Annotated in this window: 44 protein-coding genes, 2 tRNA genes, 1 other RNA gene and 1 riboswitch (1 of these 48 running past the window's edge); of the genes, 33 read left to right on the top strand and 14 right to left on the bottom strand. The window is 76.3% G+C overall.

What is annotated here, in order from left to right; all coding sequences use genetic code 11:
• From LQU92_RS09475 to LQU92_RS09430, 10 genes are all read left to right on the top strand, one after another.
• A tRNA-Ser gene (locus tag LQU92_RS09475) sits at positions 1–82 on the top strand; it begins 8 nt to the left of the window's first position.
• A 262-nt stretch (positions 83–344) separates the two neighbouring features.
• On the top strand, positions 345–1,175 hold the full coding sequence (locus LQU92_RS09470; RefSeq protein WP_230780195.1) for a thioesterase family protein: 831 nt from the start codon (positions 345–347) through the stop codon (positions 1,173–1,175).
• Positions 1,176–1,296: 121 nt separating this feature from the next.
• Positions 1,297–1,623 carry a 2Fe-2S iron-sulfur cluster-binding protein gene (locus LQU92_RS09465; RefSeq protein WP_101851682.1) on the top strand — a complete coding sequence of 109 codons (327 nt, stop codon included), beginning with the start codon at positions 1,297–1,299 and terminating at the stop codon, positions 1,621–1,623.
• Between the two features lie 81 nt (positions 1,624–1,704).
• A complete protein-coding gene (locus tag LQU92_RS09460) occupies positions 1,705–4,614 on the top strand; it encodes an FAD-binding and (Fe-S)-binding domain-containing protein (protein WP_230780193.1) in 2,910 nt (969 codons plus the stop codon).
• A gap of 106 nt (positions 4,615–4,720) precedes the next feature.
• Entirely contained in the window at positions 4,721–5,572 is an 852-nt protein-coding gene (locus LQU92_RS15020) for a DUF4232 domain-containing protein (protein WP_255667317.1), read from the top strand.
• Entirely contained in the window at positions 5,565–10,568 is a 5,004-nt protein-coding gene (locus LQU92_RS09450) for a DEAD/DEAH box helicase (protein WP_230780190.1), read from the top strand. Before LQU92_RS15020 ends, LQU92_RS09450 begins: the two co-directional genes overlap by 8 nt.
• Positions 10,569–10,607: 39 nt before the next feature.
• Positions 10,608–11,447 carry a DNA-formamidopyrimidine glycosylase family protein gene (locus tag LQU92_RS15325; RefSeq protein WP_101851678.1) on the top strand — a complete coding sequence of 280 codons (840 nt, stop codon included), beginning with the start codon at positions 10,608–10,610 and terminating at the stop codon, positions 11,445–11,447.
• Positions 11,448–11,692: 245 nt separating this feature from the next.
• Positions 11,693–13,108: a stealth family protein gene (locus tag LQU92_RS09440; RefSeq protein ID WP_101853047.1), complete on the top strand. Its 1,416-nt coding sequence runs from the start codon at positions 11,693–11,695 to the stop codon at positions 13,106–13,108.
• A gap of 237 nt (positions 13,109–13,345) precedes the next feature.
• Positions 13,346–13,461, top strand: a riboswitch (SAM riboswitch).
• A gap of 33 nt (positions 13,462–13,494) precedes the next feature.
• Positions 13,495–14,967, top strand: a complete 1,473-nt coding sequence (locus LQU92_RS09435) for an MFS transporter (RefSeq protein WP_230780187.1) — start codon at positions 13,495–13,497, stop codon at positions 14,965–14,967.
• Entirely contained in the window at positions 14,954–16,342 is a 1,389-nt protein-coding gene (locus LQU92_RS09430) for an LLM class flavin-dependent oxidoreductase (protein ID WP_230780186.1), read from the top strand. Before LQU92_RS09435 ends, LQU92_RS09430 begins: the two co-directional genes overlap by 14 nt.
• A 73-nt stretch (positions 16,343–16,415) precedes the next feature.
• Here LQU92_RS09430 and LQU92_RS09425 read toward each other — a convergent pair whose 3' ends face one another.
• Entirely contained in the window at positions 16,416–17,534 is a 1,119-nt protein-coding gene (locus tag LQU92_RS09425; RefSeq protein WP_230780182.1) for an alanine--glyoxylate aminotransferase family protein, read from the bottom strand.
• A 71-nt stretch (positions 17,535–17,605) separates the two neighbouring features.
• Positions 17,606–18,997: an 8-oxoguanine deaminase gene (locus LQU92_RS09420; protein WP_374229677.1), complete on the bottom strand. Its 1,392-nt coding sequence runs from the start codon at positions 18,995–18,997 to the stop codon at positions 17,606–17,608.
• A 350-nt stretch (positions 18,998–19,347) separates the two neighbouring features.
• On the opposite strand from LQU92_RS09420, the gene LQU92_RS09415 reads away from it, so the two are divergent.
• The gene (locus tag LQU92_RS09415; RefSeq protein ID WP_058857194.1) at positions 19,348–19,842 is read left to right on the top strand and encodes a nucleoside deaminase; all 495 of its coding nucleotides are present in this window, start codon (positions 19,348–19,350) and stop codon (positions 19,840–19,842) included.
• Positions 19,843–19,852: 10 nt separating this feature from the next.
• Positions 19,853–21,427, top strand: coding sequence for a nucleobase:cation symporter-2 family protein (locus LQU92_RS09410; protein ID WP_230780180.1), 1,575 nt, complete (start codon positions 19,853–19,855; stop codon positions 21,425–21,427).
• A 23-nt stretch (positions 21,428–21,450) separates the two neighbouring features.
• On the opposite strand, the gene xdhC is transcribed toward LQU92_RS09410, so the two are convergent.
• From xdhC to LQU92_RS09390, 4 genes are all read right to left on the bottom strand, one after another.
• Positions 21,451–22,254 carry a xanthine dehydrogenase accessory protein XdhC gene (xdhC, locus tag LQU92_RS09405; RefSeq protein ID WP_230780178.1) on the bottom strand — a complete coding sequence of 268 codons (804 nt, stop codon included), beginning with the start codon at positions 22,252–22,254 and terminating at the stop codon, positions 21,451–21,453.
• 1 nt (position 22,255) lies between these two features.
• Positions 22,256–24,628 (bottom strand): xanthine dehydrogenase molybdopterin binding subunit, encoded by a 2,373-nt coding sequence (gene xdhB, locus LQU92_RS09400; protein ID WP_230780175.1) that lies wholly within the window; start codon positions 24,626–24,628, stop codon positions 22,256–22,258.
• A complete protein-coding gene (locus tag LQU92_RS09395) occupies positions 24,625–26,139 on the bottom strand; it encodes a xanthine dehydrogenase small subunit (RefSeq protein ID WP_230780172.1) in 1,515 nt (504 codons plus the stop codon). Before LQU92_RS09395 ends, xdhB begins: the two co-directional genes overlap by 4 nt.
• 309 nt (positions 26,140–26,448) lie before the next feature.
• Positions 26,449–29,943, bottom strand: coding sequence for a bifunctional proline dehydrogenase/L-glutamate gamma-semialdehyde dehydrogenase (locus LQU92_RS09390; RefSeq protein WP_230780169.1), 3,495 nt, complete (start codon positions 29,941–29,943; stop codon positions 26,449–26,451).
• A 147-nt stretch (positions 29,944–30,090) separates the two neighbouring features.
• On the opposite strand from LQU92_RS09390, the gene LQU92_RS09385 reads away from it, so the two are divergent.
• On the top strand, positions 30,091–31,014 hold the full coding sequence (locus LQU92_RS09385) for a LysR family transcriptional regulator (RefSeq protein ID WP_230780166.1): 924 nt from the start codon (positions 30,091–30,093) through the stop codon (positions 31,012–31,014).
• A 13-nt stretch (positions 31,015–31,027) separates the two neighbouring features.
• Here LQU92_RS09385 and idi read toward each other — a convergent pair whose 3' ends face one another.
• The gene (gene idi / locus LQU92_RS09380) at positions 31,028–31,585 is read right to left on the bottom strand and encodes an isopentenyl-diphosphate Delta-isomerase (RefSeq protein WP_230780165.1); all 558 of its coding nucleotides are present in this window, start codon (positions 31,583–31,585) and stop codon (positions 31,028–31,030) included.
• A 119-nt stretch (positions 31,586–31,704) separates the two neighbouring features.
• Here idi and LQU92_RS09375 point away from each other — a divergent pair, with 119 nt between their 5' ends.
• The 4 genes from LQU92_RS09375 to LQU92_RS09360 all read left to right on the top strand — a co-directional run bounded on the left by LQU92_RS09375 (position 31,705) and on the right by LQU92_RS09360 (position 35,733).
• Positions 31,705–32,640, top strand: a complete 936-nt coding sequence (locus LQU92_RS09375) for a pseudouridine synthase (protein WP_180814639.1) — start codon at positions 31,705–31,707, stop codon at positions 32,638–32,640.
• Positions 32,637–33,836 carry a DUF418 domain-containing protein gene (locus LQU92_RS15320; protein WP_230780161.1) on the top strand — a complete coding sequence of 400 codons (1,200 nt, stop codon included), beginning with the start codon at positions 32,637–32,639 and terminating at the stop codon, positions 33,834–33,836. Before LQU92_RS09375 ends, LQU92_RS15320 begins: the two co-directional genes overlap by 4 nt.
• A 65-nt stretch (positions 33,837–33,901) precedes the next feature.
• Positions 33,902–35,128: a glycoside hydrolase family 76 protein gene (locus LQU92_RS09365; protein ID WP_230780159.1), complete on the top strand. Its 1,227-nt coding sequence runs from the start codon at positions 33,902–33,904 to the stop codon at positions 35,126–35,128.
• Between the two features lie 62 nt (positions 35,129–35,190).
• The gene (locus LQU92_RS09360) at positions 35,191–35,733 is read left to right on the top strand and encodes an NUDIX hydrolase family protein (protein ID WP_230780157.1); all 543 of its coding nucleotides are present in this window, start codon (positions 35,191–35,193) and stop codon (positions 35,731–35,733) included.
• A 24-nt stretch (positions 35,734–35,757) separates the two neighbouring features.
• On the opposite strand, the gene LQU92_RS09355 is transcribed toward LQU92_RS09360, so the two are convergent.
• Positions 35,758–36,756 (bottom strand): FUSC family protein, encoded by a 999-nt coding sequence (locus LQU92_RS09355; protein WP_230780155.1) that lies wholly within the window; start codon positions 36,754–36,756, stop codon positions 35,758–35,760.
• 203 nt (positions 36,757–36,959) lie between these two features.
• Between LQU92_RS09355 and tgt the strand changes: the two genes are divergently transcribed.
• Positions 36,960–38,258 carry a tRNA guanosine(34) transglycosylase Tgt gene (gene tgt / locus LQU92_RS09350; RefSeq protein WP_230780153.1) on the top strand — a complete coding sequence of 433 codons (1,299 nt, stop codon included), beginning with the start codon at positions 36,960–36,962 and terminating at the stop codon, positions 38,256–38,258.
• 7 nt (positions 38,259–38,265) lie between these two features.
• Here tgt and LQU92_RS09345 read toward each other — a convergent pair whose 3' ends face one another.
• Complete coding sequence (locus tag LQU92_RS09345) at positions 38,266–39,048, bottom strand: TVP38/TMEM64 family protein (protein WP_143709874.1); 783 nt, start codon at positions 39,046–39,048, stop codon at positions 38,266–38,268.
• 56 nt (positions 39,049–39,104) lie between these two features.
• Here LQU92_RS09345 and LQU92_RS09340 point away from each other — a divergent pair, with 56 nt between their 5' ends.
• Complete coding sequence (locus LQU92_RS09340; protein ID WP_058857207.1) at positions 39,105–39,578, top strand: SRPBCC domain-containing protein; 474 nt, start codon at positions 39,105–39,107, stop codon at positions 39,576–39,578.
• Between the two features lie 39 nt (positions 39,579–39,617).
• On the top strand, positions 39,618–40,409 hold the full coding sequence (locus LQU92_RS09335; protein ID WP_230780151.1) for an MBL fold metallo-hydrolase: 792 nt from the start codon (positions 39,618–39,620) through the stop codon (positions 40,407–40,409).
• Here LQU92_RS09335 and LQU92_RS09330 read toward each other — a convergent pair.
• Together LQU92_RS09330 and LQU92_RS09325 are read right to left on the bottom strand one after the other, a co-directional pair.
• Positions 40,394–41,032 (bottom strand): DUF4126 domain-containing protein, encoded by a 639-nt coding sequence (locus tag LQU92_RS09330; RefSeq protein ID WP_101851665.1) that lies wholly within the window; start codon positions 41,030–41,032, stop codon positions 40,394–40,396. The genes LQU92_RS09335 and LQU92_RS09330 overlap by 16 nt on opposite strands.
• Positions 41,033–41,076: 44 nt before the next feature.
• Entirely contained in the window at positions 41,077–41,793 is a 717-nt protein-coding gene (locus LQU92_RS09325; RefSeq protein ID WP_230780149.1) for a queuosine precursor transporter, read from the bottom strand.
• Between the two features lie 240 nt (positions 41,794–42,033).
• Here LQU92_RS09325 and LQU92_RS09320 point away from each other — a divergent pair, with 240 nt between their 5' ends.
• Both LQU92_RS09320 and LQU92_RS09315 read left to right on the top strand, forming a co-directional pair.
• Positions 42,034–42,888: a PfkB family carbohydrate kinase gene (locus LQU92_RS09320; protein ID WP_230780148.1), complete on the top strand. Its 855-nt coding sequence runs from the start codon at positions 42,034–42,036 to the stop codon at positions 42,886–42,888.
• A gap of 369 nt (positions 42,889–43,257) precedes the next feature.
• Positions 43,258–43,926: a TetR/AcrR family transcriptional regulator gene (locus tag LQU92_RS09315; protein WP_101851662.1), complete on the top strand. Its 669-nt coding sequence runs from the start codon at positions 43,258–43,260 to the stop codon at positions 43,924–43,926.
• A gap of 34 nt (positions 43,927–43,960) precedes the next feature.
• Here the strand turns inward: LQU92_RS09315 and LQU92_RS09310 are convergent, their stop codons facing one another.
• Positions 43,961–44,278 (bottom strand): type II toxin-antitoxin system VapB family antitoxin, encoded by a 318-nt coding sequence (locus LQU92_RS09310; protein ID WP_058857212.1) that lies wholly within the window; start codon positions 44,276–44,278, stop codon positions 43,961–43,963.
• 140 nt (positions 44,279–44,418) lie between these two features.
• Positions 44,419–44,503 (bottom strand) — tRNA-Ser (locus LQU92_RS09305).
• Positions 44,504–44,667: 164 nt separating this feature from the next.
• Here LQU92_RS09305 and ffs point away from each other — a divergent pair.
• The 6 genes from ffs to LQU92_RS09275 all read left to right on the top strand — a co-directional run bounded on the left by ffs (position 44,668) and on the right by LQU92_RS09275 (position 51,639).
• An RNA gene (gene ffs / locus LQU92_RS09300) (signal recognition particle sRNA small type) lies at positions 44,668–44,764 on the top strand.
• Positions 44,765–44,838: 74 nt separating this feature from the next.
• The gene (locus LQU92_RS09295; RefSeq protein WP_230780146.1) at positions 44,839–48,111 is read left to right on the top strand and encodes a DNA polymerase III subunit gamma and tau; all 3,273 of its coding nucleotides are present in this window, start codon (positions 44,839–44,841) and stop codon (positions 48,109–48,111) included.
• A 118-nt stretch (positions 48,112–48,229) separates the two neighbouring features.
• Complete coding sequence (gene recR, locus LQU92_RS09290) at positions 48,230–48,826, top strand: recombination mediator RecR (protein WP_058857214.1); 597 nt, start codon at positions 48,230–48,232, stop codon at positions 48,824–48,826.
• A 193-nt stretch (positions 48,827–49,019) separates the two neighbouring features.
• Positions 49,020–50,306: an aspartate kinase gene (locus LQU92_RS09285; protein ID WP_058857215.1), complete on the top strand. Its 1,287-nt coding sequence runs from the start codon at positions 49,020–49,022 to the stop codon at positions 50,304–50,306.
• A gap of 38 nt (positions 50,307–50,344) precedes the next feature.
• Positions 50,345–51,280 carry a 3-methyladenine DNA glycosylase gene (locus tag LQU92_RS09280; RefSeq protein WP_230780143.1) on the top strand — a complete coding sequence of 312 codons (936 nt, stop codon included), beginning with the start codon at positions 50,345–50,347 and terminating at the stop codon, positions 51,278–51,280.
• On the top strand, positions 51,277–51,639 hold the full coding sequence (locus LQU92_RS09275; RefSeq protein WP_230780141.1) for a Rieske 2Fe-2S domain-containing protein: 363 nt from the start codon (positions 51,277–51,279) through the stop codon (positions 51,637–51,639). Before LQU92_RS09280 ends, LQU92_RS09275 begins: the two co-directional genes overlap by 4 nt.
• Positions 51,640–51,643: 4 nt before the next feature.
• Here LQU92_RS09275 and LQU92_RS09270 read toward each other — a convergent pair whose 3' ends face one another.
• On the bottom strand, positions 51,644–52,096 hold the full coding sequence (locus tag LQU92_RS09270) for a helix-turn-helix domain-containing protein (protein ID WP_230780139.1): 453 nt from the start codon (positions 52,094–52,096) through the stop codon (positions 51,644–51,646).
• Between the two features lie 149 nt (positions 52,097–52,245).
• Between LQU92_RS09270 and LQU92_RS09265 the strand changes: the two genes are divergently transcribed.
• From LQU92_RS09265 to LQU92_RS09245, 5 genes are all read left to right on the top strand, one after another.
• The gene (locus tag LQU92_RS09265; protein ID WP_230780137.1) at positions 52,246–53,475 is read left to right on the top strand and encodes an MFS transporter; all 1,230 of its coding nucleotides are present in this window, start codon (positions 52,246–52,248) and stop codon (positions 53,473–53,475) included.
• 201 nt (positions 53,476–53,676) lie between these two features.
• The gene (purS, locus tag LQU92_RS09260; RefSeq protein ID WP_058857219.1) at positions 53,677–53,943 is read left to right on the top strand and encodes a phosphoribosylformylglycinamidine synthase subunit PurS; all 267 of its coding nucleotides are present in this window, start codon (positions 53,677–53,679) and stop codon (positions 53,941–53,943) included.
• 2 nt (positions 53,944–53,945) lie between these two features.
• Positions 53,946–54,740, top strand: coding sequence for a phosphoribosylformylglycinamidine synthase subunit PurQ (gene purQ, locus LQU92_RS09255; RefSeq protein ID WP_101851656.1), 795 nt, complete (start codon positions 53,946–53,948; stop codon positions 54,738–54,740).
• A 17-nt stretch (positions 54,741–54,757) separates the two neighbouring features.
• Complete coding sequence (purL, locus tag LQU92_RS09250) at positions 54,758–57,055, top strand: phosphoribosylformylglycinamidine synthase subunit PurL (protein WP_101851655.1); 2,298 nt, start codon at positions 54,758–54,760, stop codon at positions 57,053–57,055.
• Positions 57,056–57,131: 76 nt separating this feature from the next.
• Positions 57,132–57,650: a GNAT family N-acetyltransferase gene (locus LQU92_RS09245; protein WP_230780135.1), complete on the top strand. Its 519-nt coding sequence runs from the start codon at positions 57,132–57,134 to the stop codon at positions 57,648–57,650.
• The last annotated feature ends 21 nt before the right edge of the window (positions 57,651–57,671 follow it).

Here is a 57,671-nt window from a genome sequence, read left to right as displayed (position 1 = left end):
GTCCGAGCGGCCGAAGGTGCATCACTCGAAATGATGTTTGGTGTAAGAGCCAACGAGGGTTCAAATCCCTCCGTCACCGCCAGTCGGGAAGGCCCCTGCTCCTCGAGGAGCAGGGGCCTTCCGCGTGCCCGGACCCGGCGCCCCGCCCCACGGGGAACCGCCCCCGGCGCCGAGTGACCACGGAACAGGCGAGTGACCACGGCACGGCGTGGTCACTCGCCTGTTCCGTGGTCACTCGGGCGGGGAGCGGCGAGCACCGGGGGCGGCCCGGGGGCCGGGCGGCTACCGTGGGGGCGGTCACAGGGCCCGCACCGCGGCGGGCCGGACGGGAAGGAGCACGGAGCATGACGCAGACGGCACGGACGGCGGGCCACCTCGGGCTGGACGGCGAGGAGGTCCCCGACGCGTACTTCGTGCGCCTGGACGCGACGCGCTTCCGCTCGACCCTGCACTCCCAGGGCGCCTGGAACGACCACGAGCAGCACATGGGCGCGGCCTCCGGCCTGCTCGCCCACGCCCTCGAGACGAACCACCCCCGCGAGGACATGGTGGCGGTGCGCTTCTCCTACGACATCCTGGGCCTGATCCCCGGCGGGGAGGTCGAGGTGACCACCCGGGTGGTGCGTCCCGGCCGGACCATCGAGCTGCTCGAGGCCGTGATGAGCCACGGCGGGCGCTCCTGCATCCGGCTGAGCACGTGGCGGCTGGCCCGCGGGGAGACCGCCGCGCTGGCCGGCACGCACCGCGAGCCGCTGCCCCCGGTCGCACAGGCCCCCGCGGCGGACATGCGCTCCCGGTGGCCGGGCGGCTACATCGCCTCCCTCGAGGGCCGCAGCGTGGTCGGGCACCGGCCCGGACGGGCGGCGATGTGGCTGCGGGCGCCCCACGCCGTCGTCGCCGGGGAGGAGTCCTCGGCCACGGCGCGGTTCCTCACCGGGGTCGACGCCGCCAACGGCATCGCGGTGCGGGTGGCCCCGCACGAGGCGGCGTTCCCCAACGTCGACCTGGGCGTGCACCTGCTGCGCGAGCCCGTCTCCGGCTGGGTGGGCCTGGACACCGACGTCACCTTCACCGCGCAGGGGACGGGCCTGACCTCCTCCGCGCTGCACGACGAGGCCGGCTACCTCGGCCAGGTCGCCCAGGCCCTGACGGTCCGCCCCTTCCCCACGGCCTGACCCGCGAGCTCCTCCGCGGCTCCGGGGCCGCGCCCGTCCGGGACCGCGGGCGGGCGACCGTACAATGGGGCGGGATTTCCGACGTCGAGACCGGGCGCCAGCGCGCCCCAGGAGGCCAGCAGTGAGCAGCATCACCGTCACCGTGATCGACCGCGAGGGCAACCGCACCGAGGGCGTGGACTGGAAGAGCCACGAGAGCCTCATGGAGGCCCTCACCCGGCACAAGTACCCCATCCTGGCCACGTGCGGCGGCAACGCCTCCTGCTCGACGTGCCACTCCTACCTGGACCCGGCCTCCTTCGCGAAGTCCGGGGAGATCGGCGACGAGGAAGAGGACCTGCTCGACATGCTCGACGACACCCGGCACGAGACCTCCCGGCTGAGCTGCCAGGTCGAGTGGTCCGAGGACCTCGACGGCGCCGAGGTCACCATCGCCCCCGAGTGGTGAGCCGGCGCCCCTGACCCGGGGAGCCCGCCCACCGACCCGCCCCACCGGAGCCCGGCCGCCGCGCCGCGCAGGAGATGGACCATGACCGAGATCCGTGACGACCTGACCACGCGCGCCGCCTACGTCTCCGACGCGTCCCTCTACCGCCGCCTGCCCGAGGCCGTGGCCGAGCCCCGCGACGCCGGGGAGGTGCGCGAGCTGCTGGCGCTGGCGCGGGAGCGCGGCTGGGCGGTCGTCCCGCGCGGCGGGGGCACCTCCGTGGCGGGCAACGCGATCGGCGACGGCCTCGTCGTCGACACCTCGCGGCACTTCAACCGGATCCTCTCGATCGACCCCGAGGCCATGACGGCCGTCATCGAACCCGGGGTCGTGTGCGACCAGCTGCGGGCGGCGGCCGCCGAGTTCGGCCTCACCTACGGCCCCGACCCCTCGACGCACTCGCGGTGCACGATCGGCGGGATGGTCGCCAACAACGCGTGCGGCTCCCACTCCGTGGCGTGGGGCACCTCCGCGGACAACCTCGTGGCGCTGACCGTGATGCTCGCCGACGGCCGGGAGGTCGAGCTGCGCGCGGGCGGGACCTCCGACCCGCAGCTGGACCGGGCGCTGACCGGGCTGCGCGACCGGCACCTGGCGATGCTGCGCACGGAGCTGGGACAGTTCCCCCGGCAGGTCTCGGGCTACGGGCTGCACTACCTGCTCGGGGAGAAGGGCTTCGACACCGCCAAGGCCTTCGCCGGCTCCGAGGGCACGTGCGGGATCATCACCCGGCTCACGGTGCGCCTGGTCCGCAAGCCCGCGCACACCGCCCTGGCCGTGCTGGGCTTCGAGGACGCCTTCGAGGCCGCGACCGCCGCCCCGAAGCTGCGCGTGCCGGGGGTGCACACGATCGAGGGCATGGGCGCGGACCTGCTCGAGGCCCTGCGCACCCGCCCGGGCCAGGAGCACGCCGGGGGCGAGCTGCCCCGCGGCGGCGGCTGGCTCTACTGCGAGATCGGCGCGGACACCCTCGAGGAGGCCGAGGCCGCGGCCCGCGCCCTGCCGGGGCTCGTGCCGGAGAACGTCGTGGACGCCGTGATCGTCACCGACGCCGACCGGGCCCGCGGTCTGTGGCGGATCCGCGAGGCCGGGGCCGGCATCGTCACCCGCCTGCCCGACGGCGGGGAGGCCTGGCCCGGGTGGGAGGACTCCGCGGTCCCGCCCGCGCGGCTGGGCGAGTACCTGCGCGACCTCTACGCCCTGCTGCACGAGCTGGGCCTGACCGGCATCCCGTTCGGGCACTTCGGGGAGGGCTGCGTGCACATCCGCATCTCCTTCGACTTCACCGACGACGACGGGGTCGCGGCCTACCGCACGTTCATCGAGCGCGCCGCGGCCCTCGTGCACCGCTACGGCGGGTCGGTCTCCGGCGAGCACGGCGACGGCCGCGCCCGCTCCGAGCTGCTGGGCACCATCTACTCCCCCGAGGCGCTGTCGGCCTTCGCCGCGTTCAAGGCCGCCTTCGACCCCGACGGGCTGTTCAACCCCGGCGTGCTGGTGGACCCCGAGCCGATCGACCGGGGCATCCGCCCCGGTCCCGGGGCCCGCACCTTCGACCTCACGCCCGTGCACGCGTTCTCCCGCGACGGCGGCTCCTTCGCCGGTGCGGTCAACCGGTGCGTGGGCGTGGGCGCCTGCCGCTCCGACGCCGGGGCGATGTGCCCGTCCTTCCAGGCCACCCGCGACGAGGTGCACTCGACCCGCGGCCGCGCCCGCTCCCTGGCCGAGATGCTGCGCGGGGAGTCCATCACGGACGGCTGGAAGTCGAAGGAGACGCTCGAGGCCCTCGACCTGTGCCTGTCCTGCAAGGCCTGCGCCACCGAGTGCCCCGTCAACGTGGACATGGCCACCTACAAGGCCGAGTTCCTGCACCACCACTACGGCCAGGGCCTGCGCTCCTTCCTGGGGCGCAACCGCCGGCCCACGGCCCAGTTCACGATGGGCTGGATGCCGCTGCTGATGCGGATCGTGGAGAAGGTCCCCTTCGCGTTCCGCGCGATCAACCTGGCCGAGTCCTTCCGCCCCGTCGAGGAGCTGACCAAGCGCCTGGGCGGGATCGAGCGGAAGCGGCGGATGATCTCCTTCGTCGACCGTCCGCTGACCCGCTGGTTCCGGGACCGCCGGCCGGAGGGGCACCGCCCCGGCGACGACGCCGCGGGCCGGCCGACCGTCGTGCTGTGGCCCGACACCTTCACGAACTTCGCCGCCGACGCCCCCGGCAGGGCCGCCGTGGAGGTCCTCGAGGCCATGGGCTACCGCGTGCTGCTGCCCATGGACAACGTGTGCTGCGGGCTGACCTGGCACTCCACCGGCCAGCTGGACATGACGCGGAAGGTCCTGCGCGAGACCCTCGACGTCATGGCGCCCCTGCTCGAGGCCGGCTACCCGGTGATCGGCCTGGAGCCCTCCTGCACCGTCATGCTGCAGGACGAGATCACCGAGCTGCTGCCGGGGGACCCGCGGGCGGCCCGGGTCGCCGAGCTCACCACCACGCTGGGCGCCTTCACCGCCCGCCACCTCGCCGAGGGCGGCCCCTGGCCGTTCCGGGAGCTGGCCACCGAGGCCGGACCGGCCGCGGCCGTGTGCCAGGTGCACTGCCACCAGCAGTCGATGCTGGGCTACGGCCCCGAGCTCGAGGTGCTGGCGAAGCTGGGCGTGGACACCGCCGTGGTCGGCGGGGGCTGCTGCGGCCTCGCCGGCAACTGGGGCTTCGAGCCCGGCCACTACGAGGTCTCCCAGCGCCTCGGGGAGCGGGAGCTGTTCCCCGCGATCCGCGCCGCCGCGGACGGGACCATCGTGCTGGCCGACGGCTTCTCCTGCCGCACCCAGATCGCCCAGGGCACCGGCGCCGAGGGGGTCCACCTCGCCCAGGTGCTGCGCGCGGCCCTGCCGCCGGAGCCCGCCCCGGGCACCCCGCCGGGAGCCGCTGCGGGGACCGCCCCCGCGCCGTAGCCGCTCCCGGGGCGTGTCGGTGCCCGGACCTACACTGGGAGCCCCGGGCAGGGCAGGCCTCCTCGGGGCGTGGTCGCCCACGACGTCCCCCGAGGAGGAGCCCCCCATGACCCCGGCCGTCCCCCCGCCCTCGCCCGCCCCCGCGGCCTCCCGCCGCCGTCCCGTGCGGGGCGCGCTCGCGCTCGCCTCCCTGCTGGCCCTCACCGCCTGTGCCGGCGGCGCCGAGGAGCCGGCCCCCGCCCCGGACGGCACCGCCGCGACCGCCCCCCGGGAGGGCGCCTCGGACCCCGCCCCCTCCGGGGCCGCGTCCGGCCCCTCCCCGGCGGCCGACGGGGGGACGTCCGCCCCCGGCGGGGAGCCCGCGGAGCGGACCGCGGCGCCGGATCCCGGCGACGAGAGCACCGGCGCCGCGACGGACCGGGACAGCGGCCCGGACGGCGCGGCGGCCGGGGACGGCCCGGCGGAGGGGGACGCCCCCGCCGGGGACGCCGCCGACCGCCCGGAGGGCTCGGCCGCCGCGATCCCGCCCGCCGGGGCCCACCGGGCGGACGGCGTGTGCCGGCTGCCCGACCTCGACGTCGCGGCCGCACCGGCCGGCGGGGCCGCCGGGTCCGTGTGGGTCGAGCTGACCGTGACCAACACCGGGCCGGACCCGTGCCGGGTCGCCGGCTACCCCGGCGTGTCCTTCGTGGACGGCACCGGCGCGCAGATCGGCGCGGCCGCCGCGCGGGACACCGGCGTGCCCGGCACCGGGGGGACCCTGGCCCCCGGCGGGTCCGCGACCGCCGCCCTGCGGATCGGCCAGGCCGCCGTGCACGCCGGCTGCGAGGCCCGCCCCGCGGCGGGCCTGCGCGTCTACCCGCCCGAGAACACCTCCTCGGTCGTGGTGCCCCTGCCGGTGCAGGCGTGCGCCGCCCCGGGCGTCCAGCAGCTCGAGGTCCAGGGGTTCGGTGGCTGAGCCCGCGCTCCGGCTGTTCACCGAGCCCACCCGGACCTGGTTCGAGGGGGCCTTCAGCGCGCCCACCGCCGCCCAGGAGGGGGCGTGGCGGGCGGTCGCGGCCGGGCACCACGCCCTCGTCGTCGCCCCCACGGGCTCGGGCAAGACCCTGGCCGCGTTCCTGTGGGCCCTCGACCGGTTCGTCGCCGACGCCCCCGCCGGCGGGTCCGCGCCGGGCCCGGCGGAGGAGACGCCGGCGACCGGGACGGGCAGCCTGCGGCAGCGGGCCCGCGCTGCCGCCGAGGGGCCCCGGCGGGGCACCCGCGTCCTCTACGTCTCCCCGCTGAAGGCCCTCGGCGTCGACGTGGAGCGCAACCTGCGGGCCCCGCTGATCGGCATCGCCCAGACCGCCCGCCACCAGGGCCGCCCGGCACCGGAGGTCAGCGTGGGCGTGCGCTCCGGGGACACCCCGCAGGCGGTGCGCCGGGCCCTGCTGAGCAGCCCCCCGGACATCCTCATCACCACCCCCGAGTCGCTGTACCTCATGCTCACCTCCAAGGCGCGGGAGACGCTGACGGGCGTGGAGACCGTGATCGTCGACGAGGTCCACGCGGTGGCCGGCACCAAGCGCGGGGCCCACCTGGCCGTGACCCTGGAGCGGCTGGACGCCCTGCTGGAGCGGCCCGCCCAGCGCATCGGGCTCTCCGCGACCGTCGAGCCGGTCGAGACCGTGGCCCGGTTCCTCGGCGGCCGGGAGCCGGTCGCGGTCGTGGCCCCGGAGGCGGAGAAGCGCTGGGACCTCACCGTCTCGGTCCCCATCCCGGACATGACCGTGCTCGGCGGGCCGGCCGCGTCCCCGTCCCTGGCCGGCTCGGCCTTCGGCGACGACGACCTCGACTCCCTCGGCCCGCAGGCGAGCGCCTCGATCTGGCCCCACGTCGAGGAGCGGGTCGTGGACCTGGTCCTGGCCAACCGCGCGACGATCGTCTTCGCCAACTCCCGCAGCCTGGCCGAGAAGCTCACCGCCCGGCTCAACGAGATCCACGCCTTCCGCCTCGAGCACGCCGCCGGGGGGACCGCCGCGGACCCGGGCGCGGACACCGGTCCCGGACCGGAGGCCGCGGGCCCGGGCACGGGGTCCTCCGGCGGCGCCCCGCGCCCGGTCGGGGAGGTCCTGCGCGAGACGCTTTCGGACGGTGCCGGCGGTCCCCGGGGCGGAGCCGCTCCGGGGACCGCCCCGGCGGGTCCGGCCGCGGGTCGCGCCGCGGGGCCGGCCCGCCAGCACGGCCGCTACGAGGGCGCCGACCCCGTGCTGGCCCGCGCCCACCACGGGTCGGTGTCCAAGGACCAGCGCGCCCTGATCGAGGACGACCTCAAGACCGGGCGGCTGCGCTGCGTCGTGGCGACCTCCTCCCTGGAGCTGGGCATCGACATGGGCGCCGTGGACCTCGTGGTGCAGATCGAGGCCCCGCCCTCGGCGGCCTCGGGCCTGCAGCGGGTCGGGCGCGCCGGCCACCAGGTCGGGGAGGTCTCCCGGGGCCACCTCTACCCCAAGCACCGCGGGGACCTGCTCGACGCCGCCGTGACGGTCGAGCGGATGCTGCAGGGCCGGATCGAGCCGCTGGCGATCCCGGCCAACCCCCTCGACGTCCTCGCCCAGCACACGGTCGCCGCGAGCGCCCTGGGCCCGCTGGACGTCGAGGAGTGGCTCGACGTCGTGCGCCGCTCCGCGCCGTTCCTGTCCCTGCCCCGCTCGGCGTTCGACGCCGTCCTGGACCTGCTCTCGGGCCGCTACCCCTCGGACGAGTTCGCCGAGCTGCGCCCCCGCATCGTCTGGGACCGCGAGACCGGCACGATCGAGGGCCGCCCCGGCGCGCAGCGCCTGGCCGTGACCTCCGGCGGCACCATCCCCGACCGCGGCCTGTTCGCCGTCTACCTCGTGGGCGAGCAGGACGGGAAGAACTCCCGGCGGGTGGGCGAGCTCGACGAGGAGATGGTCTACGAGTCGCGCGTGGGCGACGTCATCGCCCTGGGCGCCTCCAGCTGGCGGATCGAGGAGATCACCCACGACCGGGTGATCGTCTCCCCCGCCCCCGGCGTGCCCGGCAAGCTGCCGTTCTGGCACGGCGACGGCCCCGGCCGGCCCGTGGAGCTGGGCCGGGCGGTGGGCCGGTTCGTGCGCGAGGTCGCCGGGGCCGCCCCGGAGCAGGCCCGGGCCCGGCTCGGCGCGGCCGGGCTCGACGAGTGGGCCGCCGACAACCTGCTCGCCTACCTCGCCGAGCAGCAGGAGGCCGTGGGGCAGATGCCCTCCGACCGGCTCTTCGTCGTCGAGCGGTTCCACGACGAGCTCGGCGACTGGCGGGTCGTGCTCCACTCCCCGTTCGGGATGCCCGTGCACGCCCCGTGGGCGCTGGCGGTGGGCGCCCGGCTGCAGGAGCGCTACGGCCTCGACGGCGCCGCCCAGGCCGCCGACGACGGGATCGTGCTGCGCGTGCCGGCCATGGAGGACGAGCCCCCCGGTGCGGAGCTGTTCCTGTTCGACCCCGACGAGCTCGAGCTGCTCGTCACCGAGCAGGTGGGCGGCTCGGCGCTGTTCGCCTCCCGGTTCCGGGAGTGCGCCGCCCGCGCGCTGCTGCTGCCCCGGCGCGACCCCGGCCGCCGCACCCCGCTGTGGCAGCAGCGCCAGCGCTCCGCCCAGCTGCTCGACGTCGCCCGGAAGTACCCGCAGTTCCCGATCATCCTGGAGACGGTGCGCGAGTGCCTCCAGGACGTCTACGACCTGCCGGCGCTGCAGGAGCTGCACCGGGCCGTGGAGCGCCGGGCGATCCGGGTCGTGGAGACGACCACGGAGCAGCCCTCACCCTTCGCCCGGACCCTGCTGTTCGGCTACGTCTCCCAGTTCCTCTACGAGGGGGACTCGCCGCTGGCCGAGCGCAAGGCCGCGGTGCTGTCCCTGGACACCGCCCTGCTCAACGAGCTGCTGGGCCGGGCCGAGCTGCGGGAGCTGCTCGACCCGGAGGTCATCGAGCGCACGGGCGCGGAGCTGCAGCGGCTGGCCCCGGACCGGCGGCTGCGCGGGGCCGAGGGCGCGGCGGACCTGCTGCGCCTGCTCGGGCCGCTGAGCGCCGCCGAGGCCGCCCGCCGCCTCCAGGACCCGCAGGACCCCGAGCGGGCCTGCCCGGAGGAGACCGCCCGGGCCTGGCTGGAGCAGCTCGTGGCCGCCAACCGGGCGCTGCGGGTGCAGCTGCGCGGGGTCGAGTCCTGGGCGGCGATCGAGGACGCCGCCCGCCTGCGCGACGCCCTGGGGGTGCCCCTGCCCATGGGCGTGCCGCTGGCGTTCGTCGAACCGGTCGAGGACCCCCTGGCCGACCTCGTGGCCCGCTACGCCCGCACGCACGGGCCCTTCACCGCCGAGGAGGCCGCCGGGGCCCTGGGCCTGGGCGTGGCGGTCGTGCGCACCACCCTCGAGCGCCTCGGCGCCGAGCGGCGCGTGGTGGAGGGCGAGTTCCGCCCCGCGGAGCTGCTGGCCGGGCGCGGGCTGCGCGCGGGCGCCGAGTGGTGCGAGGCCGAGGTGCTGCGCCGGATCCGGCGCCGGTCGCTGGCCGCGCTGCGCCGCGACGTCGAGCCCGTCGCGGGCCGGGTCTACGCCCGTTTCCTGCCCGCCTGGCAGCACGTGGGCCGCGGCAACCAGCTGCGCGGCGAGGACGGGGTGCTCACGGTCGTCGACCAGCTCGCGGGCACGGCCGTGCCCGCCTCGGCGTGGGAGCCGCTCGTGCTCGCCGCCCGCGTGGCCGACTACCGGCCCGAGCTGCTGGACGAGCTCACCGCCTCCGGCGAGGTCCTGTGGGCGGGGGCAGGGTCCCTCGCCGGCGACGACGGGTGGGTGTCGCTGCACCTGAGCGAGGCCGCCGCCCTCACCCTGCCGCCGGCCGAGGTCCTCGCCGAGCGTGCCGCGTTCCTCGACTCCGCCCTCGAGCGGCGGGTCCTCGAGGCCCTGGGCACCGGCGGCGCCTGGTTCTTCCCCCAGCTGCTGGCCCGCCTCGACGCGACCGGGGACCCGGTGCCCGCCGGGGAGCTGACCACGGCCCTGTGGAACCTCGTGTGGGCCGGGCTCGTCACCAACGACACGTTCCTGCCGGTGCGCTCGCTGCTCGCCGGCGGACAGGCGGCCCACCGGCACAAGCCGCGCGCGCCGCGCGGCCGCTCCACCGTCCGGCGCGGGGCGGCCCGGCTGCGCCCCGGCACCGGCGGGCCTGCCGCGGGCCGAGCGGGGGCCGGTGTGCTCGAGCGCCACGACGCCCCCCTCGTGGCCGGGCGCTGGTCCCGCCTGGACCCCGAGCCGCTGGAGCCCACGCTGCGCGCCTCGGCCACCGCCGAGCTGCTGCTGGACCGCTACGGGGTCGTGACCAGGGGCCCGGTGGCGGTCGAGGAGGTCCCCGGCGGCTTCGCCACGATGTACAAGGTGCTCTCCACCCTGGAGGACACCGGCCGGGCCCGGCGCGGCTACTTCGTCGAGGGCCTCGGCGCCGCCCAGTTCGCCCAGCCGGCCACGGTCGACCACCTGCGCGGGTTCAGCACCGACGACCAGGTCCGCCGGGAGGAGCCGGTGGTCCTGGCCCTGGCCGCGACCGACCCCGCCAACCCGTACGGGGCCGCCCTGGAGTGGCCGCAGCCGGTGGCCGCCCCCGCCCCGGACGGGGGTGCGGCGGCCCCGGGCCGGCACCGGCCCGGGCGCAAGGCCGGCGCCGTCGTCGTGCTGGTCGACGGGGCGCTGGTCCTCTACGTCGAGCGCGGCGGGCGCACGGTGCTCGTCTTCGACGACGACGCCGCGGCCGTGGCCGCCGCCGGTCCCGCGGTGGTCGAGACGGTCCGGCGCGGGGCCGTGGACAAGCTCACCGTGGAGAAGGTCAACGGCGCGGAGGTCCTCGGCCCCGGCCCCCTCGAGACCGCCGTGCGCGAGGCCCTGCTGGCCGGCGGGTTCTACTCGACCCCGCGCGGGCTGAGGATGCGCCGGTGAGCGCGCCGCGGCCCGGGCCCCGACCCGGAGGAGGACCCCGTGCCCGAGGGTGACACCGTCTACCGCCAGGCCGCGCTGCTGCACCGCGCCCTCGCCGGGCAGGTGCTCGTGCGCAGCGACCTGCGCTTCCCGTCGGTCGCGACCGCCGACCTCTCCGGCCGGACCGTCACCGAGGTCGTGCCCCGCGGCAAGCACCTGCTGGTGCGCACCGACGGCGGCCCGGAGGGTCTGACCCCGCTGAGCCTGCACTCGCACCTGCTCATGGAGGGCATGTGGCACGTCTACCCGCGCGGGGCGCGGTGGCGGCGTCCCGGCCACCAGGCCCGGGCGGTCCTGGAGACGGCCCGGGCCCAGGCGGTCGGCTTCGACCTCGGGATGCTCGACCTCGTCGCCACCGCCGGGGAGGACGAGGTCGTGGGCCACCTCGGCCCGGACCTGCTGGGCCCCGACTGGGACCGGGCCGCGGCGCTCGGCCGGCTGGCCGCGGTGCCGGGGCGGCGGATCGGGGCGGCGCTGATGGACCAGCGCAACCTCGCCGGGATCGGCAACGTCTACCGCAACGAGGTGCTCTTCCTCGGCCGGGTCCACCCCTTCACCGCGGTCGCCGACGTCCCGGACCTCGGGGCGCTCGTGGACCTCTCGCACCGGCTGCTGCACGTCAACCGCGACCGCTCCCAGCGCTCCACCGTGGGCGGCCCGGCCCGGCGCGGGGAGCAGTTCTGGGTCTACGGCCGGGGCCGGCAGCCCTGCCGCCGCTGCGGGGCGAGGATCACGGAGGCCCGCATCGACGACGCCGAGCTCGAGCCCGGCCGCCCCGGCCCCGGCCCGCCCCGCGACCGGGCCGTGTGGTTCTGCGAGCGCTGCCAGCCCCGGGCCTGACCGCCGGGGCGGGCGAGGTCTTATCCTGGGAGCGCCGCAGCCGCGGCACCGACCACGAGGAGACCACCATCGACACCACTGTGCTCGACACCGCCTACTTCCCGGCCCCCGAGGACGGGACGGACGGCGACGAGTTCCGCAGCGCCTCGCGCGCGTCCGCGGCCGCGCTGGAGCAGCGCGAGGACGTCGTGCGCTACAAGGGCCGCTTCGCCCTGCGGATCACCGACCGGACCCCGTACGAGGTCATGGTCGAGAACCTGCTGTTCCTGCGCGGCGTGCTCGACGCCGCCGGGATCGACCACCTGCTCGTGCGCGGCAACGACGAGCGGCCCGTGGTCGCCGTCGACCTGCGCGAGCGCACCCGCCTGCGGGAGGCGCTGGTCGCCGCCGCGGAGGGCGAGCCGTACTACGTCAAGCCCATGGACACCAAGAAGAAGACCTCCGAGCTGCTCGCCGACGGGGAGCTCTCCCACCGCCGCAACGCCCGGGTCTTCCGCCTCTACCGGCCGCACTACGCCAAGCGCTCCCGCCTCTACTACGGGGCCGCGACCGGCGTGCAGATCGAGCTGTGGGAGTTCGGCCGGGACGAGATCCGCCTGCCCGTGGAGAACTCCCTGACCCGCCGCAGCGTCTCCCGCGCCGAGGCCGTGCGCGGGACCGTGGAGCGCTTCGGGCTGCAGTGGGCCACGATCGAGAACATGTTCGCCGACCACGCGAGCGACATCGACTTCGAGATCGACATGGTCTTCTCGTGGGTCGACGGCTCCGACCCCGAGTACCGGCGGGTGCGGGCCTCCTACATGGAGGACGCGGTCGTGGGCGAGGGCGACGACCACGAGGCCCGCTTCCGGCAGGTCGACGAGCTGAAGTACGCGCTGCGCTCGGTGCACATGTTCGCCCCCTGGGTGCGGACCGTCTGGATCGCCACCGACTCGGCGCCCCCGGCCTGGCTGGCCGAGCACCCGCGGGTGCGGATCGTGCGCAGCGAGGAGTTCTTCGAGGACACCTCCGTGCTGCCGATCTACAACTCGCAGGCGGTGGAGGCGCAGCTGCACCGCATCGAGGGGCTCGCCGAGCACTTCCTGTACTCCAACGACGACATGTTCTTCGGCCGCCAGATCGGCCCGTCCCTGTTCTTCTCCCCCGGTGGGGTCACGAAGTTCGTGGAGGCCTCCACCCGCATCGGCCTGGGCGAGGGCCACCCCGAGCGCTCCGGGTTCGAGAACGCGGCCCGGGTCAACCGGAAGCTGCTGTGGGAGCGCTTCGGGCGGATCACCACCCGCCACCTCGAGCACTGCGCCGCGCCGCTGCGCCGCAGCGTGGTCACCGAGCTCGAGGAGGAGTTCCCGGAGGAGTTCCGGCGCACGGCCGCCAGCCGGTTCCGCGCCGCGGGCAACATCTCCGTGACGAACTCGCTCTACCACTACTACGCGCTGCTGGCCGGGCGGGCCGTGACCCAGGACACCGCCCGCACCGCCTACGTGGACACCACGACCGAGGCCGGCCTGCAGCGGATGGAGCGGCTGCTGGCCAAGCGCGGGCTCGACATGTTCTGCCTCAACGACGGCAGCTTCCCGGAGGTCCCCGCCGCCGAGCGCGCCGAGCGGATGCGCGAGTTCCTGGAGCGCTACTTCCCCGTGCCCGCGCCCTGGGAGAAGTAGCCCGGCTCCCCGCCGCGGCAGGGCACCGGCCCGGGACGAGGACCCGCCTCCTCGCCCCGGGCCGGTGCCCTTCCCCGTGCCCGGGCGCCGTTGCCCCGCGGGCAGGACCGGGCGGGCCCCCTGTCGTGGACCGGCACGGGCTCCGGACGCAAGTGTGACGTCATGACGGGCCGGGCCGTGACACGTCGTCGCACGGCTGGGCGCAGGGCGGACCCGGCCCCTAGCGTCGTCCCCGAGAATCATGAGCTCCGGTGCGAAGCCCTGGCTGGCCGGACGGCAACCCTCGACGCTGTAGCGGGGTGCCCCAGGTGAGGATTCGGCCCGTGTCACCACCGCGCGGGTAAGTACGGCGTCTCGTGCGAGCCGCCCGCCCCCAGGGAGATCCCATGACCGTGCCGCGCCCCGTCGCGCCGCCCCCGCCCCACGGCTCCACCTCGGTGGGCCGGTCGCTGCTGCGCAAGAAGCGGGTGCTGTCCTCCGCCTTCGTCGGCACCACCATCGAGTGGTACGACTTCTACCTCTACGGCACCGCCGCCGCGCTGGTGTTCAACAAGCAGTTCTTCCCCTCCGACTCGGAGCTGGGCTCGCTGCTGGCCTCGTTCGCGACCTTCGCCATCGCGTTCTTCGTCCGGCCCCTCGGCGGGATCGTCGCCGGCCACCTGGGCGACCGGATCGGGCGCAAGGCGCTGCTGGTGGCCTCGCTGCTGACCATGGGGGTGGCCTCGACCCTGATCGGCGCCCTGCCCACGTTCGCGACCGCCGGCTGGTTCGCCGTGGCCGCCCTCGTGGCCCTGCGCCTGCTGCAGGGGCTCTCCGCCGGGGCCGAGTGGGGCGGATCCGCCCTGCTGTCCGTCGAGCACGCCCCCGCGTCCCGCCGGGGCCTGTTCGGCAGCTTCACCCAGATCGGCTCGGCCGCCGGGATGCTGCTGGCCACCGGCGCGTTCGCCCTGGTGCAGCTGCTGCTGACGGACGAGCAGTTCCAGGCCTTCGGCTGGCGCCTGCCCTTCCTCGCCAGCGCCCTGCTCGTGGCGATCGGGCTGCTCATCCGCCTCGGGGTGGACGACGCCGAGGAGTTCCGCGAGCTGCGCGCCCGCGACGAGGTCGCCACCTCGCCCGTGCGCCAGGTGCTGCGCGAGGGCCGCCGCGGGGTGCTCGTGACCATCGGGCTGCGCACCGTCCAGCCCGCCATGTACTCCGTGCTGACCGTCTACACCCTCACCTACCTCGCCGACCGGCGCGGGGACTCCTCCGCGGGGCTGATCGCGATCCTCGTCGCCTCGGCCGTGGGCCTGGCCTCGGGACCGTTCTGGGGCTGGCTCTCGGACCGCTGGGGCCGGCGCCGGCTCGCGGTGGTCTCCGCCGCGGCGACCGCCGTGCTGATCTGGCCCTACTTCCTGTTCCTGGACCTCGGCCCGCTCGTGCTGCTGCCCCTGGTGTACCTGGTGGTCATGAACTGGCTGCACGACTCGATCTACGGCCCGCAGGCGGCGTGGTTCGCCGAGCAGTTCCCGGTGCACCTGCGCTACAGCGGGGTGTCCCTCGGCTACCAGGTCGGCACGATCGTCTCCGGCGGGATGACCCCGTTCATCGCCGCGGCCCTGCTGGCCCTCGGCGGCGGCAGCCCGTGGCTGATCTGCGCCTACGTGGGCGTGCTCGCCGCGCTGAGCGTGGTCGCGGCCCTGGCCGCGGCCGACCCGGTGACGGATCCGGCGTCCGCGCCGGGGTCCGGGCCGGGGTCCGCGTCGGGGTCGGGCCCCGCCCCCGACGCCCCCGCGGCCGGGACCCCCGCCGGCCGCACCGCCCCCGGGGCCGCCGGCGGTCCCGGACGACCCGAGGAGGCCGCCGATGCCCTCGTCTGAGCCCCGCCCCCTGCTCCTGAACGCCTTCGAGATGGCCGTGCCCGTGCACCAGTCCCCCGGGCTGTGGCGCCACCCCGAGGACCGCTCCCGGGACTACACCTCCCTCGCGCACTGGACCCGGCTCGCGCGCACGCTCGAGGACGGCGGGTTCCACGGGATCTTCTTCGCCGACGTCCTGGGCCAGTACGACGTCCACGGCGGCAGCGGGGACGCCGCGGCCCGCGGCGGGGTGCAGTTCCCGATGCTCGACCCCCTCCTGCTCGTGCCGGCCCTCGCGGCCGTCACCGAGCGGATCGGCTTCGGCGTGACCGCCTCGGTCAGCTACGAGCACCCGTACGCCCTCGCCCGGCGGCTGAGCACCCTGGACCACCTCACCGGCGGGCGGGTGGCGTGGAACATCGTCACCTCCTACCAGGACTCCGCCGCCCGCAACCTCGGCCAGGACCGCCAGGTGCCCCACGACGAGCGCTACGACCGGGCCGAGGAGTACCTCGACGTGGTCTACCGGCTGTGGGAGTCCTCCTTCGACGACGACGCCGTGGTCGCCGACCCCGCCGCCGGCGTCTACGTGGACCCCTCCCGGGTGCGGGGCATCGGCCACGAGGGCGAGCGCTTCAGCGTCCCGGGCCCCGCCCTCGTGGAGCCCTCGCCGCAGCGCACCCCGCTGCTCTTCCAGGCGGGGGCCTCGACCCGGGGCCGGGCCTTCGCCGCCAAGCACGCCGAGGCCGTGTTCTTCAGCGGCCCCACCGCCGAGCAGACGGCCGGGTGGGTGCGGGCCGTGCGGGCGGAGGCCGCCGGCCGGGGCCGGGACCCGCGGCGGGTGAAGGTCTTCTCCAACGTCAACGTCGTCGTCGCGGACACCGACGCCGAGGCCCTGGCCCGGCTCGAGGACTACCGCCGCCACGTGGACGTCGAGGCGGCCCTGGCGCTGTTCGCCGGCTGGACGGGGGTGGACCTCTCCGGGGCCGACCCGGACGAGCCGCTGGAGCACGTGACCACGGACGGCAACCGGTCGGCCCTGGCGTCGTTCACCACGCTGGACCCGGACCGGGTGTGGACCCCGCGGCTGCTGGCCGAGTTCGTGAGCATCGGCGGGCGCGGGCCCGTGCTGGCCGGCTCCCCCGCCACGGTCGCCGACGGGCTGGAGCGGTGGGCGCGGGTGGCCGACGTCGACGGCTTCAACGTCAACGCCGCCGTGCGGCCGGGCGACTTCGAGCGCTTCGCCCGCCTGGTCAGCCCGGAGCTGCGCCGCCGCGGCCTGCTGGAGGAGCCCGCCCCGGGGGCCACGCTGCGCGAGACGGTGCTGGGCGAGGGGCCGCGGCTGGCCCCCGACCACTACGGCGCCGGGTTCCGCCCGGTGCCCGCGGCGCGCTAGCGCACCCGCAACGGGCCCGGCCCCGGACCCCGCAGGAGAGCGGGGTCCGGGGCCGGGCCCGCGCCGGAGGGTCTCAGGCCTCGCGGATCGCCCGGCCGAGCGCGTCCAGCACGAACGCCGCCGACTCCTCGGTGGCGTTGGGGCCCATGAGCCCGATCCGCCACACGCTCGAGGCGTGCTCCTTGACCCCGGCGCCGATCTCGAGGGAGAAGTGCTCGAGCAGGTGGGCGCGCACGCGCGCGGAGTCCACGCCCTCGGGCACCTTCACCGTGGTCAGCTGCGGCAGCCGGGCGCCCTCGGCGGCGAAGAGCTCCAGGCCCATCTCCTGCAGCCCGGCCTGGAGGGCCTCGCCCGCGCGCCGGTGGCGGTCCCGGACCGCCTCGAGGCCCTCGTCGAGGATCCGCTCGAGGGCGGCGTCGAGGGAGGCGATCATCGCGGTCGGGGCGGTGTGGTGGTAGGTCCGGGCCCGGCCCTGGGCCTCGCCCACGTAGCCGCCGAGCATCCCCAGGTCCAGGTACCAGGAGCGGGGGTGCGGCACGCGCCGGTCGAAGGCCGCGTCCGAGATCGTGAACGGCGCCAGGCCCGGGGCCACGCCCAGGCACTTCTGGGTGCCGGCGTAGCCGATGTCCACGCCCCAGTCGTCGGCGCGCAGCTCGCTGCCGCCGATCGAGGTGACCGCGTCCACGAGCAGCAGCGCGTCCCCCTTGAGCTCGCCCAGGGCGGCGATGTCCGAGCGGACGCCGGTGGAGGTCTCGGCGTGGACCGCGGCGATGACCTTGGGGGCGGGGTGGGCCTCGGCGACCCGCTGCGGGTCCACCGGCTGCCCGTAGGGGAAGTCCACGCGCACGACCTCGGCGCCGCAGCGGGCCGCGACGTCGCACATGCGCTCGCCGAAGAGGCCGTTGACGGCCACGACGACGACGTCGCCCTCCGCCACGGTGTTGACGAAGGCGGCCTCCATCCCGGCCGAGCCGGTGGCGCTCAGCGGCAGCGTCCGCCGGTTGGCGGTGCCCCAGACCTGGCGCAGGCCCTCGCAGGCGCGGTCCATGATCTCCAGGAACGCCGGGTCGAGGTGGCCCAGCAGGGGCCGGGCCAGGGCCTCGGTGGCCTCGGGGTAGGGGTTGGACGGGCCGGGACCGAACAGGCGGCGCTCGAGCACGCCGGTGGTCCGCTCCGCACGGGTCAGGGTCACGCTGGTCTCCTCGGGTCGGTGGATTCGGTCGTCCCGCCAGCCTAGCCGGGGCGTGCGGCGGGGAGCCGACCTCAGCCCACGAGCCGGCGGGCGGCCGCGGTGTGGGCGGCGATCAGCTCCTCCAGGTCCAGGCCCTCGATCCGCCCGTCCGTCACGAGCCACCGCCCGCCGACCATGACCCGGTCGGCCCGGTCGGCCCCGCACAGCAGCAGCGCCGAGAGGGGGTCGTGGGCGCCGGAGAAGCGCAGCCCGTCGAGGCGGAACATCGCGAGGTCGGCCTGCGCGCCCGGGCGGAGGACCCCGAGGTCCTCCCGGCCCAGCAGCCGGGCGGACCCGCGCGTCGCCCACCCCAGGGCCTGCCGCACCCCGACCTGGGCGCCGTAGCGCAGCCGCTGCACGTAGAGCGCCTGGCGGGCCTCGAGCAGGAGGTTGGAGGCGTCGTTGGAGGCGGAGCCGTCCACGCCCAGGCCCACGGGCGCCCCGGCGTCCTCGAGCTCGAGCGCCCGGCACGTCCCGGAGGCCAGGCGCATGTTCGAGCTGGGGCAGTGGGCCACGCCGACGCCGGCGGCGCCGAGCCGGCCCACCTCGTCGTCGTCGAAGTGGATGCCGTGGGCCAGCCACGTGCGGTCCGTGAGCCAGCCGGTGGACTCGAGGTAGTCGACGGTGCGCAGCCCGAAGCGCTCCCGGCAGAACTGCTCCTCGTCGACGGTCTCGGCGAGGTGGGTGTGCAGGCGCACGTCCAGCTCCTGCGCGAGCACGGCCGTGTCCCGCATGATCTCGCGGGTCACGGAGAACGGCGAGCACGGGGCGAGCGCGATCTGGATCCGTGCCCCGGGGCCGCGCTCGTGGTGGGCGGCGACGAGCCGGGCGCTGTCGGCGAGGATCGTCCCCGCCTCCTGCACGGTCTCCTGCGGGGGCAGCCCGCCGTCGCGGCGCCCGAGGCTCATCGAGCCGCGGGTGAGCACGGCGCGCATCCCCAGGGCGCGGGCGGCCTCGACCTGCACGTCCACCGAGTGCTCCATGCCGTCGGGGAACAGGTAGTGGTGGTCGGCGGCGGTGGTGCACCCCGACAGCAGCAGCTCGGCCATCGCGGCGGTCGTGGCCAGGCGCAGGTCCTCGGGGGTGAGCCGGGCCCACACGGGGTAGAGCCGGGTCAGCCAGGGGAACAGGGGGACGTCCACCACCGGGGCCCAGGCGCGGGTGAGGGTCTGGAAGAAGTGGTGGTGGGTGTTGATCAGCCCGGGCAGCAGCACGTGCTCGCGCGCGTCGAGGACGGTGCACGGGCCGGCGGCGGGCGTCCCGCCGGCGGGCACGAGCTCCACGACCGTGCCGGCGGCCGTGTCGACGACGACGCCGCCCGCGGCGGCGGCGTCCCGGTCGGCGGTGTCGTCGCCGGTGAGCACGGCGAGGGGCTCGCGCAGCCACAGCAGGTCGCGGCGGGCGAGGGCGGGGTCGGTCGGCACGGGGTCTCCTCGGGTCGCGGGCGTCGTGCGCCGGCGCCGCCCGCCCCGGGCCTCGCCGGGGGCGGCGCGCGGCGCCGCCAGCTCAGTGAGGTCCTGTCTGCTGATCCAGGAGACCGCTCACGCGGCCGCCAGGACCGTAGCACGCGCCCCGGGCGGCGTCCACGCCCCAGATCTCCGGGCGCGGCGGTCGTTGTGAGCCGGATCACGGCACGGTAGCCTCGATCTCGCCAACGGCGGGTCCGCGACGGACTATCTACCAGGCAACCGCATCAGTCACCACGCAGCGGCCGCCACCGGCGCACGACCCCGGGTCCCCGGACGCGGCGCTGCCCCCACCCCGGGAGCTGCCCATGAGCACCGACCAGATCTCCGTCCCGCCCGGAACCACCGAGCACCTGCGCGAGGCCGTCGCCCTCGCCGTCGACAACGCCGTGGCCGACGGCGGCCCGTTCGGGGCCGTCGTCGTGACCGCCGACGGGCGCCGCTTCACGGGCGTCAACCGCGTCACCGCCGACAACGACCCGACGGCCCACGCGGAGGTCCAGGCGATCCGCGCCGCCTGCCGTGCGCTCGGCACCTTCGACCTCTCGGGCGCGGCCCTCTACTCGAGCTGCGAGCCGTGCCCCATGTGCCTGGCCGCCTCCCTGTGGGCGCGCCTGGAGACGGTGTACTTCGCGGCCGACCGCCACGACGCGGCCGCCGGCGGCTTCGACGACGCCGCGTTCTACGACTACTTCGCCACGCCGGTGGAGGAGCGCTCCCTGCCCGTGCGCGCCGTGGACCTCGAGGAGCGCACCGCGCCGTTCGAGGCGTGGAGCGCGAACACCACCCGGACCGACTACTGAGGACCCCGCCATGCGCGACTCGACGACACGACCCGCCGCGGCGCCCGCCCGTCCCGAGGACGAGCGGCTGGGCCTCGGCCGGTCCCTGGCCTACGGCCTCCAGCACGTGCTCACGATGTACGGCGGGATCATCGCCGTCCCCCTGATCGTCGGCGGGGCCGCCGGCCTCGACGCCACGGACACCGGCCTGCTGATCGCCTCCTGCCTGTTCATCGGCGGGCTCGCCACGATGCTGCAGAGCTGGGGGCTGCCGTTCTTCGGCTCCCAGCTGCCGCTCGTGCAGGGCGTGTCCTTCGCCGGTGTGGCGACCATGCTCGCGATCCTCCAGGACGGCGGGGACCTGCGGGAGGTCTTCGGCGCCGTCCTGGTCGCCTCGCTGATCGGCCTGGTCCTCGCCCCGTTCTTCTCCCGGGTGGTCCGGTTCTTCCCGCCCGTGGTCACCGGGGTGGTCATCACGACCATCGGGCTCACGCTCATCCCGGTGGCGGCGAACTGGGCGATGGGCGGCAACGCGCAGGCGGAGGACTACGGCAGCCTCGGCAACATCGGGCTGGCCGCCCTGACCCTGGCCCTGGTGCTGCTGCTGTCGAAGGTCGGCAGCGCCGCCCTGTCGCGGCTGTCGATCCTGCTGGCGATCGTGGGAGGCACCCTCGTCGCCGTGCTGCTGGGCGCGGCCGACTTCTCGGCCGTGGGCGAGGGCCCCGTCCTCGCCGTGCCCGAGCCGTTCGCGTTCGGCCTGCCGACCTTCGGGATCGCGGCGATCGTCTCCATGACCATCGTGGTGCTCGTGACCATGACGGAGACGACGGCGGACATCCTCGCCGTCGGCGAGATCGCGGGGACCCGCGTGGACTCCCGGCGCATCGCGGACGGACTGCGCGCGGACATGCTCTCCTCGGCCGTGGCACCGGTGTTCAACTCCTTCACCCAGACGGCCTTCGCCCAGAACGTGGGGCTCGTGGCGATCACCGGAATCAAGAGCCGGTTCGTGGTCACCGCCGGCGGGGCGATCATGCTGGTGCTCGGGCTGCTGCCCGTGCTGGGGCGGGTCGTCGCGGCCGTGCCCACGCCCGTGCTGGGCGGGGCGGGGGTGGTGCTCTTCGGGACCGTGGCCGCCTCCGGGATCCGCACCCTCGCCCGCGTGGACTACCGCTCGGGGATGAACCTCGTCGTCGTCGCCGTGTCCCTGGCCTTCGGGCTGATCCCGGTGGTCGCCCCCACGTTCTACGACGCGTTCCCCTCGTGGTTCGGGATCATCTTCCACTCGGGCATCAGCTCCGCGGCGGTGATGGCCGTGCTGCTCAACCTCGTGTTCAACGAGCTGCGCGCCGGCAACCGGGCCGACGCCTCGGTGCTCGCCGCGACGCCGCCGCGGATGGTGCGCTCCGCGCAGCTGAGCGCGCTGCAGGACGGCGACTACTTCCAGGACGGGGAGCTCTTCGACGCGGAGGGCCGGCCGGTCCCGGCGGTCACCGACGACGAGTACGAGCACGTGCGGGCGCGGATCGAGGCCGGCGAGATCACCGACACCACCCAGATCCCGCGCATCCTGCGCCGGGACGGGCAGGACCGCCCGGGCGGGTGAGCGGCGGGCCCCGCACCGGCCGCTCAGCCGGTGCGGGGCCCGAGCCGGCCCAGCAGCTCGGCGGCGACGCCGATCGCGATGACGGCCGGGGCCTTGCCGGGCACCCCGGGCAGGCCGATGGGGCACCGGATCTCGTCGACCGCGGCCTCGTCGTGGCCCTCCGCCCGCAGCCGGGCGCGGAAGCGGGCCCACTTCGCGGCCGAGCCGATCAGCCCGACCGAGGCGAGGTCCCCGCGGCGCAGCGCGGCGTCGCACAGCAGGAAGTCCTCGGCGTGGTCGTGGGTCATGATCAGCACGTGGGCCCCGGCCGGCAGCTCCTGCAGGGCGGTCTCCGGGGCCGGGCCGCCGTGGCGGAGCACCTGCGCGGGCCCGTCCAGGACGCCGTCGAGGCGCTCCGGGGCCAGCTGCCCCTCGCGGCTGTCGACCAGGTGCAGGCGCACGGGCAGCCGGGAGAGCACCCGGGCCAGCTCCCGGCCCACGTGGCCGACCCCGAAGACGGCGACCGCGGGACGGGCCGGGACGGGCTCCAGCAGGACGTCCACCACCCCGCCGCAGCACTGCCGGCCGTGCTCGACGGGCGCGTGCTCGTTGAGGGCGAACTGCAGGGTCTCCGGGGCGGTGGCCCCCGCCGCGAGCAGCGCCCGCGCCCGGTCGACCACGGTCGCCTCGAGATTGCCCCCGCCGATGCTGTCCCACTCGCCCGCGGCGCCGACGACCATCTTCGCCCCGGCCTCGCGCGGGGCGTGGCCGCGCACGGCGAGCACCGTGGCCAGCACCGCGGGCGCCCCCTCCGCGCGCAGGCGCTGGAGGGCCTCGAGCCAGTCCACCTCAGACGGTCGCGACGCGCGCCGGGGCGGGCGTGCCCGCCTCCGCGCCGGCGCGGGCCGCCTGCACGGCCCAGAACACGGCCTCCGGGGTGGCGGGGCTGGCCAGGTCCACGGACCGGCCCGCGGGCCCGAAGGAGGCGACCGCCTCGCGCAGGGCCTCGCGGACGCTGAAGGCGAGCATCAGCGGCGGCTCCCCCACGGCCTTGGAGCCGTAGACGACCCCGCTCTCGGTGGCCCGCTCGAAGAGGTGGACGTGGAACTCCTCGGGCATCTCCGAGAAGCTGGGCAGCTTGTAGGTGCTCGCCGCCTGGGTGGTCAGCCGGCCGCGGGCGGGCCCGTCCGACTCGTCCCAGCGCAGGTCCTCGAGGGTCAGCCAGCCCAGGCCCTGCACGAAGCCGCCCTCGATCTGCCCGACGTCGATCAGCGGGGAGAGGCTGTCGCCGACGTCGTGGACGATGTCGGTGCGCAGCACCCGGTAGGCGCCCGTGAACCCGTCGACCTCCACCTCGGAGACGGAGGCCCCGTAGGAGAAGTACTTGAAGGGCTCGCCCTGCATCCGGGAGCTGTCCCAGTGCAGCCCCTCGGTGCGGTAGTAGCCGGCGGCCCACAGGGACACGCGCTGGAAGTAGGCGTCCCGCACGAGGTCGGCGAAGGGGATCCCGGCGTCGTGGAAGCCGATGCCGGTGACCGTGCCGCCGGCGAAGCGGACGTCGTCGGGGTGGATGCCCAGCTTCCGCGCGGCGACCTCGGCGAGCCGGTCGCGGATCTGCTCGCAGGCGTTCTTCACGGCCCCGCCGTTGAGGTCGGCCCCGGAGCTGGCGGCCGTGGCGGAGGTGTTGGGGACCTTGTCGGTGCGGGTGGGGGCCAGGCGCACGACCTCCAGGGGCACCCCGAGGGCCGTGGCGGCGACCTGGCGCATCTTGGTGTGCAGGCCCTGGCCCATCTCCGTCCCGCCGTGGTTGATCAGCACCGAGCCGTCCTTGTAGACGTGCACGAGGGCGCCGGCCTGGTTGAACGCGGTGAAGTTGAAGGAGATGCCGAACTTCACCGGGGTCACCGCGAGTGCCCGGCGGGTGTCCGGGTGGGCCGCGTTGAACGCGGCGATCCCGGCGCGGCGCCGGTCCACGTCCGCGCGGTCGAGCACCTGCTGCCAGACCGCCCGCAGCCGCTCGGCGTGGCGCACCGGCTGGCCGTAGGGCGTGGTCTGGCCGGGGGCGTAGAAGTTGCGCTGGCGCAGCTCCGCGGGGTCCAGTCCGAGCAGGGGGGCGCAGCGGCCGAGGACGTCCTCGATGATCAGCATCCCCTGGGGTCCGCCGAAGCCGCGGAAGGCGGTCTGGGAGGTCTTGTGGGTGCGGGCGATCCGGCCGTGGACCTCGACGTTGGGGATCCAGTAGGCGTTGTCGATGTGGCACAGCGTCCGGGCGAGCACGGGTTCGGACAGGTCCAGGCTCCAGCCGCCGTCGCTGGTGACGGTGGCGCGCAGGGCCTGCAGCCGCCCGCCGTCGTCGAAGGCCGCCTCCCACCGGGCGTGGTAGGGGTGGCGCTTGCCGGAGAGGGTGATGTCCTGGGTGCGGGTGAGCCGCACCCGCACGGGGCGCCCGGTGAGCACGGCGCCCAGCGCGGCGACCGCCGCCCAGCCGTGGGGCTGCATCTCCTTGCCGCCGAAGCCCCCGCCCATGCGCAGGCACTGGACGGTGACCTCGTGGCTGTGCAGGCCCAGCACGTGGGCGACGATCTCCTGGGTCTCGGTGGGGTGCTGGGTGCTGCACTGGACGAAGACCTGCCCGCCCTCGTCCACGGTGGCCAGGGAGGCGTGGGTCTCGAGGTAGAAGTGCTCCTGGCCGCCGAAGGAGAACTCCCCCTCGAAGCGGTGGGCGGCCGCGGCCAGGGCGGCCTCCGCGTCCCCGCGGCGGACGGTGGGCGCCATCCCCTGGAAGCTGCCGGCTTCGACGGCCTCCGCGAGGGTGACCAGGGCGGGCAGGGGCTCGTAGGCGACCTCGACGGCCTCCGCGCCCAGGCGCGCCGCCTCGAGGCTCTCGCCGAGCACCCAGCACACCGCGTGGCCGTGGAACATGACCTCGCGGGGGAACAGGGGCTCGTCGTGCTTGGTGCCGGCGTCGTTGACCCCCGGCACGTCCTCGGCGGTGAGCACGCGCACCACGCCGGGCACGCGCAGGGCCGGGGCGGGGTCCAGGGCGGTGACCAGGGCGTGGGCGTGGGGGGCCTGCACCGGCCACGCGTGGAGCACGTCCTGGCTGCGCACCACGAGGTCGTCGGTGTAGAGCGCGGTGCCGGTCACGTGCAGGGCGGCGTGCTCGTGGGCGACGGGGACGCCGACGACGGGGTCGACGGGGCGGTCGGCGAGGGACTTCATCGGGAGACCTCCGGGACGGTGGCGGGCTGCGTCTGCGCCCAGAACTTGAGCAGGGCCTGCTCGAGCATGGCCGAGCGGTAGCGGGCGGAGGCCCGCATGTCGTCGATCGGGGTGCCCTCGCCGGCCATCGTGGCCGCCGCGGCGGCGACCGTCTCGCGGGTCCACGGGCGGCCGGTGAGGGCCTGCTCGGTGCGCGAGGCCCGGATCGGGGTGGCGGCCACCCCGCCCAGGCCGATCCGGGCGGCGGCGACCGTCCCGCCGTCGAGCTGCACGGCGACGGCCACGGCGACGCTGGAGATGTCGTCGAAGCGGCGCTTGGCGATCTTGTGGAAGGCGACCTGCTCGGCCAGCGGGCGCGGGATGCGCACGGCCCGGATGATCTCGTCGGGGCGGCGGACGCTCTGCCGGTAGCCCGTGTAGTACCCGTCGAGCGGGACCTCCCGCTCGCCCCCGGCCGAGGCCAGGACCACGGAGGCGCCCAGGGCCAGCAGCACCGGGGCCGAGTCCCCGATGGGCGAGCCCGTGCCGAGGTTGCCGCCGAAGGTCGCGGCGTTGCGGATCAGGCGGGAGGCGAACTGCGGGAAGAGCCGGTCCAGCAGCGGCACCCGCCCGGCGAGGCCGCGCTCGACCTCGGACAGGCTCAGCGCCGCTCCGATCTCGATCCGCTCCTCGCCCACCTCGAGCGCGCGCAGCGGCTCGAGCCGGTCCACGGCGAGCACCAGGGGCGGGCGGGCGTGGCGGATGTTGGCCTCCACGCCGAGGTCGGTGGCCCCGGCCACGAGCCGGGCCCGCGGCTCCCGGGCCAGGTGGCTGAAGAGCTCCTCGAGGTCGGCGGGCCGGACGAAGGCGGCGCCGTCCGCCGCGGCCCGGGTGGGGCGCGGGGCCGGCGCGGGCTCCTGCTGGCGCCGCAGCAGCTCGTCCCCGGCCTCCGGGGCGCCGAGGGCGTAGGCGGCGTCGCGGATGGGCCGGTACCCGGTGCAGCGGCACAGGTTGCCGCTGAGGGCGTGCAGGTCGAAGCCGTTGGGACCGCACTCGTGGTCGGCGGCGTGCTCCTCGCCCGCGGCGGCGGTGCCCGACCGCGGCACCGTGTCCGGCCCGGCCGCGGCGCCGCGGTCCGGGCGGTAGTACTCGGCGGCCATCGCGCACACGAAGCCGGGGGTGCAGTAGCCGCACTGGGACCCGCCGCGGGCGGCCATCTCCTGCTGGACGGGGTGGAGGCGGCCGGGGCCGCGGGGGCCGGGGGCGCTGCCCAGGCCCTCGGCGGTGACGATCTCCTGGCCGTCGAAGGCGGCGGCGGGCGGCAGGCACGCGTTGACCGCGGTCCAGCGGCTGCGCCCGGGGCCGTCCGGCCGGGCGACCAGCACGGCGCAGGCGCCGCACTCGCCCTCGGCGCAGCCCTCCTTGGCCCCGGTCAGCCCGCCCTCCCGCAGCCAGTCGAGCAGCCGGGTGTGCGGGCCGCTGCCCGCGCCGCTGCGCTCCTGGCCGTTGACCGTCACGCGGATCTCGTCCATGCCTCGTTGCTCCTCGCCGTGCGCCGCCCGCGGGGCCGGGCCCGGGGTCTGCCGGGTGCGCGCCGGGGTGCGCCGGCCGGGCCGGCGCACGTGACGCACACCACAGGGTTGCTGGTGGACGCGACTATACCGAGCGGGGAGCCTCCGCGCACCACGACACGGAACAGATCTTCCACGATGCGGATCACAGCGGAGGTGCGCAGACGGACCGTCACGGTGCTCCCCGCCCGCGGCCGGACCGTCCACGGCCCCGGCCGCGGGCACGGGTGCGCCCCGGCCCCCGCGGGGCCGGGGCGCACGGCCGCCGGCTCAGATCAGCCCGTCGGTGAGGTGGTCGGGGGTGCCGAACCGGTGGGCGGTGATGCTCACGGCCTGCTCCCGCAGGAAGGGCAGCAGCTCCACGCGGGGGGCCGCCGTGACGGGGTCGGCGTACACGGCCACGTCCGGGCGCCCGCCCGTGGCGGCGATCAGGCCCGCGCGGTCCCCGCCGACCAGGCGCACCCGCCCGGCGCCGGCCGCGGCGGCGCTCACCGACCACGCGTGCTCGTCCTCGACCCGCAGGTCCGCGCCGTGGGCGGCGAGGACGGCGGCCACCGGCGCGGGCAGCTCCTCCGCCGTGGAGACCGTCAGCGGGGAGCCGGCGCGCAGCCCGGCACCGAGCACGCGCAGCAGCTCGCCCACCGGTGCGTCCTTGCCGTGGCGCACGGTCACGGGCACCGGCAGGTAGCGGAAGACGTTGCGCTCGGCGTAGAGCTGCGAGACGTCGCGGGCCGCGCCGAACTCCTCCCCCCAGGCGGCGGCGTCCAGGCGCAGGGCCTGCTCGAGGCGCTCGGCCTCCGCGGCGTGGAGGACCCGCCGGGCGGCCGCGAGCAGCTCGGCGGCGGGGCCGTCCCCGAGCTCGCTCCCCGTCCCGCGCGGGGCGGCGGGCACCCACCCGCCGAGGCCGGTCAGGTAGTTGGGCCCACCGGCCTTGGTGCCGGGGCCGACGGCGGACTTCTTCCACCCGCCGAAGGGCTGGCGCCGGACGATCGCCCCGGTGATGCCGCGGTTGACGTAGACGTTGCCGGCCTCGACGTGCTCGAGCCAGTAGCCGATCTCGGCGGGGTCCAGGGAGTGCAGACCGGCGGTCAGCCCGTACTCGACCTCGTTCTGGACCGCGACGGCCTCCTCGAGGGTCTCGGCCGTCATCACGCCCAGGACGGGGCCGAAGTACTCGACCTGGTGGAACTCCGAGCCGCGGCGCACCCCGGTGCGGACTCCGGGGGTCCACAGCCGGTCCTCGTCGTCGAGCCGGCGCGGCTCGACCAGCCAGGACTGCCCCTCCTCGAGGGTGGTCAGCGCCCGGAGCAGCTTGCCGGAGGCGGGCTCGGTGAGCGGGCCCATCTGCGCGGCGGGGTTCGTGGGACGGTCCACGGTCAGGGAGGTGACCGCGTCGAGCAGCTGGTCGCGGAACCGGCGCGAGCGCGCCACCGAGCCGACGAGGACCACCAGCGAGGCGGCCGAGCACTTCTGGCCGGCGTGGCCGAAGGCGGAGTGGGCCACGTCCCTGGCCGCCAGGTCGAGGTCCGCGCTGGGGGTGACGACCAGGGCGTTCTTCCCGGAGGTCTCCGCCAGCAGGGGCAGGTCGGGGCGGAAGGAGCGGAACAGCTCGGCGGTCTCGTAGGCGCCCGTGAGGACGACCCGCTCCACCGCCGGGTGGGCGATCAGCTGCCGGCCGAGGGCCCGCTCCTCGAGGTCGACCAGGGACAGCACGGCGCGGTCGATCCCGGCGGCGTCGAGGGCCTCCCAGATCGCCTCGGCGACCACGGCCCCGCAGCGGCGGGTGGGGCCGGCGGGCTTGAAGACCACCGGGGAGCCCGCGGCGAGGGCGGACAGGGCGGAGCCGGCGGGGATCGCCACCGGGAAGTTCCACGGCGGGGTCACCACGGTCAGCCGCGAGGGGACGAAGCGGGCGCCGTCGACGTCGTCGAGCTCGCGGGCGCGCTCGGCGTAGTAGTGGGCGAAGTCGATCGCCTCGCTGATCTCGGGGTCGGACTGGTCCAGGGTCTTGCCCGCCTCGGCGGCGGCGACCTCGAGCAGCTCGGCCCGGCGGGCGGCGAGGGCGTCGCCGGCCCGGTGGAGCACCTCGGCCCGCTGCGCGCCGGAGAGCCGGGCCCAGCCGCGCCCGGCGTCCAGGGCGGCGGTCACGACCTCCTCGAGCTCGTCCTCCGTGCGCAGCCGGGCGGCGGCGACGGTGGCGGCCCCGGCGCGGGAGCCGGGCACCCGCGCGAGGATCTCCCGGCCCCAGGCGCGGTTGGCGGCCACGGCGGGGTCGGTGTCGGGCGTGCTCGCGAAGCCCTCGGTGGGGGCCGGGGGCTCGGGGCGGGTGCGGTCCTGGACCCGGTGGGGGGCCGGCACGGTGTCGTCGAGCGCGGCCAGGGAGGCGAGGAAGCGCTGCCGCTCGCGCTCGAAGGCGTGCTCGTTGCCGGCGAGCTCGAAGACGGCGGACATGAAGTTCTCGGGGCTGGAGCCCTCCTCGAGGCGGCGGACGAGGTAGGCGATGGCGACGTCGAACTCGGCGGCGTGCACCACGGGGGTGTAGAGCAGCAGGGAGCCGACCTCGCGCCGGACGGCCTCGGCCTGGCCGGTGGCCATGCCCAGGAGCATCTCGAACTCCACGGCCCCGCGCACCCCGCGCCGGCCGGCGAGCAGCCAGGCGAAGGCGACGTCGAAGAGGTTGTGCCCGGCCACGCCGATGCGCACGGCGTCCGTGTGCTCCGGGCGCAGGGCGTAGTCGAGGACCCGCTTGTAGTGGGTGTCGGAGTCCTGCTTGGTGGACCAGGTGGCCAGGGGCCAGTCGTGCAGGGAGGCCTCCACGCGCTCCATCGGCAGGTTGGCGCCCTTGACCACGCGCACCTTCACCGGCGCGCCGCCGGCGGCGCGCCGGGCGGCGGCCCACTCCTGGAGGCGGATCATCGCGGCCAGGGAGTCGGGCAGGTAGGCCTGCAGGACGATCCCGGCCTCGAGGTGCTTGAAGCGGGGCTGCTCGAGCAGGCGGGTGAAGACCGCGACGGTCAGGTCGAGGTCCTTGTACTCCTCCATGTCGAGGTTGACGAACTTCGGCTCGGGGGACGCCGCGGCCTGCTCGTAGAGCGGGGCGAGCTTGTCGACCACCTCGGCCACGGCCTCGTCGAAGGCCCACGGGGAGTGCGGGCCGACCACGGAGGAGACCTTCACGGAGACGTAGTCGACGTCCGGGCGGGCCAGCAGCTCGCGGGTGCCCTCCAGCCGGCGGTCGGCCTCGCGGGTGCCGAGCACGGCCTCGCCGAGCAGGTTGAGGTTGAGCCGGACCCCCTCGGTGCGGATCGCCGAGATCGAGCGCCCGAGCCGGCGCGGGTCGGCGTCCACGATCAGGTGCCCGACCATCTCGCGCAGCGCCCGGCGCGCGGCGGGGACGACGAGGCGGGGGGCCGCCGGGGCGAGGGCGCCGCCGGCGCGGACGGCCCCGCGCAGGTACCAGGGCAGGAACGCCGGGACGCGCGGGGCGAGCCGAGCCAGGTTGCGGGCGGCCACGGCGTCGTCCTCGGGGCGGACCACGCCGTCGACGAAGCCGACCGTGAAGTCCAGGCCGTGCGGGTCCTTCAGGACCCCGGCGAGGTGGCGGGCGGCGGCGTCGGCCGGGTACTGCTCGGCCTCGGCCAGCCAGCGGCGCACGAGGGCGACGGCCTCCTCGGCCAGCCCCTCGGGAAGGGACGCGTGGGCGACGGACTCCGGCGCGGGGCTCTCGTGCAGGACGGGGGCGGCCGGGGCGGGGACGGTGGTCATGTGGCTGCTCCGCTCGTGGAAGGGGACGTGTGGTGCATCCCACTATGGGGCCGCAGTGCGTTCGGATACAGTGAATGTTCTCGATGGGTGTTCGTCGGCGGAGCCGATGGATCGTGGGGCCGGGGATCCCGGCGGACGGGAGGGGCCGTGCTCGACGTCCGGCGGCTGCGGCTGCTGCGGGAGCTGGCGCTGCGCGGCACGCTCGCGGAGGTGGCCGAGGCCCTGAGCTTCAGCCCGTCCTCGGTCTCCCAGCAGCTGTCCGTGCTCGAGAAGGAGGCCGGGGTCGAGCTGCTGCGCAAGGTGGGGCGGCGCGTGCAGCTGACCCCGCAGGCGGAGATCCTCGTGGCGCGCACGGCGGAGCTGCTCGACGTCCTCGAGCGGGCGGAGGCCGACCTCGCGGCGTCGCTGAGCACGGTCACCGGCACCGTGCGGGTGGCCGTGTTCCAGTCGGCCGCGCTGGCGCTGCTGCCCGGGGCGCTGAGCGGGATGCGCCTGCGCTACCCCGAGGTGCGGGTCGAGATGGCCCAGACCGAGCCGGAGCGGGCCCTGTACGAGACGTGGATCCGCGAGTTCGACCTCGTGGTGGCCGAGCAGTACCCGGGCCACGCCGCGGCCCACCACCCCGACCTGGACCGGCGGGAGCTGGTCGCGGACGCGATCCGCCTGGCCGTCCCGCCCGAAGGGCCGTGGTCGGGGGTCACCACCCTCGAGCAGGCGCGGGAGCTGCCCTGGGTGATGGAGCCCCGCGGGGCGGCCTCCCGGCACTGGGACGAGCAGCTGTGCCGGCAGGCCGGCTTCGAGCCGGACGTGCGCTACGAGACCGCGGACCTGCAGGCCCAGACCCGGCTGGTGGCCTCGGGGCACGCCGTGGCGCTGATGCCGGACCTGATGTGGACGGCCGCTCCCAGCCCCTGCCGGCTGCTCGCCCTGCCCGGCGGCCCGCGGCGCACCGTCTTCACGTCCGTGCGCGGGTCGAGCGCGCGCCGGCCGGCGATCCTGGCGGTGCGCCAGGCCCTCGAGGAGGTCGCGGCGGAGCTGAGCGCCCGGATGGAGCCCGGGGCGCCCGCCTGAGTACCGCGGCCGGTCAGTCCCGGGCCCGCCCCGGGGCGCCGGCCGCCAGGGCCGCGCGCAGCCGCTCGTCGGCGAGCTGCTCGCGCAGCCAGGGGCTGAGCAGGAACGGGGCGGCCCCGACGGCGGCGAGGAGCTCGCCGGGGCGGATCCAGGCGGTCTCCGCGACCTCCTCCGGCAGCGGGTGCGGGGTGCCCGAGGCGCGGGCGAGGTAGACGGGGCAGAACTCGTTCTCCACGATCCCGGAGGCGTCCACGGCCCGGTAGCGGAACTCGGGCAGCACGGAAACGACGTCCGTGACGGCGAAGCCGAGCTCCTGGCCCGCCCGGCGGGCGATGCCCTCCTCGAGCGGCTCGCCCGGGCCGGGGTGGCCGCAGAAGCTGTTGGTCCACACCCCCGGCCAGGTGCGCTTGGACAGCGCGCGGCGGGTCAGCAGCAGCCGCCCGTCGTCGTCGAGGACGTAGCAGGAGAACGCCAGGTGCAGCGGGGTGTCCTCGGTGTGCACCTCCGCCTTGGGCGCGGTGCCGACGGGTCGGTGGGCGTCGTCCAGCAGGACGACCTCTTCGCGGGCCATGGCTCTCGTCCTTCTCGGGTCGGCGGCGCGGGGCCGCGCACGCCGTCCCCCATTGTGGCAGGCCCGGCGACGGGCGCGGCGGAGTGGACAACCGGGCCGCGGCCGACGACGATCGGGCCATGCCGCGCCGCCGCTCCCCCCGCTGCCCCCTGCCCCTGCGCAACGGCGTGGACCCGGTGCGGGTGCGCCTGCCCGAGGCGGACGCCTCCGGCACGGGCACGGTCCGCGGGTGGCTGCTGGCCCGGTTCCCGGCCTCGGCCGCGGAGCTCGCGGACCTGTTCGCCACCGGCGGGATCGTCGACGACGACGGGCGGCCCCTGCCGCCGGAGGCGCCCTTCGTGGCCGGTGCCGCGGTCTGGTACCACCGGGCCCTGCCGGAGGAGCCCGAGCTGCCCGGGGACCTGCCGGTGCTGCACGAGGACGAGTGGCTGCTCGCGGTGGACAAGCCGCACGGGCTGCCCACGACCCCGCGCGGGGGCTTCGTGGCGCAGAGCGCGCTGGTGAAGCTGCGCCGGGCCCGCGGCGAGGACCGGCTCTCCCCCCTGCACCGGCTCGACCGCGGCACGGCCGGGGTGCTGCTGCTCTCCCGCGACCCCGCCACGCGCGGGCGCTTCCAGACCCTGTTCCAGGACCGGGCGGTGGCCAAGGAGTACGAGGCGGTGGCCCCGCACGACCCGGACCTGGTGCTGCCGCGGGTGGTGGCCTCCCGGATCGTCAAGGACCGCACGTGCCTGCAGGCCCGGGAGGTCCCCGGGCCGGTGAACGCGCGCACGGCGCTCGAGCGCGCCGGGGCGCCCTTCGCGGACGACGACGGGTGCTGGGTGCGCTACCGGCTGCGGCCGGAGACGGGCCGCACCCACCAGATCCGGGTGCACCTGGCCTCCCTGGGCGTCCCCGTCCGCCACGACCCCCTCTACCCGCGGGTCCTGCCCGCGGGCGCCGCGGGGCCGCCGCTGCAGCTGCTGGCCCGCCGGATCTCGTTCGTCCACCCGGTCACGGGGGTGCCGCTGAGCCTGGTCTCCGGCCGCCGGCTGGCCTGCGGGGACGGCCGGTGAGCGGCACCGGGGCACCGGGCTCCCGGCGGGTTCCGGCCCCCGACGTGGCCCGGGGGCTGATGCTGTGGGTCATCGCCGTCGCCAACGTCACCGTGTGGCTGTGGGACGCCGGGCCCCTGGGCGGGCTGCGCGACCGCCCCCTGGGCACGGGCGCGTCCACCGCGGCGTGGACGGCCGACGACGCCGTGAACCTCGCCCTGTCCGCGCTCGTGGACGGGCGCGGCTTCCCGCTGTTCTCGTTCCTCGTCGGCTACGGGGTCGGTCAGCTCGCCGCCCGGGAGGCGGCGCGGGGCGCGGACCCGGCCACCGTGCGCTCCGTGCTGCTGCGCCGCTACGCGTGGCTCGCGCCGATCGGGGCGGCGCACGCGGTGCTGCTGTTCCCGGGGGACATCGTCACCGCCTACGCCGTGGGCGGGGTGCTCCTGGCCCTGCTCGCCCACGACAGCACGCGCCTGCTGCTGGCCCTCGCGGGGGCGGGCACGGTGCTGACCGCCCTCTACGGCGCCGCCTCCGCGGTCGCGGTCGACGGGCGCACCGCGTTCCCCGGCCTGCACGCCCCGACGGCCGCCGAGCACCTGGCCGCCACGGTCGCCGAGGGGCTCGGGGTCGTGGCCTACGCCCCGCTCCAGCTGCTCGGGCTGCTGCCCATGATGCTGCTCGGCCTCGCGCTCAGCCGCACCCGCGTCCTCGAGCGCCCCGGCCCGCACCGGCGGGCGATCCTGCTCGTCGCCGCGGTCTCGGTCGGGGCCGGGCTGCTCACCGGGACGGGCACGGGCCTGTTCACCGCCGGGCGGACCGACCCGGCCCCCGGCCCCCTGGCGCTGCTGACGGCCGCCGACGCCGTGACCGGTGCCGCCCAGGGAATCGCCTACGCCCTGCTGATCGCGCTGGTCTGCGACCGGGTGCTGCACGGGGCCCCGGCCGGCCCGGCGCACCCCGCGCTGTGGGCGCTGCAGGCCCTCGGGCGGCGCTCCCTCAGCGGCTACCTCGCCCAGTCCGTGCTGTTCACCGTGCTCATGCCGCCCTGGGCCCTCGGCCTCGGCGAGGACCTCGGCCCCGTGGACGCGCTGCTGGTCGGCACGTGCGTGTGGCTGCTCACCCTGCTCGCGGCCGTGCTGCTGGAGCGCCGGGGCCGGCCCGGACCCGCCGAGACCCTGCACCGGCGCCTGCACCTGGGCCGGCGCGTAGGCTCATAGCCGGGATCCGCCCGGGCACCCCGGCCGGCCCCCGACCCCTCCCCTCCCCCCGTCCAGGAGCCGCCATGACCGCCGTCCCCGATCCCGTCCCCGCCCCCCTCCGCCCGGCCGCCGGCGCCCCCGCCGCCGCCCGCGCGGAGACCGCCGCCCGCTCGGTCCGGCGGCTGTTCGGCGGGCGGGCCCTCGGGGTGCCGGGGACCCTGCTGGGCGCCCCCGCGCTGCCGCGCCCGGCCTCCCGGCGGGCGCCGTGGCACTACTGGTGGCAGGCGCACCTGCTCGACGCCCTCGTCGACGCCGGCCGGCGCGCCCTCGCCGCCGGGGACCGCCCGGCCGCCCGGGCGGCGGCCCGCGACGGCCACCGGCTGCTGCGCGGGATCACCCTGCGCAGCGGCGGGCGCGTGGACCGCAACTCCTACTACGACGACATGGCGTGGCTGCTGCTGGCCGTGGGCCGCCTCGCCGGCCTGGACCGGGAGCTCGGGGACCGCCCCGGCCTGGACTGCCTCGACGCCGGGGCGGCGCTGCTGGCCCGGCTCGAGCGCGGCCACACCGGCGACCTCGGCGGCGGGGTCTTCTGGAACGACGCCCACGACTACAAGAACACCGCCTCCTCGGCCCCTGCCGCGCTCGCCTTCGTGCGCACCCACCGCCCGGAGCGGGCCGACGCCGTGCTGACGTGGCTCGACGACGTGCTGTGGGACCCGGAGCGCCGGGTCTACCTGGACGGGGTGCGGCTGGTCGCGGCGGGCTCCGGCACCGAGGTGACGCGCCTGGACCGCGGCCTGCACAGCTACAACGCCGGGCCCGTGCTGGGCGCGCTGCTCGAGCTCGCCGACGCCCCCGGGACGGGATCCGTGCGGCGGCGGGAGCTGCTCGAGCGGGCGGGCGCCGTCGTCGAGGGCGCGGCCGGCGCGTTCTCCCGCGAGCACGCGGGCGCCCCGGTGCTGACCACCCACGGCGGCGGCGACGGCGGGCTGTTCACGGGCATCCTGGCCCGCTACCTCGCCGACGCCGCGGGCCACCCGGGGCTCGACGGGCGGGTCCGGGCCACGGCGGCCGGGCTCGTGGCCGCGACCGCCGAGGCCCTGTGGGCGGGGCGGCGGGAGTTCGACCCGGACGTGGACTTCGCCGACCCCGGGACCGGCGGGTCCGGGGAGACGGTGGCGGTCTTCTCCCCCGACCCGTTCCGCCCCGCCGACGAGGCGCAGCGGCCCGGGGTCCCGGTGGAGCTGTCCACCCAGGTCCAGGCCTGGACGGTGCTGGAGGCCGCCGCCCGCTCCGCTGAGCGCTGAACCGGCGGGTCGGCGCCCCCGCGGCCGTGGCCGCGGCGGGGCCCGTGGGATAGAACAGGGTCATGAACTTCCTCCGCACCCCCGACCCGAACCCCGGCTGGCTCAACGAGGACGACCTCCAGGAGGCCAGGCGGCGCCTGCCCATGGTCTACGTGCAGGCCCTGCCGGTGCGGCTCGACCCGCTGGGCTACCTCTCGGAGATCGGCCTGCTCCTGCAGGCGACCCCCGAGGGCGAGATGATGTACACCTTCGTGTCGGGACGGGTGATGTACCGGGAGACGATCCGGGCGGCGCTGCTGCGCCACCTCGAGAAGGACCTGGGGGCCATGGCGTTCCCGCAGCTGCCGGTCTCGACCACCCCCTTCGCCGTCGCGGAGTTCTTCCCCTCCCCCTCGGAGACGGGGCTCACCGACGACCGCCAGCACGCCGTGGCCCTGAGCTACCTCGTGCCCGTGCGCGGGGAGTGCAGCCCCCGCCAGGACGCCCTGCAGCTGTCGTGGCTGACCCCCGAGGAGGCGCTGAGCCCCGAGGTCCAGGCCGAGTTCGCCGGGGGCCGCGGGGACCTGGTGCGCCAGGCCGTCGCCCACGCCGGCTGGGGCCGCTGAGGTCCCTGCCCCGTCCGGGCCCGGTCAGTCCCGGGCCCGGCCGCGGGTCAGCCACACGACCGCGAGCCCGGACAGCGCCCCGATCACCGTCTCCACCGCCCGCGCCTGGAGCAGGTCCCCCGCGGCCGCCGGGGCGGCGAGCTGCGTCATCAGCAGCGCCAGCGGGGTGATGAACAGCAGGGCCACCGCGTAGTTGCGGCCCACGAACAGCTCCGCGAGGAACTGCAGCACCACGACCAACGCCACGGCGTGCCACGGCTGCAGCGGCACCGACAGCAGCGCCGCCGCGACGCCCACCCCGCCGAGGGTGCCCACCACCCGGTGGACCGCCCGCTCCACCCGGGCCCCGAGGTCCGGGGCAGCGATCGGGGCGGCGGCCGCGACCATGGCCCAGTAGCTGTGGGACAGGCCGCTGGCCGCGCCGAGGGCGCCCGCCACGGAGGTCGCCGCGAGGAACCGCCCGCCGTGGGCCCACAGCTGCCGGGGGTCCGCCTCCCGGTGGGCCGGCACGGCGGCCACGGGACCCGTCACCCCCTCCCCCGCCCAGCGCGAGGCGGCGCCCAGGGCCACGGAGAACGCGGCGGAGGCGGCGGCCAGGACCGCGGCGGTCCCCACCGGCGCCGCCTGCCCGAGGGAGCCGATCGCCCCCACCGCGAAGATCAGGAACACCGACCCCGCCGGGCGCAGCGCCCAGTGCGCGGCGGCCACGGCGCCGAGCGCGGCCACGACCGCGGTGACCGCCAGCACCACGGCCTCCGGGGCGCCGGCGAGCGCGGCGCCCAGGGCCACGCACAGGCTCAGGAGCAGCCCCGCCTGCGCCTGGTGGCGGAGGCGGTCGCGCGGCGGCTCGTGGCGGGCGTAGATCGAGGTGAACGCCCCGAAGGCGGCGTAGATCGTCAGGTCCGGGCGCCCGGCGGTCAGCAGGAGCACGAGCGGGACGGCCACCGAGACCGCGATGCGGGCGGCGGGCAGGTGGTCCTGCCGTGCGGGGTGCAGGGCGAACAGGCGCCGGAGCGGGCTCACGGAGGGGCGGCCGCCTTCCTGGTCGGGCCCGGGCGGGGTGGCCCGGGCGGGGCGTGCGGGGCGGCGGGCACCGTCCACCGGTGCGAACGCCGGCAGCGGGCGGGCGCTTCCGGGCCCGGGCGATGAGCTCGCTCACAGGACCCGGACCGGGGCCGGTCCCGGGCCCGTCCGGGGGCGGGTCCGGGGTGGGCCACAATGGTCGGATGAGCTCCTCCCCGCAGACCCCCCCCGCCCTCCCGTCCGCCCGCTCGGCCTTCGGCTTCGAGGTCGGCCACCGGCTCGAGGACACCGCGGCGGCCCCCGGGGAGCGCGCGGCCGCGAACGGGGGCCGGTTCGGGGGCCGGACGGGCACGATCACGACCCCGCACGGGACGATCGCGACCCCCGCGTTCGTGCCCGTGGGCACGCAGGCCACGGTCAAGGCCGTGCTGCCGGAGGCCATGAAGGAGCTCGGGGCGCAGGCGCTGCTGGCCAACGCCTACCACCTCTACCTCCAGCCCGGGGCCGAGGTCCTGGACGCCGCGGGCGGGCTGGGCGCCTTCATGAACTGGGACGGGCCCACGTTCACGGACTCCGGCGGGTTCCAGGTGATGTCCCTGGGGGCGGGGTTCAAGAAGGTCATCGACATGTCGGGGGCCGGGGCGGCGGGCGACGACGACGTCGCGGCCGGCAAGGAGCGCCTGGCCCACGTCGACGACGACGGGGTGACGTTCAAGTCCCACCTCAACGGCGACCTGCACCGCTTCACCCCGGAGATCTCGATGCAGGTCCAGCACCGCCTGGGGGCGGACGTGATGTTCGCCTTCGACGAGCTGACCACCCTGCACAACTCCCGCGGCTACCAGGAGGCCTCCCTCGAGCGGACCCGGCGGTGGGCGCTGCGCTGCGCGGCCGAGCACGCCCGGCTGACCGGGGAGCGCGCCGGGAAGCCGTACCAGGCGCTGTTCGGGGTGGTGCAGGGCGCCCAGTACGAGGACCTGCGCCGGCGGGCGTGCCGGGACCTCGCCGCGATGGACTTCGACGGCTACGGGATCGGCGGGGCGCTCGAGAAGGAGAACCTCGGCACGATCGTGCGCTGGTGCACGGAGGAGCTGCCCGAGGACCGGCCCCGGCACCTGCTGGGCATCTCCGAGCCGGACGACATCTTCACGGCCCTGGAGAACGGCGTGGACACCTTCGACTGCGTCTCCCCCACCCGGGTGGGGCGCACGGGGGCCGTGTACACCCCCGACGGGCGGTTCAACGTCAACACCGCCCGCTTCCGCACCGACTTCTCCCCGGTCTTCGAGGGCTGCGACTGCTACACGTGCACGCACTACACCCGGGCCTACCTGCACCACCTGTTCAAGGCCAAGGAGCGGCTGTCCGCGACGCTGACCTCGATCCACAACGAGCGCTTCATCGTGCGGATGGTCGACGGCGCCCGCGCGGCGATGGCCGACGGCACGTACTTCGACTACCGGGACGAGGTGCTGGGCCGCTACTACGCGGGCCGGGCCTGACCGGGGCTCACCCGGCCCGGGGCCGCCCCTCGTCCCCGGGGCCCTCCGGGTCCCCCGCCCCGCCGGGGCCGTCGTGGCCCGCGGGGTCCTCCCCGCCCTCCGGCTCCGCCCGGTGCTCGGCCCGGCGGGCGTGCCGCCAGGCGACCACCCCCACCACGACCACGGCCGCCCACGAGGCGGCGACGACCGCGAGCGCCGGCCAGGACGGGCGGGAGGTGAAGGCCCCCACCGCGGCGAAGCTCAGCTGCCCGGGGGTCCCGCCCAGCAGCGTGGCCCCGAGGTAGTCCCGCTGCGGGATCCGCACCAGCCCGGACCCGTAGCTGAGCGTCCAGTTGGGCAGCACGGGGCGCAGCACCAGCACCGTGAGGAAGCCCTTGCCCCGCAGCCGCGCCTCGACGGCCTCCACCCGGGGGCCGGCCAGCCGGTAGAGGGCGTCGCGGCCCAGGAAGCGGGCCAGCCAGTAGCCCAGCCACGCCCCGGTGGTGGTCGCGACCACGCCCAGCACGCTGCCCTGGGCCATGCCGAAGAGGAACCCGCCGGAGACGGCCATGATCGTCACCGGCACGGGGGTCGCGGCGACGAGGGCGAACACGAGCCCGAAGACGAGCGGGCCCCACACGCCGAAGCGGGCCACGAACGCGTGGATCTGCTCCACGGTGGGCGGGGTCCAGCCGATGAGGTACCAGACGGCGAGGCCGATCACCAGCAGCAGCGCCCCGCCCTTGAGCGCGGGCACCCACGCCGGCCGCGCGCCGGGGCGCTCCGGGCCCCGGCCAGGTTCGGTGCTCACGGTCGTCACTGTACCCAGTGCCCTCCTGGGGGCCGCGCAGCGGGGAGAATGGGGCCATGGACGTCACCGACCTGGACCCCGCGGAGGTCTTCTCCGTCTCCCACGACCTGCCCCACCCGCCGGCCGCGGTCTTCGCCGCCTTCACCGACCCGGACCGGCTCGCGGCGTGGTTCGGCCCGCAGGGCTGGAGCGTGCCCCGGGAGTCGGTCGTGCTCGAGCCCCGCCCGGGCGGGCGCCGCGACTTCCTCATGGTCTCCGACGCGGACCCCCGGCAGGTCGTGCCCGTGCGCTCGACCTGCCTGCGCCTCGAGCAGGACGCCCTGCTCGAGGCCCGCGAGGTGCTGCCCGGCCCCGACGGCGAGCCCTCCGGGCCGCACGTGCTCCAGCGCGTCGAGCTGCTGGCCACCGGCGACGGCGGCACCCTGCTCGTCGTCTCCCAGGGCCCCCTGCCGGCCGCGGTGCACGAGGGCGCGGCCGCGGGCTGGCGCAGCTCCTTCGCCCGCCTCGAGGCGCTGCTCGCCGCCGGCTGACCGGGCCCGCGCCGGCGCGGGCTGGGCTAGTCTGCCCGCATGAGCGAGCCCGTCCGCACGACCGCCCTGACCCGCCGGCTGACCGCCCCGAACCCCGGCCCCATGACCCTCGACGGCACGAACTCGTGGCTGCTCGGGGCGCCGGGGCAGGGCGACGTCGTCGTCGTGGACCCCGGCCCCGAGGACGCCGGCCACCTGGAGTCGCTCGCCGCCGCGGGCCGCACGGCCCTCGTGCTGGTCACCCACCGGCACGGCGACCACACGGCCGGGCTCGACCGCTTCGCCGCGCTCACCGGCGCGCCCGTGCGCGCCGTCTCCCCCGCCTTCTGCCGCGGCGCGGACCCGCTGGGCGAGGGCGAGGTGCTGGAGGCGGCCGGGGTGCGGATCGAGGTGCTGCACACCCCGGGGCACACCTCCGACTCGGTGTGCCTGTACCTGCCCGAGGACGCCCCGCCCGGGCACGAGCCGGGCACGGGCGCGGGCAGCGTGCTGACCGGGGACACGGTCCTGGGCCGCGGGACCACGGTCCTGGACCACCCGGACGGCACGCTCGCGGACTACCTGCGCAGCCTGCACCGGCTGGCGGTGCTGGGCCCGGCCACGGTCCTGCCGGGCCACGCGCAGGTGCTGGCGGACCTCGGCGCCGCGTGCGAGCGGCTGCTCGAGCACCGGGGGCAGCGGCTGGCCGAGGTCCGTGAGGCGCTGCGGGCGCTCGGGCCCGGCGCGGGGACGGAGGCGGTGACCGCCCGGATCTACGCGGACGTGCCGGAGTCGGTGCTGCCCGCCGCGCGGCTGTCCGTGCGGGCCCAGCTGGCCTACCTGGGGCGCTGAGCGGCCCCGCCGCGCGGGCGCCCCGGCGCGGGCCCCGGACGGCGGCCGCGGCGCAGCCGCCGGTAGAGCAGGAACAGCAGCACGGCCACCGCGGCGAGCACCACGACCACGAGCAGCGGCAAGAACACCGCCACGAGGGACAGGGTCACGGCCGAGACGTCCTCGACCGTGGACGCCACCGGCGCGGCCGCGCCCGCGGTGAGCGTGTTGGCGGCCGGGCGGGAGACGGTCTTCGTCACGTGCACCACGAGGGCGACGACGACGCCCACGGCCACGGGCACCCACGCCGGGGCGGAGAGCAGCGCGCCCGGGTCGGCCGCCGTGCCCCCGCCGGCGGTCTGGGCGGTGGTGGCGGAGCCGAAGACGATCCCGCCGGAGGTGGGGCGCACGAAGGTCTGGAGCAGGTCGTTGAGCGAGTCCACGACCGGGACCTTGTCCGCCACGACCTCCACGGCCAGCAGCACGGCGAGCAGGACCAGCACCCAGGTCTCGGACAGCCACGCGGAGCCCGGGCCGAGGTCCACGGCCTGCGTGAAGCGGTCCAGCAGCCCGAGCACGAGCAGCGGGACGTAGGCGTTCAGGCCCGCCGAGGCCGCGAGCCCGGTGCCGGTGAGGACGTCCATGGGCTCATCCTAGACAGCGGCCCCGGGCCGGGGACCCGCGGGGCTCAGCCCACCGGCGCGCCCTGCGGGGGCGCGGCCACGGCCTCGCGCCGCTTCAGGGTCCCGACGGCGGCGTAGGTCACCGGCAGGACCAGCACCTCGACCAGGACCTTGTAGACGTAGCCGACCAGCACGTAGTTCAGGAAGTCCCCGGCCGTGCTGATGCCGATGATCGGGGCGGCCACGGTGCAGAAGATCACGGTGTCCACGAGCTCGCCCACCAGGGTCGAGCCGAGCAGGCGGGCCCACAGGTGCCGCCCGCCCGTGCGGGCCTTGAGCCGGACCATCACGAAGGCGTTGAGCAGCTGGCCCGCGAGGTAGCCCAGCAGGGACCCGGCCACGATCAGCGGCACCGGCCCCAGCACGGTCTCGAACGCCTCCTGGCCCTCGTAGAACGCGGCCGGGGGCAGCGCGATGACCAGCCAGAACACGACCGAGGCGAACAGGCCCGCCGCGAAGGAGGTCACGATCGCCCGCCGCGCGGGGCGGAAGCCGTAGACCTCGGCCACGACGTCGCCCAGCACGTAGGCCAGGGGGAAGAGGAAGAAGCCGCCGTCGGTGAGCACCGGGCCGAAGGCCACGCCCTTGGTCGCCGCGATGTTGGAGAGCACGAGGATCACGCAGTAGGCGGCCACGAGCAGGTCGTAGGCGCTGCGGGGGCGGCGGGCGAGGCCCGTGGGCTCGGGGCCCGCCGGCGAGGGGGGAGCAGGGGATGCGGTCACGTGGGTCACCAATCTGTATTGACGCGGCGGGCCCGCGCGGGACCCGCCGTGGTTCGATCCGGTATGCGGCCCGGCCCCCGCCTGCCACCCGGGGGCTCCTCCGCCGGCGCCGCGCACCCGGGACGGGCCCGGGACGGCCGGAGGCCGTCGGACAGTCTAGCGCCGGGGCCGGCGGCCCCTCCGGGCCGGCGCGGGGCGCCGGTTGGCCCCGGGCGCGGGCCCGGGCGCAGAATGGTCCCCATGACCGACACCACCACCGCTCCCGCCGCCGGCCGCCCCGCGGCGGCCCAGCCCCCCGTGGCCCTGACCGTCGCCGGGTCCGAGGCCACCGGCGGCGCCGGCGCGCAGGCGGACCTCAAGACCTTCCAGGAGCTCGGCGTCTTCGGCTCGCTGGCCCTGACCTGCATCGTCTCCTTCGACCCCGCCGAGGACTGGGGCCACCGCCTCTTCCCCGTGCCGCAGGACGTGCTGCGCGAGCAGCTCGAGGCGATCACGGCGGCCCACGAGCTCGGCGCCGTGAAGATCGGCATGCTCGGCAGCCCCGCCACCATCGCGACCACCGCCGAGGTCCTGGGCCGGCTGGCCCCGCGCCACCTCGTGCTCGACCCGGTGCTGATCTGCAAGGGCCAGGAGCCCGGCGCCGCGCTGGACACCGACGAGGCGCTCAAGGCCGAGATCCTGCCCCTGGCCACCTTCGTGACCCCCAACCACTTCGAGGCGCTGTCCCTGTCCGGGCTCGAGGAGATCAGCACGGTCGAGCACCTCGCCGAGGCCGCCCGCCGGATCCACGAGCGCTCCGGCGCCGTGGTGCTCGCCAAGGGCGGGGTCCGGCTGGCCGGCCCGGACGCCGTGGACGTCTACTACGACGGGGAGACCCTCGAGGTGCTCTCCGAGCCCAAGGTCGGCGAGGTCCCCGTGGCCGGGGCCGGCTGCACCCTGGCCGCGGCGGTCGCCGCCGAGCTGGCCAAGGGCGCCGAGCCGCTCGCGGCCGCGCGCACGGCGAAGGCGTTCGTCTCGGCCGGGATCCGGCAGCGGCTGGTCTCCCGCGCGCCCTTCGACTCCCTGTGGCAGGGCGGGTCCGCCGTCGAGCGCTGAACCGCCCCTCCCCCGTGCGGCCGCGCCGCCCGCTCCCCTCCCGGAGCGGGCGGCGCGGCCGTTGACGGCGGAAGGCGGGGCGCCCCCGCGCCCGGGCCATGAGGCTCGGGCCGGCACGGGTGCGGCAGCGGCCGGAGCAGGTCCGGGCCGAGACCCACCCCCTCGTGGACCTCGGCGGCGAGACCCCGGCGCGCGACCCCGAGGGGTGCACCGCCTGAGCCCCCGGGGGAAGCTTCCTGGACGTTCTCCGTGGAGTTGCCCGATCCGGCGCCGAAGCGGGCCGAAAGGTGGTGTCATAGTCGGACACACCGTCACCAAGACTCATTGAAGTGTGCATACTTTGATGACAGATAGAAATCAGGTGTCATCATGCCCCGCATCTCAGCCGCCACCAACGCCGCGCAGCGCGAGAACACCAAGCGAGCGATCCTCGACTCCTTCGGCCAGCTGCTCTACCGGCAGGGCCTCACCGGCCTGACCATGACGCACGTGGCGAAGAACGCGGGGGTGGGCCGCACCGCCGTCTACAACTACTTCGCCGACATGGGCGAGCTGCTGGTGGCCTACGCGCTCGACGAGACCGAGCGGTTCATGGCCGACCTGCGCCGCGACCTCGAGGGCGTGGAGAACCCGGTGGACCGGCTGGCGGTCTACATCCGGGCCCAGATCGAGGACCTCACCCGCCGGCACCTGCCGCCGGGGCCGACCATGCGCACCGTCCTCTCCCCCGAGGACTACCAGAAGCTCGGCGAGCACGTGGGCGAGCTGCAGGGACTGCTCGCGGCGATCCTGCGCGCGGCCATCGAGGAGCGGTGGCTGCCCGGGGGCGACATCGCCGAGCTGGCCTCCCTGGTGCACGGCTCGCTCACCGCGGCCGCCGACCGCGGGCAGAGCGCGGACCGGGACCGCGCCGAGCGCGAGCGCCACATCCGCACCACGGTCCGGTTCATCCAGCAGGGCCTCGGGGCCCAGTTCGACGCCGAGGGCAGACCGGTGCGCCTGACCCCCGAGCGGCCCCCGCTCAGCGCCGCCTCCTGAGGGGCGCCGCCGCGGGCGGCGCCCGGGCTTGCGGCTACGCCGTGCGTGCCGGGGACCGGTCGAGGTCCAGGACGCGGGCGTGGACCACGGCCCGGTGGTGCAGGGCGGTGCGCAGCGCCCGGTGCAGACCGTCCTCGAGGTAGAGCTCCCCGCGCCAGCGGACCACGTGCGGGAAGAGGTCCCCGTAGAAGGTGGAGTCCGCGTCGAGCAGCGTGGACAGGTCCAGGGTGGTCTTGGTGGTGACGAGCTGGTCCAGCCGCACCTGGCGCGGGGCGACGCCGGACCAGTCCGCGGGGGTGACCAGGCCGTGGTCGGGGTACGGGCGGGTGTCGCCCACGGCCTTGAAGATCATGGGCCTCATCCTAGGGGCGGGGCGGGGCCGGCCCCAGCCGGGCCTGCGCGGACACCCCGCGGGCCGCTGCGGCCGGGCGGGAACGAGGAACGCCCCGGACCGAGGGGCCGGGGCGTTCCGACGTCCGGGGACGTCCTGCGCGGAGGATGGGGGATTTGAACCCCCGAGGGCGTGAACCCAACACGCGTTCCAGGCGTGCGCCATAGGCCGCTAGGCGAATCCTCCAGGCGTGCGTGCCGGCAGGCCTTCCGGCGCCGAACATGCGGGATCCAGCATAGCCGAATCCCGGCGCTGTGCCGAATCGGCCCCTCCCGCCCCGCCGGAGCGGCCCGTCCGGCCGGGGCGGACGGACCGGTTTCGGGGCCCGCGCAGGATCCGCTAGAGTAGGGGCCAGCCCCTCGCGTGGCGTCATCCTGCTGAACTCCCCCAGGACCGGAAGGTAGCAAGGGTAGGTGGGCTCTGGCGGGTGCGCGAGGGGTCTTCTCGTCCCCCCGGAGCGGCCCCTCCCCAGGCTCGACCGGCCGCGCCGGCTGTCGGATTCCGTCGCTAAGGTGGCTCCTGTGACTACCGCCCTGTACCGCCGCTACCGCCCGGAGACCTTCGAGGACGTCATCGGCCAGGAGCACGTGACCGAGCCGCTGATGACGGCGCTGCGCAAGGACAGGGTCAGCCACGCGTACCTCTTCTCCGGCCCCCGCGGCTGCGGCAAGACGACCTCCGCGCGCATCCTCGCCCGCTGCCTGAACTGCGCCGAGGGCCCCACGGCCACCCCGTGCGGGCGCTGCGAGAGCTGCCGCGACCTGGCCCGGGACGGCGCGGGCTCCCTCGACGTCATCGAGATGGACGCCGCGAGCCACGGCGGCGTGGACCACGCCCGCGACCTGCGCGAGCGCGCCACGTTCGCCCCCGTGCGCGACCGGTACAAGATATTCATCATCGACGAGGCCCACATGGTCACGCGCGAGGGCTTCAACGCGCTGCTGAAGATCGTCGAGGAGCCGCCGGAGCACATCAAGTTCATCTTCGCGACCACGGAGCCGAGCAAGGTCCTCACGACCATCCGCTCGCGCACCCACCACTACCCCTTCCGGCTGGTCCCGCCGGAGCCGCTCGTGCACTACCTCGAGCAGCTGTGCGCCGAGGAGCACGTGCAGGTGGCCCCCGGCGTGCTCTCGCTCGTGGTGCGCGCCGGCGGCGGGTCCGTGCGCGACACCCTCTCCGTGCTCGACCAGCTCATGGCGGGCTCCGACGAGCAGGGCATCACCTACGACCTCGCGGTCGCCCTGCTCGGCTACACCCACGGCGCGCTGCTCGACGACGTCGTGGACGCCTTCGCCTCCGGGGACGCCGCCACGGTCTTCCGCGCGGTCGACCGCGTGGTGCAGACCGGCCAGGACCCCCGGCGCTTCGTGGAGGACCTGCTCCAGCGCTTCCGGGACCTCGTGATCGTCAACGCCGTGCCGGACTCCGCGGGCAACATCCTGCACGGGATGCCCCAGGACCAGGTCGCCCGGCTGCGCAACCAGGCCTCCCAGCTCGGGGCCGCCGAGCTCTCCCGCGCCGCGGACATCACGAACACCGCGCTCACCGAGATGACGGGGGCCACCTCCCCGCAGCTGCACCTCGAGCTGCTGTGCGCCCGGATCCTGCTGCCCTCCTCCGAGGACACCACCCGCGGCGTGACCGCCCGCGTGGACCGGATCGAGCGCCGGCTCGGCATCGGCCGGGGCGCCGCTCCCGCCGACCAGCACGCCCCGGCGGCACCGGCCGCCGAGCCCGCGCCCGCGCCGTCCGCCGTGCCTCCCGCGCCGCGGCCGGACGGCGAGGACCGCGGGCCCGCGGGCGCCGCGCCGGCGGCCCCTCCGGCCGGGGAGGCCGCCCCGCCTGAGCCCACCCCGCGGCAGCCCGCGCCGGCGCACGCCGCGGCCGGCGACCGGTCCGGCGACGACGCACGGCACCGCGCCGGCGGCGCGCAGGGCGACGACGGCGCGCCCCGGGCCCCGGAGCCGCACGGGGCGCCGGCCGGCGGACCGGACCCGCGGTCGCGCCCCGACCCCGGGCCCTCCGGGCCCGTCCGGCCCGGAGCCGCCGCCCCGGAGCCGCAGGAGGACACCCCGCGCGCCGCCGACGGCGCGAGCACCGAGATCGACCTGCTGCGGGCGTCGTGGCCGGAGATCGTCAACGCCCTGGCCGAGATCCGCCGGGTCGCGTGGTTCACCGTCCAGCGCGGCACCCCGCAGTCCTTCGACGGCAAGGTCCTGCGGATCATGTTCGACGCCGAGGGCGACCTCATGAACTTCCCCCGCTTCGAGGACGACCTGCGCCGGGCCGTGCACCAGGTGCTGGGCATCGACTGCCGCGCCGAGGCCGTGCCCCCGGGCGGAGGCCACGGACGCGGCGGCGGGTCCCGGCGACCGGGACCGCCCGCTCCCCCGCGCGGCGGCCAGGACGGGCCGGGGCCCGGGCGCCGGCCGGAGCAGCGCGGCGGCCGGGGTCCGGAGCAGGACGCCGCGCCGCGGCAGGACCCGGGCGCGGCGCAGCAGCACGACCGGGGCACGGCCCATCGGGCGGAGCGCAGCCCCGCACCGCAGGGAGAGCAGCGTGCCGTGCAGCGGCCGGAGCCCGGTGCGGCGCAGCACGGCCGGGCGGGCGCGCCCGCCCGCCGGGACGACGGGCCGGGGACGTCCGCGGGACAGGAGCCGCCGCGGGGCGACCGGGACGCCCGAGGCGCCCCCGGGCGTCCCGCCACGGACGAGGCACCGGAGTGGAGCGACCCCTCCTGGGCCGAGGAGCCCGTGCACAGCTGGTCCGTCGCCCCCATCCCCGGCGGCGCGGCCGCCGACGGGAGCGTCCCCGCGGAGGGCGGGGCCCCCGGCCCGGTCTCCGCGGACCCCGGGCCCGGCCGCTCCGCCCGTCCCGGCGCGCCGGCGGCGCCCGAGGCCGGGCGGCCGGCCGGCGACCACGGCACGACCGCAGCGGCCGGGCCCGGGGTCCGGGCGCCGGACGCGCCGGAGCCCGGTCACCGGGGCCCGGACACCCCCGGGGCCGCGGCCCGTCCGGCGGACGAGCACCGTGCGGACGACCGGCAGCCGGCCCACCGGCGTGCCGACGACCGGGGCCCCGGCGCCCAGGGCCCCGCGGGCGGGGAGCCCGCGGAGCAGGACGCCGCGGGCCCGGACCCCGCAGGACGGGCTCCCGCGCGGCAGCGCCCCACCGGCGGGGGGACGGAGGTCACCGCCCCGGCGCCCGCCCCGGCCGGCGGCGGACCCGAGGCGTGGCGGCCCGGTCCCTCCGACGACGACGTCCCACCCCCGGAGGAGCCCCCGTACCCGGACGACCTCCCCTATCCCGATGCCCCCTACCCCGACGAGCCCCCGCCCCCCGAGGACGAGGCGCCGCCGGAGCAGTGGCGGCCCTCCCGCCCGGCGCCCGCGGGTCCGGCCGGGCCGGGCCGGACGGCACCGCCCGCCCCGGCGCACCGTGAGCGGCCGGCCCCCGGAGCGGCGTCGGTGGCCACGGCTCCCGCCCCCGAGCGGGCCGCCCCGCCGGCCCCCGGCGGGGCGGCCGCGGCCCCGGCCCAGGAGCCGGCGTCCCGGCGGCGGCTGAGCTTCCGGGAGCGGCACGCGGCCGCGATCGCCGCCGGCCGGCAGGCCCCCGAGCGGCCCGGGACCGCGGGGGGCGAGGGCCCCGAGGGCGTAGAATGGGACGACTCCTTCGTCCCCAGCGCGGACGACGAGGCCCTCGAGGACTCCACGCTCTACGGCCGGGCCGCCATCGAGCGGATCCTCGGCGGCATGCTGATCGAGGAGCGGGACCTCTCCACCGGGGAGTGAGCCCCGCGGACGCGGTCCACCGGGGCGCGACCCGCCCCGCACGGCCCGGCCCCGGGCGGGCAGCAGCCCCCGGGCGAGGAGCACAGGGGCCTGCACCGGCCCGGAAAACGAGGAGAACGTGTACGAAGGCGCCGTCCAGGAACTGATCGACGAGCTGGGGCGGCTGCCCGGCGTGGGGCCGAAGTCCGCGCAGCGGATCGCGTTCCACCTCCTCGACGCGGACAAGGAGGACGTCCGCCGGCTGGCCGAGGCCATGACCGCCGTCAAGGAGAAGGTGCGGTTCTGCCGGATCTGCGGCAACGTCGCCGAGCTCGAGGAGTGCGCGATCTGCCGCGACGCCCGCCGGGACGCGAGCGTGATCTGCGTGGTCGAGGAGTCCAAGGACGTCATGGCCATCGAGCGCACCCGCAGCTACCGCGGCCGCTACCACGTGCTGGGCGGGGCGATCAGCCCCATCCAGGGCATCGGCCCCGACCAGCTGCGCATCCGCGAGCTGATGACCCGGCTCTCGGACGACACCGTCCAGGAGGTCGTCCTCGCCACCGACCCCAACCTGGAGGGCGAGGCCACCGCGACCTACCTGTCGAGGATGCTCAAGACCCTGGGGGTGCGCGTGACCCGTCTCGCCTCGGGGCTGCCCGTGGGCGGGGACCTCGAGTACGCCGACGAGGTCACCCTCGGCCGGGCCTTCGAGGGCCGCACCGTGGTCGCCTGAGCGGGACCGCCCCGCCCGCCCGTCCCCCGAAGAGCGCTCGCCCGCGCCGACCTGCGGCGACGCCGCCCGCGAGGACGTCCCGGGAGGCCGGCCGCGACCGCCCCGGGGCCCGGACGGTAGGATGTCGTGGGGCCGGCCGCGGGGAGGACCGCCGCTCCTGCCCCCGCCATCACCCACCACAGGAGTTGAACCCATGAGCCTGATCGTGCAGAAGTTCGGTGGCTCCTCCGTCGCGGACGCCGACGGCGTCCGCCGCGTCGCACGGAGGATCGTCGAGACCCACAACCGCGGCCACGACGTCGTCGTGGTCGTCTCCGCCATGGGCGACACCACCGACGAGCTGCTCGACCTCGCCCACGAGGTCACCCGCAAGCCCCCGGCCCGCGAGCTCGACATGCTCCTCACCGCCGGCGAGCGCATCTCGATGGCGCTGCTGGCCATGGCCGTCTCCGGGATGGGCGTGCCCGCCCAGTCCTTCACCGGGTCCCAGGCCGGGATGGTCACCGACGGCGCCCACGGCGCCGCCCTGCTCGTGGAGGTCAACCCCGAGCGGGTGCGCGAGTCCCTGGACCAGGGCAACATCGCGATCATCGCCGGCTTCCAGGGCGTCCACCGCCAGACCAAGGACATCACCACCCTGGGCCGCGGCGGCTCGGACACCACGGCCGTGGCGCTGGCCGCCGCCCTGGACGCCGACGTCTGCGAGATCTACTCCGACGTCGACGGCGTGTTCACCGCCGACCCCCGCATCGCCCCGAAGGCGCGCAAGCTCGAGCAGGTCAGCAGCGAGGAGATGCTCGAGCTGGCCGCCAACGGCGCCAAGATCCTGCACCTGCGCTGCGTGGAGTACGCCCGCCGCTTCGGCGTGAAGCTGCACGTGCGCTCGTCCTTCTCGCACAGCGAGGGCACCTGGGTCATCCCGAGCCCCGAAGACGTCGCCGACTCCCCGAAGGAGATCCCGTTGGAACAGCCGCTCATCTCCGGCATCGCCCACGACCGCACCCAGGCCAAGATCACGGTCGTCGGCGTCCCCGACCGCCCGGGCATCGCCTCCCGGATCTTCCGCCTGCTCGCCGAGGCGAAGGTCAACGTGGACATGATCGTCCAGAACGTCTCCACCGGCGACGACCCCCTGACCGACCTGTCCTTCACCGTGGACGAGTCCCAGGGCGATCTCGCCATGAGCCTGCTGCGCGCGGCCGAGGAGAAGATCGGCTACGCGGGCCTGGAGTACGACGACCAGGTCGGCAAGCTCTCCCTCGTGGGCGCCGGCATGAAGTCGAACCCCGGGGTGACCTTCACGTTCTTCGAGGCGCTGGCCTCGGCGAACATCAACATCGACATGATCTCCACCTCGGAGGTGCGGATCTCGGTGATCACCTCCGCCGACCGCCTCGACGAGGCCGTGCGCGTGGTCCACACCGCCTTCGGCCTCGACGCCCAGGACGAGGCGACGGTCTACGCGGGCACCGGCCGCTGAGGCCCGTGCCGCGCCGGAGCACCGGCGGGACCGGCCCCGTGGCCGGTCCCGCCGTCGTCCTGGACCGGGCGCAGTGGGAGCCGCGGGCGCGCGCCCACGAGGCGCGGGCCGCGCGCTGGGCCGACCCGTTCGTGGCCCGCCGCCACCGCGGGGAGGAGCACCCGGTCGAGGACTTCCTGTTCACCTACTACACGCTCAAGCCGGCGCAGCTGAAGCGGTGGCACCCCGGGGCGGGCACCGTGCTGCTGGACGCCGCCGGGCGGGCCGGCGAGAGGTTCTACCGGCCGCTGCGCCCCGGGGAGCTCGACGCCCTCGGGCTGGGCCCCGGGGACGGGGCCGTGACGGTCGACGACGACGCCTTCCGGGACCGGCGCGGCGCCGCCGTGGACTTCGCCCGGGCGGTGCTGGGCGCCCACGAGCGCAACCCCGGGTTCTTCGGCTGCTTCGGGCTGCACGAGTGGGCGATGGCCTACCGCTCCGAGGAGAACGCGCTGCGCCACGAGCGGCTGCCGCTGCGCCTGGGCGCCGCCGGCACGGACGCCGTGGTCGAGTCCGCCCGGATCCGCTGCACCCACTTCGACGCGTTCCGCTTCTTCCAGCCGCAGGCCGTGCCCCTCAACGAGGTGCAGCCCACGCGGGAGGCCCAGCGCCGGCTCGAGCAGCCGGGCTGCCTGCACGCCACCATGGACCTGTACAAGTGGGCGTACAAGCTCGTGCCCGCGATCCCCTCCGAGCTGGTCCTGGACTGCTTCGAGCTCGCCCGCGACGTGCGGGAGACCGACATGCAGGCCGCCCCCTACGACCTCACCGGCTGGGGCTACGAGCCGGTGCGGATCGAGACCCCGGAGGGCAAGGCCGAGTACGTGCGCCGCCAGCGGGACTTCGCCCGCCGGGCCGCGCCGCTGCGGCGGCGGCTGGGCGCGGCCCTGGAGGTCCTGGACCCGCACCGGGCCACGGCGGGCGCGGCCGCGTGAGCGCGCCGGGACCCTGGGAGCGCGTGGTCGAGGCCGCCGCCGTCGCCCGGCCGCTGGACTTCGCCACGGCGCGCACGAGCACCGGGCCGGTGCTCGTGACCCGGGACGCGGCGGGCGCACTGCACGTGCTGCGCAACACCTGCCCGCACCAGCAGGCCACGGTGTGCCGGGAGGCCGCCGGGCGCGCGGAGTCCTTCGAGTGCCCCAACCACTACTGGGTCTTCGCCCCGGACGGCCGGTTCACGGGCTCCCGCCTCGCCCTGGCCGCGGGACGCACGGCCCCGCCGGACCCGGCCAAGGACCTGCCGGCGCTGGAGGCCGCGGTGGCCGGCGGCTGGGTCGTGGTCCGGCGCGGCTGACCCGTCAGCGCCCCCGGGCGCCCTGTGCCGCCACCCAGGCGCGCACGTCGGCCGCGCGGAACCGGCGGTGGGTGCCCCGGTACTGGACGGGGATCGCGCCCTGGGTCGAGAGGTTGCGCAGGTAGGTGTGGGAGATCCCCGCGAGCGCGGCCGCCTGCGCCGTGGTCAGCAGCTCCTCCCCCGGTCCGGGGTCCCCGTCGCCCCCGCCCGGCGCGGTCCCGCCGCCGGGGCCTGCCGGGGCCGTCGCGGCGTCCCCGGGGCCGGAGGCGACGGTGACCTCCTCGCCGCGGGCCAGCCGGGCGAGCAGGTCCAGGACGGCCTCGCGCGCCGCCCCGGGCAGGCGCAGGGCGGTGCCGTCGACGAAGACGGTGACGTCGCGGGCGGCCAGGGCCTGGGCGAGGCGCTCGGCCTCGCGCCCGTGCAGGCCGGCGGTGGTCGTGGGCGGGTGCTGGCTCATGCGCTCATTGTCCCCCGCGCGCCCCGGGAACGGAGGCCCGCCCGGGACGGAGCCGCCGTCGCCGGCGGGCGGGGAGCCCGCGGACCGGGGCCGCCGCCGGAGCAGCCGCCGATGGCCGCCGGGGCGGCGGTGCGTGGTAGAACAGGCCGGTGACCCGCCCGCAGCCCTCCCGTCCCCTGCCCGTCCCGCTCGTCCTGGCGGCGGTGCTGCTCGTGGCGGTCAACCTCCGCCCGGGGGCGACCTCCGTGGGCCCGGTGCTGGCCGAGCTGCAGGCCGGCCTGGGCCTGGACGCGATCCTGGCCGGGGTCCTGACGTCCCTGCCGGGGCTGACCTTCGCCGTGGCCGGCACCTGCGCCGTGGCGCTCTCGCGGCGCACCGGGATCAGCGGGGCCGTGGCGTGGGGGCTGCTGCTGGTCGCCCTGGCGCTCACGGCGCGCGCCCTGGTGGACTCGGCGCCCGTCTTCCTGGTGCTGAGCGTGCTGGCGCTGCTCGGGATGGGCATCGGCAACATCCTGGTGCCGGCCTTCGTCAAGCGCCACGGCGGGCGGCGCACGGCGCTGCTCAACAGCGTCTACACGACCGGTCTGGCCGTGGGCGCGACCCTGTCCCTGCTGGCGGCCGGCCCGCTGACCGCCGCCGGCGGGTGGCAGTGGACCCTCGGGCTGTGGGGGCTGACCGCCCTGCTGGCACTGGTGCCGTGGCTCGCCGTCGCGGCGCGGGACCGGCGGGAGGCCGCCGCCGCGCCCCGGGTGCTGCTGCGCACCCCGCGGGCCCGCATCACCGGTTCCCGCACGGCCGTGGCGCTGAGCCTGTACTTCGGGGTGCAGTCGATGCACGCCTACGTGCAGTTCGGCTGGGTCGCCCAGATCCTGCGCGACGGCGGCCTGGACCGGGCCGGGGCCGGGCTGGCGATGGCGCTGCTGGCGGCCATGGGCATCCCGGGCGGTCTGCTGATGCCCTCCGTCGTCGCCCGCTCCGCGCGCCTGCGCACGTGGGTCGTGGTCCTGGGCGCGTGCATGGCCGCGGGCTACACCGGCCTGCTGCTCGCCCCGGCCGCCCTGCCGTGGCTGTGGGCGCTGCTGCTGGGCGTCGGCTGCTTCTCCTTCCCGACCGCCCTGGCCCTGATCGTGGCCCGGTCCCGGGAGGCGCACGTGACCGCGCAGCTGTCCGGGTTCACCCAGTCGGTGGGCTACTCGCTCGCCGCCGCCGGGCCCTTCCTCGTGGGCGCCCTGCACGACCTCACCGGCGGCTGGACCGCGCCGCTCGTGCTGCTCATCGCCTCGTGCGCGGTGCTGGCCGCCGCCGGGCTGCTGGCCTCGGCCCCGCGCTTCGTCGACGACGAGCTCGCCGGCCCCGCGGGCCCCGACGGGACCGGCTGACCAGTCGCCGGCGGGGCCTCGCGGGCACCGGGCGGCCCCGAGGCCCCGCCGGCGCCGGACGGGCGGTGACCGGCGTGGGCTCTACCACACCGGCGGGGGCGGGCTCCAGCGCGGCACCCGGGCCGTGGCCGAACCGATAGACTGGCCCCTGTTCGCCGGATCCCGGCACCGCCTGCTGCTCGACCCCTCAGGAGTTCCCCGATGGCCCGCATCGTTGTCGACGTCATGCCCAAGCCCGAGATCCTCGACCCGCAGGGGAAGGCGATCGCCAACGAGCTGCCCCGGATCGGCCTCGACGGCTTCGCCGGCGTGCGCCAGGGCAAGCGCTTCGAGCTGACGGTCGAGGGCGAGGCCGGCGAGGACGTCCTCGCCCAGGCCCGCGAGGCCGCCGAGAAGCTGCTGTCCAACCCGGTCATCGAGGACGTCGTGCGCGTGGCCGTGCTCGACGAGACCGACGGGGAGAACTGAGCATGGCGGCCCCCGAGACCCCGCTGATCGCGGACCTCTCCGCCCCCGGCCCCGACCCCGCGCTCGCGGGCGCCCGGATCGGCGTGGTGACCTTCCCCGGCACCCTCGACGACCGCGACGCCGCACGCGCCGTGGAGCTCGCCGGCGGCACCCCCGTCCCCCTCTGGTACGCCGAGCCGGACCTGCACGGCGTCGACGCCGTGATCCTGCCCGGCGGCTTCTCCTACGGCGACTACCTGCGCGCCGGGGCCATCGCCCGCTTCGCGCCGATCATGGACCGGGTGATCGACGGCGCCCGCGCCGCGGGCACCTCCGGGTCCTCCCCGCTGCCGGTGCTCGGGATCTGCAACGGCTTCCAGGTGCTCACCGAGTCCCACCTGCTGCCGGGCTCGATGATCAAGAACGACCACCTGAAGTTCCTCTGCCGCGACCAGCGCCTGCGGGTCGAGAACAACAGGACCGCCTGGACCGCCGAGTACGCCGAGGGCCAGGAGATCGTGGTCCCGCTGAAGAACCAGGACGGCCAGTACGTGGCCGACGAGCGCACCCTCGACGCCCTCGAGGCCGAGGGCCGCGTGGTCTTCCGCTACGTGGGCGCCAGCCCGAACGGCTCCCGCCGCGACATCGCCGGGATCTGCAACGCCGCCGGCAACGTGGTCGGCCTCATGCCCCACCCCGAGCACGCCGTGGAGCCCGGCTTCGGCGCGGACTCCTCCGCCGCCGGCGAGGTCGGCATGCGCGACGGCACGGACGGGCTCGGCCTGTTCGTCTCCGTCCTCAAGGCACTGGTCAAGTAAGGAGCACGGCACCCTCGATGAGCGAGAAGCACTTCAACCTGGACACCGTCGAGCACGCGGCGGCCACCCCCGACACCGACCTGCCCTGGGCAGAGCTGGGCCTGAAGGCCGACGAGTTCGCGGAGATCAAGAAGATCCTCGGCCGCCGCCCCACCGCCGCGGAGCTCGCGATGTACTCGGTCATGTGGTCCGAGCACTGCTCCTACAAGTCCTCGAAGGTCCACCTGCGCCAGTTCGGCGAGAAGGTCACCGAGGAGATGACGAAGGACCTGATGGTCGGCATCGGCGAGAACGCCGGGGTGACCGACATCGGGGACGGCTGGGCCGTGACCTTCAAGATCGAGTCCCACAACCACCCCTCCTACGTGGAGCCCTACCAGGGCGCCGCGACCGGGGTGGGCGGGATCGTGCGCGACATCATCTCGATGGGCGCCCGCCCCGTGGCCGTCATGGACCCGCTGCGCTTCGGGGCGATCGACCACCCGGACACCGCGCGCGTGGTGCACGGCGTCGTCGCCGGCGTGGGCGGCTACGGCAACTCGCTGGGCCTGCCCAACATCGGCGGGGAGGTCGTCTTCGACCCCTGCTACCAGGGCAACCCGCTCGTCAACGCCCTGGCCGTGGGCGTGATGCGCCACGAGGACATCCGCCTGGCCAACGCCTCGGGCGTGGGCAACCGGGTCGTGCTCTTCGGCGCCCGCACCGGCGGCGACGGCATCGGCGGGGCCTCCGTGCTGGCCTCGGAGTCCTTCGACGACGCCAAGCCCTCCAAGCGCCCGGCCGTGCAGGTCGGCGACCCGTTCGCCGAGAAGGTGCTCATCGAGTGCTGCCTCGAGCTGTTCAAGAACTCCCTCGTGGAGGGCATCCAGGACCTCGGCGCCGCCGGGATCTCCTGCGCCACCTCGGAGCTGGCCTCCAACGGCGAGGGCGGGATGCACGTGGACCTCACGAAGGTCCTGCTGCGCGACCCCACGCTGACCCCCGGCGAGATCCTGATGTCGGAGTCCCAGGAGCGCATGATGGCGGTCGTGGCCCCCGAGCAGGCCGAGGCCTTCGAGGCCGTCATGGCCAAGTGGGACGTCGAGTACTCGTGGCTGGGCGAGGTCACCGGCACCGGCCGGCTCGTGATCGAGTGGGACGGGGAGGTCATCGTCGACGTCGACCCCCGCACGGTCGCCCACGAGGGTCCCGTCTACGAGCGCCCCTACGAGCGCCCGGCCGGCCAGGACCGGCTGCAGCAGGAGCGCTTCACCGGCTCCCCCGCCGACGCCTCCCGCCCCTCCGGGGCGCAGCTGGGGCCCGCGGTGCTGGAGCTGATGGCCTCCCCGAACCTGTGCGCCAAGAACTGGGTCACCGACCAGTACGACCGCTACGTCCAGGGCAACACCGCCATGGCCGTGCCCGACGACGCCGGGGTGGTGCGCGTCGACGAGCGGACCGGCCTGGGCGTGGCCCTGTCCACCGACTGCAACGGCCGCTACGCCGTGCTGGACCCCTACGCCGGGGCGCAGCTGGCGCTCGCCCAGGCCTACCGCAACGTGGCCACCGCCGGGGCGCGGCCCGTGGCCGTCTCCGACTGCCTGAACTTCGGCTCCCCCGAGGACCCGGGGACGATGTGGCAGTTCGCGGAGGCCGTGCGCGGGCTCGCCGACGGCTGCATGGAGCTGGGCGTGCCCGTGACCGGCGGCAACGTCTCCCTGTACAACCAGACGGGCGGGGTGGGCATCCACCCGACCCCGGTGGTCGCGATGATGGGCGTGCTCGACGACGTCCGCCGCCGCACCCCCTCGGGCTGGCGCGAGGACGGGCAGGCGATCTACCTGCTCGGCACCACCGCCGACGAGCTGGACGGCTCCGAGTGGGCGAACCTGCGCGGGCACCTGGGCGGGCTGCCCCCGGCCGTGGACCTGGCCCGGGAGCGGCTGCTCGGGGACCTGCTGATCAACATGTCCCGCGACGGCATGATCGACGCCGCCCACGACGTCGCCGAGGGCGGACTGGCCGCGACCCTGGCCGAGATGGCGCTGCGCTTCGACACCGGCGCCCGGATCGGCCTCGGCGAGGTGTGCGAGCGGGACGGGGTGGACCTGTTCACCATGCTCTTCTCGGAGACCCAGGGCCGGGCCGTGGTGGCCGTCCCGCGCACCGAGGAGGTGCGGTTCTCCGACATGTGCACCGCCCGGGGCTACCCGTTCGCGCGCATCGGCGTCGTGGACGCCGTCGAGCGCTCCCTCGACGTCCAGGGCGAGTTCGCCCTCGGCCTCGACGAGCTGCGCACCGCCCACGAGGCGACCCTGCCCCGCCACTTCGGCTGACGCCCCCGGGGCGCCGCCTCCGGGCGGCGCCCTCCGCACCACCCGCGCACCCCGCGCCCGCAGAAAGCAGCACAGCATGACCGAGGATCTCGACACCCTCCCCCCGGCTCCCGTCCTGGAGACCGACCGGCTCCTCCTGCGGCCCTTCACGGCCGAGGAGCTCGACGCCGTGGCGGCGGGCGAGCCCCAGGAGCAGTTCGCCCCGGGCTTCCCGACCCCCGAGGACGTCGACTTCGCCCGCGAGTCGCTCGTGGCCGGCGGCTACTTCTTCACGGAGACCGTCTACGCCCGCATGGCCGTCGTGGAGAAGTCCTCGGGCCAGGTCGTCGGCACCGCCGGCTTCGTGGGCCCGCCCATCGACGACGAGCTCGAGGTCGTGGGCTCGCTGTCCACCCGGCGCCGCGGCCTCGGCTACGCGGCGGAGGGGCTCGAGGCGCTGCTGCGGGTCGCCTTCGCGGACCCGGCGGTGCGCGGGGTGCGGGCCAGCGTGCCGGCGGACAACGCCCCGGCCGAGCAGACGCTGCGCGCGGCCGGGTTCGTCCACCGCCCGACGCCCGGGCTGGAGACCGACTACGTCCTGCCCCGCCCGGCCTGAGCGGAGACCGACTACGTCCTG

Origin of the sequence: Kocuria sp. LUK (genome assembly GCF_021012935.1) — a bacterium.
GTDB classification, from domain to species: domain Bacteria; phylum Actinomycetota; class Actinomycetes; order Actinomycetales; family Micrococcaceae; genus Kocuria; species Kocuria flava.
Note: the sequence above shows the minus strand (reverse complement) of the source record. Positions and strands in the feature narration are given on the sequence as shown.

Bases quoted from the DNA above. Each gene is read 5' to 3' on its own strand.
- LQU92_RS09470 (WP_230780195.1), top strand. From the start codon at position 345: ATGACGCAGACGGCACGGACGGCGGGCCACCTCGGGCTGGACGGCGAG.
- LQU92_RS09460 (WP_230780193.1), top strand. From the start codon at position 1,705: ATGACCGAGATCCGTGACGACCTGACCACGCGCGCCGCCTACGTCTCC.
- LQU92_RS15020 (WP_255667317.1), top strand. From the start codon at position 4,721: ATGACCCCGGCCGTCCCCCCGCCCTCGCCCGCCCCCGCGGCCTCCCGC.
- LQU92_RS09440 (WP_101853047.1), top strand. From the start codon at position 11,693: ATGGTCGAGAACCTGCTGTTCCTGCGCGGCGTGCTCGACGCCGCCGGG.
- LQU92_RS09435 (WP_230780187.1), top strand. From the start codon at position 13,495: ATGACCGTGCCGCGCCCCGTCGCGCCGCCCCCGCCCCACGGCTCCACC.
- LQU92_RS09430 (WP_230780186.1), top strand. From the start codon at position 14,954: ATGCCCTCGTCTGAGCCCCGCCCCCTGCTCCTGAACGCCTTCGAGATG.
- LQU92_RS09415 (WP_058857194.1), top strand. From the start codon at position 19,348: ATGAGCACCGACCAGATCTCCGTCCCGCCCGGAACCACCGAGCACCTG.
- LQU92_RS09410 (WP_230780180.1), top strand. From the start codon at position 19,853: ATGCGCGACTCGACGACACGACCCGCCGCGGCGCCCGCCCGTCCCGAG.
- xdhB (WP_230780175.1), bottom strand. From the start codon at position 24,628: ATGAAGTCCCTCGCCGACCGCCCCGTCGACCCCGTCGTCGGCGTCCCC.
- LQU92_RS09395 (WP_230780172.1), bottom strand. From the start codon at position 26,139: ATGGACGAGATCCGCGTGACGGTCAACGGCCAGGAGCGCAGCGGCGCG.
- LQU92_RS09390 (WP_230780169.1), bottom strand. From the start codon at position 29,943: ATGACCACCGTCCCCGCCCCGGCCGCCCCCGTCCTGCACGAGAGCCCC.
- idi (WP_230780165.1), bottom strand. From the start codon at position 31,585: ATGGCCCGCGAAGAGGTCGTCCTGCTGGACGACGCCCACCGACCCGTC.
- LQU92_RS09375 (WP_180814639.1), top strand. From the start codon at position 31,705: ATGCCGCGCCGCCGCTCCCCCCGCTGCCCCCTGCCCCTGCGCAACGGC.
- LQU92_RS09365 (WP_230780159.1), top strand. From the start codon at position 33,902: ATGACCGCCGTCCCCGATCCCGTCCCCGCCCCCCTCCGCCCGGCCGCC.
- LQU92_RS09360 (WP_230780157.1), top strand. From the start codon at position 35,191: ATGAACTTCCTCCGCACCCCCGACCCGAACCCCGGCTGGCTCAACGAG.
- tgt (WP_230780153.1), top strand. From the start codon at position 36,960: ATGAGCTCCTCCCCGCAGACCCCCCCCGCCCTCCCGTCCGCCCGCTCG.
- LQU92_RS09340 (WP_058857207.1), top strand. From the start codon at position 39,105: ATGGACGTCACCGACCTGGACCCCGCGGAGGTCTTCTCCGTCTCCCAC.
- LQU92_RS09335 (WP_230780151.1), top strand. From the start codon at position 39,618: ATGAGCGAGCCCGTCCGCACGACCGCCCTGACCCGCCGGCTGACCGCC.
- LQU92_RS09330 (WP_101851665.1), bottom strand. From the start codon at position 41,032: ATGGACGTCCTCACCGGCACCGGGCTCGCGGCCTCGGCGGGCCTGAAC.
- LQU92_RS09320 (WP_230780148.1), top strand. From the start codon at position 42,034: ATGACCGACACCACCACCGCTCCCGCCGCCGGCCGCCCCGCGGCGGCC.
- LQU92_RS09315 (WP_101851662.1), top strand. From the start codon at position 43,258: ATGCCCCGCATCTCAGCCGCCACCAACGCCGCGCAGCGCGAGAACACC.
- LQU92_RS09310 (WP_058857212.1), bottom strand. From the start codon at position 44,278: ATGATCTTCAAGGCCGTGGGCGACACCCGCCCGTACCCCGACCACGGC.
- LQU92_RS09285 (WP_058857215.1), top strand. From the start codon at position 49,020: ATGAGCCTGATCGTGCAGAAGTTCGGTGGCTCCTCCGTCGCGGACGCC.
- LQU92_RS09270 (WP_230780139.1), bottom strand. From the start codon at position 52,096: ATGAGCCAGCACCCGCCCACGACCACCGCCGGCCTGCACGGGCGCGAG.
- purS (WP_058857219.1), top strand. From the start codon at position 53,677: ATGGCCCGCATCGTTGTCGACGTCATGCCCAAGCCCGAGATCCTCGAC.
- purQ (WP_101851656.1), top strand. From the start codon at position 53,946: ATGGCGGCCCCCGAGACCCCGCTGATCGCGGACCTCTCCGCCCCCGGC.
- purL (WP_101851655.1), top strand. From the start codon at position 54,758: ATGAGCGAGAAGCACTTCAACCTGGACACCGTCGAGCACGCGGCGGCC.
- LQU92_RS09245 (WP_230780135.1), top strand. From the start codon at position 57,132: ATGACCGAGGATCTCGACACCCTCCCCCCGGCTCCCGTCCTGGAGACC.